A 57,671-nucleotide genomic window follows, 5' to 3' on the forward strand; every position below is an offset into this window, starting at 1 on the left:
TTGCAACAGAGCGGTTTATTCGAAACCCCTGAAATAGTACCGTTTTATAGATAAAGATTTTAATACCAGTGCCGCCAAGCGAGCGGCTGGATGAGACGGCTTCCTGATCAGACTGCAAGGAGCGATCGCATGGACATGTCCACGGTTCCCCCAGTACTTGAAGCGACATTGCCTGACAAATGGATCGACTCGGACTCTTCGCTGTTCCGCGAGAATTTCGAGCGGAAGAGCTTCGAGGTCGCCCACCATCTGGCGGGCCATCCGCTGTTTCAACTCCCTCAATTGATGGGCCTCGCGGAGCGAACCCTGAAGACGCGCCCATTTGATCTCTACTACGACATGGGCAACGTCGCACCTGGTCAAAAATGGCGAGATACGAATCGCGCGTTCTCACCACTGAACGCGCTAACCCAGCTGGAAGAGTCGGACGCCTGGTTCATTTTCAGAAGTGCGCAACGAGATCCGCTCTATACCGAGCTGTACAGACAAGCGATGGAAGAGGTCAAGGATCTGGTAGGACGCCACATCGAACCCCAGATCAGCAGGGAAGACATCATCATCTTCGTGACGTCGCCGAAGCGGGTGACGGCCTATCACATCGATCGTGAATGCAATTTCATTCTTCAGCTCCAAGGGGAAAAGGATCTGTACGTCTTCGATCGTCAAGACCGGCAAATTCTTCCAGAGGAGGAAATCGAGGAATTCTGGGCGGTGGACAACAACGCGCCGAACTACAGACCCGAACTGCAGGACCGCGCGCGCCTGTACAAACTGGCTCCCGGAAATGGCGTTCACGTTCCTGTCAACTGTCCCCACTGGTTGAAGAACGCCGACAACATCTCAGTGACTTTGAGCGTGAACTTCCAGTTTATCGACTCCGTGCGAGCGGATATCTATCGGGCCAACCATCACCTCAGGAAGCTTGGAATCAATCCCACTCCACCCGGACAAAGCCCGGTGAAGGATCGCGCCAAGGCTATGGCGTTTGGGACAGCGAAGGCCGTTCGCGAAGCTGCCAGGTCGGCTTTGCGCAGAGGCGGCTAGTGCCGCAGAACGCGGGGCTGGACGAATGGGCATCGGTTCCTGCCGCGTTTGAAAAGTTGTGTCACCTAGTCTGGATTGACAACAATGCTACCTTCTGCCGATGCTCTACTGACCGTTGATCCCGCTGTCTACAAGACCGCGTTCAACAACACGCCGTTCAGTTTCAAACACTATCTGCATCAGCTGCCGATGTTCCAGCCGGAGGCATTGACGGAGCTGGCAAAGAAGTATCGTGAGCAACCCGCGGATTATTACGTCTCCAACTCGGCCCCCACGCCGGGGACCAGGTTCTTCGATGTCAAGGCAAAACCGTCGAAACCGGATGAAGCGCTCGCCCAGCTTGCCATGGGGCCGACGCGCGTGCTTTTGAAGCGGCCCGAAAATTATGACGCCGGCTTTCGAGAACTGCTGGACACACTGTTTGCAAAAGTGGCCGAACTGCGCGGCGGTCTCAACGGTGAAAAGATCGTGCGGCTCGAATCGGCCATCTTCATCAGCTCCGCCTCCTCGACCACACCGTTTCATTTCGATCCGGAAATCAATCACTTCTTTCAGATCGAGGGCGGCAAGCAATACCACGTCTATCGTCCGAGTGCGGTTCGGGAAGATGAACTCGAGGATTTCTACGTGCAGGGCAAAATAGAGATCGGCCAGGTGGATCTCGCCACGCGCGACAAGAGCCTCGAACACGTCTTCGACCTCGTGCCCGGTAATGGCTTTCACCAGCCGCAGGACGCGCCCCATTGGGTTCAAACCGGCGCGGAACGCAGCGTGTCCTATGCGTTCGTCTACGAGACCGACGCGAGCCGGGCCCGTGGCCGTATCTTTGCCGCCAATCACTTCCTGCGCAAACTCGGTGTCACTCCCCAGCCGCCCGGTACGAACCCCGGCACCGACAATGCGAAGTCATCGGTGATGAAGGTTGTCGTTCCCGTGCGCAGGCGTATCGTTCGCAATCTGGAGCGGGTCCGCTAATCCAGCATCACAGTCGTAATTTTCCTGTCCGCTTCAGCTCACCCTCTCGATCAGCTCTCTCCAGCTGGCGAGGATGGGTTCGCGGGCAAAATTCAGGAGATGCGAACGGGCCTGGGAAATTCGCCGGGCACGTTCCTCATCCGGCATGTCGGCCAGCAACCGCATACCCGATGCGATCGATTCAGGATCAAGCGGATCGGCGTCCAGCATCGCCTCCCCACCTATTTCCGTCAAAATACTGGAGCTGGAAACGAGGCACGGCAAATCATGCTCCGTTGCCTCGACAACCGGCATTCCGAATCCTTCCAGCAGACTCATCAGCACAAAACCGGATGCGTTACGGTAGAGCCAGCGAAGCTCCTCATCAGTCGTATATCCCGGCATCACAACCCCGGGGGTTTGCTTCGCCAGCTGGATAGCGTTATCCGCACCGGGCTCGCGCCCGCCGACGATCACATACCGCCACCCTTTCTCCGCCAGCCCGCTTGCCGCGAAGGCCTCGATACAACGGGCCTGGTTTTTACGGTCACCGATACTCCCGACGGTCAGGATAAAGGGTAACTCCAGTCCATCCACCGGGCGCCCTTCGCCCTCCGTTACCCCCAACCGGGTCGGAATGTAGATGACATTCGACGAAGCAAAATCGTCGCCGTAGAGCCGATGAAATTCCCGCTGGGACGTCTTGCTGACAAACACCATGTGAGGCCCGGTTCGACGGATCTGCTCATAAGCCTGGCTGTACAGATCATTCACGCCAGGGGCAAAGTATTGCGGATGCGTGATTGGACCGACGTCGTGACAGAGCACGATGTCCCTCGCCTCCAGGCGATGACGCACGACGCTGAGCGGATCGAGATGCAACGTAGGACGAGGCGTACGAATGACCGGCATGAACGAAGCCAACCGGGGCCTATACACCCTCGCGATGGTTTCCTTGTGGGTCAGGCGACCCACCACACGGCGCATGAAATTATTGGGCGGAAATCCGTGAAAGCGCCCGTAGCGGACCTTCGCGATCCGGTGACCGAGCGAGGAAATAATGTCCCTCCCCAAAAAAAGCTTCCCGGTACGATCATTCAGCGCCAATGAGAAATCAACATCAATCGACATTGTTTACCCCAAATATCTCTGTCTTCAGGCAAGTTAGCGGTTCGCCGCCTTCAGGGCGTCGCACAGGTTGCGCGCCGCCTGTTTCCAGGTGAAGCCGTCAGCCTGCCGGCGTCCGGCGGATATCAGGTAATGCCGCACGGCTTCGTTGTCGAGCGCCTTCAGAATATTCAGACGCCACGCGTCCGGGTTGAAAGGGTCCGCAAACAGCGCGGCCTCGCCGCACACCTCCGGAAGTGCGCCGAACGGCGCGGCCACAACCGGACAGCCCAGCGCCATCGCTTCCAGCGGCGGCAAACCAAACCCTTCCGTTAGCGACGGAAAGGCGAGCGCGCCGGCATTGATCATCAGTCCAACGAGCTCCGGATCGCTAATGCGGCCGGCAAATCGCACGTTGTGCGGTACCACATGCCCCAGATTTTCGAAATCGGCCTGTGTCGCGCCACCGAACAGCACCAGCTCGACGCCCCGCAGCTCCGCATCGGCGAAGGCCTTGAGCAGGACACCGATGTTTTTGTGCTTCTGGGTATTCGCGAGCGCAAGCACATAGCGTCGCGGCGTGAGGCGCAATGCCGCGAGTTGCCCCTCGTCCGGCACAACCTGCAAAACATGGTCGCAACCGTTGTGTACGACGACGATCTTGTCGGCACTGGCAACGCCGTAACGTACGAGTTCCTGTTTGGAGAACTCCGAAACGGTAAAAATGATCTTGTGCCGCTTGCCGATGAAAAAGAACAGAAACTTGTACCACGTCCGAAAACCCCGGGAATAGGATTCGGGGGCGGAATACACCTGGGCGTCGTGAATCATCGTCGCCGAATTGCGATGAAGCAGCGGCCCCAGATTGCAGAGATTGAGAATGAAATCCTTCCTGCGCGCGAAAGGAAGATAGCCTTGTTCCCACGCGATCCTGTGGATCTTGCGAGCCCAATGACTCTCGCGAACGCATGAAATATTGCGGTAAGGCGGAATCTCGACCCGATCTCTGACTACGACGGCGTAGTTCACGCCGTTACCGCCCTGCCCGGCGATCAGGGCATCCGTTGCTGCAACCAGTTGCTCCGCAACCCTGTGCACGCCCGTCGGCGCTGCTCCGAAGAACTTGCCGTTGAACGCTATCGTTTTCGATGCGATCGTTTTCATAGCCTTTCCGTACGCTCACGCGTGAATGTTCTTCGCAATAGTGCGCACGATGTTGCGGACGACCGAATGTGACGACATCACGCAGGACGATGCAGCTTTCTCAAGAAGACAGGTTATCGGCGCACAAAACGCGGCACTGCTGCCTACCGCACGCAACTGCAGCACGCAACTGCAGCATGCAACATGCATGCCGCTGCGGCACGCGAACGCCCGTCACCGCCTTGCCCCGCGGTGCAGGCGAATTTTAATAATGCAAAGCCCACCCCACCGTGCGCCGACACACAAACGCTCCGGGCCGCCTCGGCCAGAATGTGCAAGTCGCGCATTGGAGTACCACATGACAGCTAGACCCAGCCTCAAACGCAGCGCCACGCTCAACTTCATCGGCGGAATCTTGCCCATGTTCGTCGCGCTGGTGACGACGCCCATTTATCTGCACTACATCGGCGCAGCGCGCTACGGTGTGCTCGCCATCGTCTGGATGGTGCAGGGCTATTTCGGTTTTCTCGATCTGGGGCTGTCATCCGCGACGTCCAACCGCATCGCGCAACTCGGCGAAGAGCCGCACCGCGAGCGCGAGGCCGTCCTGTGGACCGCGTTGATCCTCAACGCCGCACTGGGTCTCGCGGGCGGCGTCGCACTTTATGGGCTCATGCACGTTCTGCTCTCGTACTTCGACATGGGTCCGGACCTGCGTAACGAGTTGTTGCCCGCGCTGCCCTGCGTGGCCTGCCTCGTGCCGCTCTCGAACCTCATTTCCGTTTTCAACGGCGCACTGGTGGGGCGCGAGCGTTTTGGCACGCTCAACGTCGTCACGCTTCCGGTCACCCTGATGTACCAGCTCGTACCGCTTGGGGCGGCGCTTCTCTTCGGCCCGAACCTGCGGTATCTGGTGTACGGCACGCTAGTGGCCGGGATCGCGGCGCTGCTGGTGACCGCGTTCGCGGTGTGGCGCGTCTTTCCGCTGCGCCTCGCCGCCGGCCCGCGCCGCGACCTGGTCGGCAAACTCTTCTCGTACGGCGCCTGGATCAGCGTGACCAGCCTCGCGCAGCCTCTGCTGGAGACCGCCGACCGCCTCATGATCGGCCACGCGCTCGGACCGCAGGCGGTCACCTACTATCAGGTGCCTTTCAATCTCGCCGGCCGTGTGCGGATCTTTCCCTCGGTCATTGTCCGGACGCTATTTCCGCGCCTCTCTGCGCTCGACGCCGCGAGCGCCGCAGCGCTCTCCTCCAGCTCGATACGGGGCCTCGCCGCCGCACTCACGCCGATGACCGTGTTCGGCATATTCCTGATGCATCCGTTTCTCTCGTTGTGGGTGGGCCAGGACTTCGCCGCACGGGCCGCGTCGGTGGGTGAAACGATTCTCGTCGGTATCTGGCTCACCTCGATTGCATCGCTCGCTGCCTGTCACCTGCAGGCAATCGGCAAGCCCGGCATCGTCGCGCGTTTCCAGGCCTACGAAATGTTGCCGTTCTTCGCCCTGCTGTGGTGGATGCTGCAACACTTCGGCGTACTGGGCGCTGCGCTCGCATGGAGCGCGCGCTGCCTGCTCGATGGCGTGCTGCTGCTCCATGCCGCGCGCCTCGATGCCCGGCCAACGCGCATGCTGGCCGTGCCGGCGCTGATCATCGCGCTCGCGTATGTCGGCACGCTCGTCTTCGCTCCACTCACGTGGCCCGCTATCGTGGTCTGGCTCGGCACGACAGCCGTTGCGCTCGCATGGAGCGCACGCACCGAACCGCGAGCCTACGCGCGTTTGCTCGAGCTGGTCGCGTCGATGCGCAACTACACGCGCCGCTGGGCGCAAAGTAGCCAATGAGCCGCCCATGACGAACAAGCTCCACTCGCTAACCGTGCTGCGCGCCATCGCAGCCACGACAGTGATTTTCTTTCACACCCTCGCGCCGACCGGCCACACGTTCGGCGGATTCGGTGTGGATATTTTCTTCGTGCTGAGCGGCTTTGTGATCGCACTCGTGCTGGACACCCCCGGCATGACCGCACGGCACTTCCTCGCCGACCGCATTGCCCGGATCGTGCCGCTCTACTGGCTGCTGACCTTCAGCGTGTTCGCCGCCACCCTGATCGCCCCGTCATTGTTCAATTCAACCACGGCCAATCTCGGGAACCTGCTCAGGTCACTGCTTTTCATTCCCTACCGCAAGGAAAGCGGCGAAATCTTCCCGATGTTGTTCGTCGGCTGGACGCTGAACTACGAAATGATGTTTTACATGGTCGCCGCCGTGTCGTTGATACTGATGCGCCGCCATCGGCTGCTATTCGCATCGGCGTTGATTCTCGCGATCTTTTGCGTAGTCAGGGCATCCGGCTCGCACGGCGCGATTGCCACGTTCTATTCTCACGAGCGTGTCTTTGAGTTCCCGCTCGGCTTCACGGCCTGGTGGCTCTGGAAGCGTGGGATCCGGATCAATCCGGTCCTCGCCGCCTGCACGGTGGCAGGATGTTACGTGTGGATGGCGTTCGTCGACTGGCAGCAGATGGCCGATGCGCCGCTGCTGTATTTCGGCATTCCGGCGTTTCTGATGGTCTTCGGCAGCCTGAGTCTCGAATCGATGATCGGTTCCGACCCGCTGACCCGTGGCGCGATATTCGTTGGCAATGCCAGCTATGCCGTCTACCTGAGCCATCCCTACTGCGTCGAAGCCGCGCGCAAACTTTTGCCAAAGGCGATCCACGGTTTTGACGTCACGTCGCCCATCGGGGTAGCGGCCATCATCGTCGTGGCGACCGCCGTGGGCGGCATGCTCTACTGGTTCGTCGACAAGCCGCTGCACACCGGCGCGCGCCGGCTGTTGCACCGGCTAATGAAGATGCCGCGGCATGGAACGAGGCACGCGGTAATCAGCCAGCCGGTTATGGCTGCCCATGACGTCCCGGCACGCAACGTGTCCGTCAAACAGGACGCGATCTGACTGGCTCAGGTCCCGTCTGCGTCTTCGACGTCTTGCGCGAGCCACTTGCCGACGTAGCGTGAACCGTCAGGCGTCAGGTGATCCCGGTCCGCGTACATGAACTCGCCGCCCCGCCGCGCGTAGCAATTCTGCGCATCGCACAGGAACGGCAGCGGATTGAACACCTTTACGCCGGGATACCTCGCCAGCACCGCGAGGATGCGCGTTTCCGTGCGCGTCAGTCGACGCTCGACTTTCGCGCGTGGGACCGCGCAGGGTGAGCGCAGCGAAAATTGCACAGGACGACGTACGCAGGTGCTGGGATTGAAATCCAGCTCCGGCGTGTCCAGCACAAACACGACGCGCTTACCTGCGGCAGTGAGCCGGGTCAAGGTGTGTTCGAGACCGGCGAGATAGACGCTCAGGTTGCTCCCGTCGCTCTGACCTACCGTCGTCAGACCCGCCCGGCCGCTGTCCGCTGTCAGCAGACGGATGGTGTCGCCCTCGCCATAGTCGAGGCCACCCGCGATCGTCGAAATGGCGTAGCTCGACAGGATCACCGAATGGATATCGGGCGAATTCACAACGTAATCGAGCACGCTACGGAACAGCTCCGAGCAATGCTTGACGTGTTTATCAAGATAAATGTCGACGTCGGAGAACGGTGGGCAATTGCCGGCGCCGACCGCAAAGAGGCTATCCCCATCGGATGCCAATGCCGGTTGCAGCCCATCGTAAAAGTGATTGGCGTGACTGTCGCCGAGCAAGGCAATCTCGGGACGGCCGTTGGGTGCGGGCATCACACATAGCTCGGAAGCCGGGAAGGTCTTCTTGCACGCATCGGTGGATGCCCAGTGTTCCGGATTCGCACCAAAGTTCGCATCGGGAAAACGACCGGGCAAGCCGTTGTCGCGCGAGATCGCGTAGCTGGACAGGCCGATGCCCATCATCATCGCGACGAGAACACACGCGGCACGCAGCGGATGCCAGCGCACCACGCGGCTGTAGCGCACAGGCCTCTCGATAAACCTGAATGTGACGGACGACAACGCAAAGGCGACGACGATGGCGGCGACCAGCATGGCAACGGTTGGCGTATCGCTGCTCAACAGACGCACAAAGACCAGTATCGGCCAATGCCAGAGATAGAGCGGGTAGCTGACGAGTCCGATGTAGGTCATCGGCTTGACGGAAAGCACGCGCCGGTTGAACCACGCCGCCGGACCCGCGGCAATGATGAGCGTAGCGCCGCCGGCAGGCAGTGCCGCACGCCAGCCCGGAAACACCGTACCCGGATCGAACAGCGCGAAGCTCATGGCAAGCAGGATCGCGCCTGCCACCGAGGCCAGATCGCGCAGCGTCAGGCGACCTGCCTGCACCGTGTCGCCTGCAGGCAAGGCGGCGCGTTTGGCGGAATGAAACTGCGCCCATGCGAGCGCGGAACCGAACAGCAATTCCCAGAAGCGCGTGAGCGGCAGATAGAACGCTGCGATAGCGTGCGTCCTGCTCAGCACGATACTGCAGGCAAGCGAGAGCAAGATGGCCGCCGCGATCGCAAACGTCGCCACGCGCCGGCTCGTGAATCGCCAGAGCACGAACAGCGCTACCGGCCAGATGATGTAGTACTGCTCCTCCACGCCGAGCGACCACAGATGCAATAGCGGGCTTGCCGACGCGCCCTGCGAAAAGTAGTCGCGCGTCATATAAAAATAGACGTTCGCGACGAACGCGACGCTCGCGAGCGCATCCGCGGCGAGCTGCCTGAGTTCGCCCGAGGCCATCAGCGCGATGCCCGCCGCAAGCGTGGCGACCATCACGGTGATGAGCGCCGGATAGATGCGCTTGATCCGCCGTACGTAGAAGTCAATCAGGCTGAAACGTCCCTGATCGAGCGTCTCGATGATGTGCTGCGAAATCAGGTAGCCGGAGATCGCGAAGAAGATGTCCACACCGGCGAAGCCACCGGCCAACGCCGTCGGGAACGCATGAAAAATGACCACTGAGATAACCGCGACCGCGCGTAATCCATCAATGTCCGGCCGATAGCCGGCCACGGGCCTGCGTAATGTGACGCTCACCGGGAATTCCCCCAATCATTCTTTTGACTGCGGGCCTGGCCAATAGCTGGTCCGCTCGATGACGACGCGCGACGCAGCGCCGGTCAGTTTGTCCCTGAATAGTATCGGCTCGCCAGTACGCGTACTGCGACCTACCCCACGTAAGCGCAACCATCCTTCATGCTCAGGCAGCGTCCTTGCGGCACATTCCATGTGGAACAGACTCACCGCGGCCCCCGCTCGAGACGCGTGCGCTTGCGTGTGCGGTAGGCAGCAGTGTTGTATCTGCGTCACCCATACCATGCCCTCCTATATGCGGGCTGGCGTTGCTTGTGGCATCTGGGATTTTCAGCCCGAGACCAGACCGCGGAAGTTGGCTCCAGCATAGGAACTGAGGATGGAAACTGTGAAAATAAGCCCCGACAAAGGCTCCTCTCCCGGCAAACGATCGAGAATCTGCCTGATCTTCGCCACGCGGGGCCGCGCCGAACTCCTTGAGCATGTCATCGCCTTCGTCGATTTGCAGACTGTCAAGCCGGACCTGACCATTGTCTCCTGCGTGTCGGATGAGGATGTGGGCAACGTGGCCAGCCACCCCGGAATACTCGTGATCAAGGGGAAGCCCGGCCTCCCCGCGCAACGTAACAATGCGTTGAACCATGTGCCGGACGGCTTCGATGTCGTGATCTTTCTGGACGATGATTTCCTGATGCATGGCACATGGATTCAGGAAGTCCTCAAGGTCATGGACAGCGACCCCTCGATTGCCTGCGTGACTGGAACCGTCATCGCGGATGGCATCCATGGACCGGGTTATTCTTTCGAAGAAGGACGGGCAATCCTCGCCAGGACGAATGAAATTCCGGAGAGGTTATCCATCACTTCGACGGGCGGTCCCTATGGATGCAATATGGCATTCCGGGCGCGCAGCATTGCAGGCCTTCGCTTCGACGAGCGCCTGGTTCTCTATGGCTGGCAGGAGGACCGCGACTTTGGAGGCCAGATCTGGAATCTGGGCAGCCGCGTGGTTCGCATCAATACTGCGCTCGGCGTGCACCTTGGCGTCAAGCGCGGAAGAGTATCTGGGCGCAAGTTCGGCTATTCGCAGGTTATCAATCCGCTCTATCTGGTGAGAAAGAATACGATGCCGTTGCGCGATGCGCTTGACCACGTTATGCGTAACGTGGGCAGCAATATTGTGCGAAGCGTTGCGCCGGAGCCTTGGGTCGACCGTCGGGGCCGTCTGAGCGGCAATCTGATAGGCCTGTGGGACTTTCTGCGCGGAAGGCTGACGCCCGAACGCGCGGCCAAGCTGTAACTCACACGCGCCGGACTAAAAGGTCCTAAAAGGTCCGGCGCACTCTCGCAAGCTTCTCTTCGACAGAACGCTTGCGGCCGCGCCGCGGCTCCATCACCACTTCGACATTTTCCACGTTCACCGTTTCTACGTTCGCAGCTTCTGCGTGCATGACGGGTTCCGCGTTGTGACTGGGCCAGACATAGGCCGCAGATGCAACCCGTGTCTGGCGCCTCGACACGCCCGTCGATGCAAGCGGCGAGAGTGCGCCCGCAGCGGCCGCAAACAGGTAGAAACACGAGCCAAGCTCGAACACCCCGGCCGAAGTCGAAGCCACGATCAATGCTGCGATCATGGCGTGCCGGGACGCGTAGCAGATGGCGCGCTCCGTGAACGAGTAATGGGTTGGCATGGGCGACAACAAAGACTTGCCCACGAATATCCCATAGCAGACCACACCCACCACGCCCAGGCTCCCCAGCAAGACCACCAGGAAGCTCGATGCCCGGATGCTGCCCAATCCAACGCCTATCCCATAGGTATCGAAGAAGTTGGTGATGCCCTGATTGTTCCACCCCATCCGTTCGACGCCGGAGGAACTGCCCGCTTTACTCAGGATCGCAGCGTCGACAAAATCGCCAATCGTCGTTACCACCGCCGGCAGGAAGAGCATGACATAGATCACTCCGAGCATGCCGAGGCAGGCCGAGATGAGCCACATGCGCTGCTTGCGTGCGGCGGCGTCACGCGTGACGAGACCGGGCCGGCTGAACACCAGCACGACCAGATACCCGGCCATCCCGACATAGGCGCTCCCCGACGTGGACAGCAACATCAGTATCCCCGTCGCAATAGCCAGCGCGCCAGCCAGTTTCTGCCGCCACCCGACCAGCCACAGGTTCAGGCAAAAGACAAACAACGGCAGTGTGAAGGTCGAGAATGCGGACGTCTCGCTGAACGTGCCGCTGATGCGCACCAGTCCACCCAGTTCCTCGCCGCTCAGGTCGGCGAACTGCGCAGTCTTGACGGACGAGAGAATGTCCATGCCGGCGATGTGCGACACGGCATCGAGCACGCCCGCGACCACGTCGAGCAGGGTTAGCAGAAGGAGAGCGTTGGCGAGCGTCCTGTACGTGCCACGCCACTTCAGAAACGCATACATGCAGCAATACACCAGCACGTCGCCAATGCAATACACCGCCTGGGACAGATTGCCCGAGACGGGAGCGAGCGGCTTCAGCAGAATTTCCGTGGTACTGCGATCGACCGGAAACACGAGCGTCGTACCGAGCAACAGGCGCGGCAGCAGCATGGCGCCCACGCTTGCCCACACGCAGTTGCACAGCAGCCAGAAGCCCGGCTGATCCATCGAGAACGCCTCGTTAATCTTCTTCCCGCCCCCCATCTGGAAGGCCTTCAGGACGAAGAATGCGAGAAAGAGCTGCGGGGGCAGGATGCCGATTCCGCCCAATCCGAGCGCGAGCGCACAACCGAACAGCGAGTACACCGCCATTCCGTAAACCACGCCGCTATGCGACGTGTAGAGCGCCACCATGCCGGTGACGATCACCAGGATCCCAAATACCGTCAGTTCCACTTGCTTGAACCCCTATCCGTTCACCGCACGCTCATGCGCGAACGATCCTGTTGCTGCACCGTCTTATGCGGAGCGTCGGTACTGGAGCGCCGGCTGTGCATCGGCGAACCCCTTGTTGTCATGCATCGCGCGTTCCACGACATCCATGAATTCGTGTTTGAACCGTTCCGCTGTAAAGCGCAACGCATTGCGACGGCAGACTTCCCCGCGAAACGCCGGGCGCTGCTCGAAACGCTCCACCGCATCGACAATGGACGCCACAGTCTGTTCTTCGAAGAACAGCCCGGTGCCGCGTTCGGGATCCGCCGAATCGATGACGATCTCCCGTACACCGCCGCGGCCCAAAGCGATCACCGGAGTGCCGCAGGCCTGTGCCTCGACTACCGAAATGCCAAAATCCTCTTCCGCGGCGAAAACGAAGGCACGCGCGCGTTGCATGTAGTCCACCAGCACCGCATCGGGCTGATAGCCGAGCAGCGTCACGTTGGGCGTCGCGCTCGCTTTGGCGCGCGCGAAATCAGTGCCGTCGCCGATTACCACGAGACGCCGCGAGGGCATCGCCGCAAAGGCCTCGACGATCAGCGGAATCCGCTTGTACGGCACCATGCGCGAGGCAATCAGATAGAAGTCCTCATGCTGGGTGCCAAGCTCGAATCGCTCGACATCGACAGGCGGGTAGACGACTGTGGCTTCGCTACCATAAGCCTTGCGGATGCGCCTTCCGACGAAGGCCGAATTGGCGACGAAAGCGTCCACACCGTGGGCGGTGCGCTGGTCCCAGATACGCATGTAATGCAGCAGCAGGCGCACGATCCAGCTCTTCATTCCACGTTGCATGCCGGCTTCGGCCAGATATTGATGCTGCAGATCCCACGCATAGCGAATCGGCGAATGCACATAGCTCACATGCACCTGATGCGGTCCGGTCAGCACGCCCTTGGCCACGGCATGGCTCGACGAAATCACGAGGTCGTAAGAAGAGAGATCGAACTGCTCGATCGCCAGCGGCATGAGCGGCAGATAAGCGCGAAACGATTTGCGCGCCCGCGGCAAGTGTTGAATGAATGAAGTATGGGCGCGCTTGCCGCCCAGCACACTGCGCTGCGACTCCGGGAAGAAATCGACGATGCTGTAGAGATCGGCATGGGGAAACAGTTGCAGAATCTGTTCCACCACCTTTTCCGAACCCGCGTATGCAGCGAGCCAGTCGTGCACAAGGGCGACCCGGCCGAAACGACGTGTGTCGCTTGCAAGGGTTGCGGCAAGCGTTACATTAGCCACGGCGAGATCTCCTCGATCAGTTTAACTGCGGTGGCACGCCAGGTCAGTTCCGCGGTACGCGCGCGGCCCCGCTCACGCAGGCTCGCGCGCAACGCAGCGTCGCCGGTGATCTGTTCAAGCAGGCGCGCCAGTTCCGCGGGATCGTCCGGTGAGGTATAGAGCACGGCATCGCCGCACGCTTCCATCACGGCCGGCAACCTCGAGGCGATGACGGGACAGCCGAGCGCCAGCGCTTCGACCGGCGGAAGTCCGAAACCCTCGTAAAGCGACGGATACACAAAACAGGCCGCACGCTGGTAGAGCGCTGCCAGCTCGCCGTCGCTCACGTAACCGAGGTGCTTCACGAATTCGGGCAAGGCATTCTGGCCCGCTCCATACACCCGCGCATCGCCGCCGCCCACCACCACGATGTCGAACTGCGCATCGTTAATGAGGCGCGCGGCCTCGGCCACGAGACGAAAATTCTTATGCCGGTTGAGGCTTCCCACCGCCAGCACGAACGGACGTCCGTTCAGCGTGGCCTCCACGGCGCCTTGCTCCTGCTGGACGCGCAACATGTGCTCGCCGCTCTCGGGCACGACGCCAATCTTGCCGGCAGGAATCCGGTAAGCGTCGCTCAACTCGCGCCGCGAGAATTCCGACACGGTCAGCACGCGGCGCGATACCCGGCCGATGCGCGGCGCCATCAGCCGGTACCAGGCGACAAAGGAGCGGCTATAGCTGTCCGGCACGCGCGCGGGCGCTGCATCGTGCAGCACCGTCACCTGGCGGCCGTACAGCAGCGGCCCGGAGTTGCAGAGATTGACCAGCAACCGTCCGGATGCGGCCTTCGGCAACGCCAGCTGTTCCCAACGCAGGCCGCCGCCTTTACCGCTCGCCCGCAGTCCGACGTGCCTGAACGGATTGGCCATATCGGCCAGTGCTTCGGGCACGACGATCTCGGTCCTCAGTCCGGCGACGAGCGGATCGCCCACTTCGATCATCTGGTCGAGCGCCCGAATGGTCTCGAATGCAAAGCGATCGACGCCCGTCGCGCGTCGGCCCAGAAATCGGCCATTGATTACCAGATTCGGAATATGCAGGGATTTCATCGGCGGGTTCCGGGCATCGCTCAAAGTACGTCGTTACGCGTGCGCAAAGTCACCGCGACACACAACCAGATTCGGCAGACCCTGTGATACAGGTCTTATGGCCCAGAGTGTGACCGACCCACCGCCAGAAAAATGTTCGCCGTCGCTCATGCAACGCCAGTTTTCAGAGGGGGCGCCCTATCCGTTCGCCGCCCCACACACGAAGCACGCCACCACGCATCAAAATGATCGATGAATACGCCTCCATACTAGGTGAACCCATCGAGCTGCCGGCATGGCGCAAAGCGCGCGGAACCGGCAACCTTCCCGCGCAAGGAGTCCCCGTGAAGCATTCCGCAGCAACCGCCCATAACGTGCTCGCCAGCCCAGCCGCCCCTCCCGGCGCGCGACACGCGAGACGGGAAAGGCCCTACAGGGCGTTTGGCGTGCGCACCGCCGCAAGCCTCGCAGCCAGCCTCTGCGCGCTCGCATGCGCATCGACGGTGCAAGCCGCCGATGCCGTGCGCGCCATGCCAACCGACGCCTTCATCGAAACGCTCGCTGTCATTACGCACGTGAACTACACCGATGGCGCCTATGTCAATGTGCATAACGTCGCCGACGATCTGGCATGGCTCGGGATCCACTACGTTCGCGACTATGCACCCGGCGACTCGCCGCCGTTTTCGACTTATGTCTATCTCGCGCAACGCGGCGTCAAATTCAACTTCCTGACGGGCTCGAAGTTCGTGGAAGCGATCGGGCAGGCGGCGAAGCTGAACGCCGCCGTGCCTGGCAGCGTCGCGGCCGTCGAAGGTTTCAACGAGATCAACAACTGGCCCATCCCTTATCACGGTCTCACGGGCACGGCCGCCGGACTGGCCGTGCAGCGCGAGATCTTTACACGCGTACACGCCACGCCGGAGCTCAAGGGCGTACCCGTCTACGATCTCACGGGCTACGACGAAAAGACGGTCGACACACGCGCGGATTCGGCCGATTACGCGAATCAGCACGTCTACCCGCAAAACGGCGAACAACCCACCTATAACGCGAACGGCGACAGGTGGATGGGCTCGGCCATCGATGTCGTCAAGAAGTACCATCTACCGCTCGTCATCACCGAATTCGGCTACTTCTCGATGCCTCAGGCGGGCTGGTACATGATCGGCGTCGACGAGCGGACCCAGGCCAAAGGCATTCTCAACGGCTACATGGACGCGGCGGCGGCGGGCGTGAAGCGGACCTATGTCTACGAACTGCTCGACGAAAAGCCCGACCCGGACAGCAAGAGCGGCGAGATGCACTATGGCCTCTTTCGCAACGACAACAGTCCCAAGCCGGTGGCCGAGGCGATCCGTAATCTCACGTCGATCCTGAACGACGGCGCGCCGCACCGTGCCAACGGCGCATCGCAAGGCACGCTCGCGTATACGCTCCAGGGAATGCCGGTATCGGCCAACAGCCTGTTGCTGCAGAAAAAGGATGGTCGCTTCGTGCTGGCGCTATGGAACGAAACGCCGATCTGGAACCGGGAGAAGGGAAAGCCGCTCACCAGCCCACCCGCCAGCGTCGAACTGGACCTCGGCGCGCAGGTAAGCCGTATCGACGTGTACGATCCACTCGTTTCGGCAACGCCCGGCGCAAGCCATCGCGACCTGCGCCAACTCACCGTGGATGTACCCGATCACGTCATTCTGCTCGAAATCACACCGGCGAATACACCGGGAACCTGAGCACCTGCCAAGTTAGCACCTGAAAGTGCAACCGCCGCGTCTCGCGCGGCGGTTTTCGCTTGTGTATCAGCCAACCCTACGTCGGCACGTCATTGCCATGGCTGGCGTAGCCGTAGGTGGTATACGCCCTTCCGTAGCGGCCTGGCCTCGTCGGCATCGCGTCGTTGAAAATTACGCCGCGAATCGGCACGCCGATCTGCTCAAATCTGCGCGCGGATTCGCGCAGCTCTTCAACCGTCGTCACGCCGTGTCGCGCAATCACGAACACCATGCCGGCGAGAGATGCCACGATGCCCGAGTCGGCTACCGGCAGAATCGGCGGCGCGTCGATCAGCACCACGTCGTATTCGCTGTCGGCCTGCTGGGCGAACGCGAGGAAGTTCCGATGTTTGAGAATCTCGCTCGCGCTCTGCATGTAGCCGCCGTTGGCAACGAAGTCGACGCCAGGCAGTATGTTGCGGTGTACCGCATTTTCGAACGTGCGGCCACGCGTGACGATATTCGAAATGCCCGGGCTGCACGGCACCCCGAGGTACTGATGCAACGTGCCCCTTCTCAGGTCGGCGTCGACGAGTAGCACACGCTGTCCCGATGCGCCGATCAGCGCCGCGAGATTGACGGACACGAACGACTTTCCGACGATCGGTGTCGGCCCGGCAAGCAGGACGATCCGGTTCGGTGCGTCGACGAGCGCAAATTCAAGCGCGCTTCTGAAGCTTCGCAGACTTTCGATCGCCGCATCTCCGCTTGCCGAATGCGCTAGCACCAGGTTCGAGTCGACGTTGGTCTGGAGGCTTCGCGTGAGCGTTTCCTGCACCTTGCTGCGCGGGATGGTGGCGTACACGGCCAGCCCCGTCCCTGTTTCGATATCGTCCTGAGCCGTGATCCCGTCGAAGACCTTGCGTTTGAGCAATACCACCGCGACGCTCACGAACAGGCCCGCCATCAGGGCTCCGATCAACGCGAGCGCACGTTTCGGACGAACCGGACTATCCGGCACGATCGCCGGGTCGACCAGTCGCACATTCGACACCTTACCTGCCTTGAGCAGACGCAGCTGTTCACGCGTGTTCAACAGGTTCGTGTAAATGGTGGTGTCTACCTGAACCTCTCTCTGCAGCCGCAGCAGGCTCTGCTCCATGGGCGGCAGTTGCCGCGTGACGGAGGCAATGCCGCCAACCTCCCGTTCGGCTTCGGCCAGTTCGTCATTGACCGCGATCACCGCTGGGTTTTCCGACGTGTACCGCGCAAGAAGCAACGCCCGCTGCTGCTGAAGATCGGCAACCTTGCCTTGCGCGAGAGCCGAGCGTTGCAGAAGCGCGGCGGCCTCTGCGTTCAGATCCACCGTCCCGTTCTTCGCGCGGAACGTGTTGAACTCGCTTTCCGCGGTCTCCAGTTTGGTCTTCAGTTCAGGCAACTGACCATCGAGGAAGGTGATCGACTTCTGCGCCTCTTCCTGGGTCCGCAGGACATTTTGCCGGACATATGCCGTGCCGATCGCGTTGAGAATGGCGCTGATCTTCTTCGGGTCGGTGCCTTCCAGCGCAACGCCGATCACGTCCGAGTCCTTGCCCTTCTCCACAATCAGCAAGCCCGATTGCACATCCTGGATCGCGGAAAGCTCGGAAGTCCGGACCAGTTCGAAACGTACGCCCGGCTTTCCGACAACCTGGTCGACGAGAAGAGCGATCGGCCCGTACTCCGTGTCTGCGTGCATCAGTTCGCCGACGCGCCCGGACAAATCGATATCTTTGTACTTCAGCGAATAGTTGCCGTTCTTCTGCAGCGTCAGGACGAATTTCTCGCCTTGCAGCGCGTCGGGCACATCGAATTTTGAAACGCCGATCCGCTCGTCACCCCATGCATAGCCGCCCAGGCCCGAGTGGGACAGGTCATTCAGATGGTTGGCAATCCACCGGCCGACCACCGGAAAATAGCGCGGCACCGCGCTGAGGTTCAGTTGCGCAGCGGTCACGGCTCCTGCAATCACCAGCCGCGAACGCAAAACCTCGATCTCGGCCGAAGCGGCCGTCTTGACGGCGAACATCGACTTCACGTCGCCCAGGGCGTCCTTGGCGGCGGTCGGATTCTCCTCGACCTGGATCAGAATGTCGGCCTGATACACGGGCGCTGCAAGCAGTGCATAAGCCGCACCCACAAAGAGAAAGCAAGCGGTGATCAGGAAGATCAAGCCGCGGTTCTGATACAGGACGTCTATATAGCTACCAAGGTGGTCGCCCTGCGGAGGGCCTACATCTATCGTGTCCATCGACGTGTCACGGTACTTCATGCGCCCCCTCCCCATTCCCACGCGCTCCGGCGGCGGCTGCTCCAGCGCGCCACCGGATGCCTTACCACCGGGCCTAACAAATAGTTGACTCATCAGTAACCAACGGCCCGGCTAGCGGCCGCCGCCTCCGTGCTAGGCACAATCAGGCCCATCACGCGGCTCCACCTGACCAGTGCAGACGCATCGACGAACACGACGTCATTCGGCTTCAACGGGAAGCCATCCGCGGTCGCCATCGCCGCCGGAGACCCGGCGTTCAGGTGATAGACCACCGGCTTGCCCGCATCGCGTCCACGCACGACGAAGACCTGCGACGCATCCCCCGAAGTCTGGCTGATGCCGCCGGCGTCGCCGAGCGCTTCGTTCAGGCTCATCCGGCCGTTGTTGAATGTCAGGCTGCCGGGGCGGTTCACTTCGCCGAACACGTAAACTTTCGTGTCGGTCTGCGCGAAGACGCGCACCAGATCGCCCCTGCGCAATTCGATGTTGTCCGGATTCACACCCTTGGCGATCATGTCGGGAATGTTGACAACCACGGTCTTGTTGCCTCGCGTAATCGCGACCTTCGAGCGGTCCGCGACCGGCGTAAATCCGCCGGCACGATTGATGGCTTCGGGCAAGGTCATCGGCATGTCGTTAAGCGCCAGCACACCGGGGGTCTTGACTGCACCATCCATGTAGACGCGCTTGCTGCGATAGGCTTCGATCCGCAACGTGAGCTGAGGCTGCCGCACATAACGGCTGAGCTTTTGGGCTAGTGCGTCGCGCGCTTCCATTTCGGTGAGCCCTGCAACCTTGAAGGGACCGATATAGGCATACTGGATCATGCCGCCCGAGTCCACCGTATAGCCGGAGGTCATCGAATCGGTGCCGGTCGCCTCCGGTCCATTGGTCGCGGAGGCGCCGGGCATATTCAGCTCGGGGTGATCCCAGACGACGATACTCAGGATGTCGCCCGGCCCCAAGGTGTACGGCTCGGGCTTCGCGAACAGTTGCGTGACGTCGTCGGGCACCGTATTCGAGCGTGCAGCGCGATCCTTCTCTACCAGATCGTCGGTAATTTCGATCAGCTGGCCTGCCGGCGGCGCGTCCGCCCCCTTACCGGGGTGAGCGTTGGACGCCGCGAGGTTGCTGGTATCCGCAGGGGTCTGATTAGACATGCCCGATGGGGCGCTGTATGACATCCCCGGCGACCACGCACAGCCGGCGAGGCATGCCGCCAGCACAACGCCGGCGATTGCGAGCCCAACCCGTCGCGGATGGCATCCGGCATCAGATCGAGTCAATGAATCGGGCACTTCGGCCGTTTGCGCTTCAACCAGCACGTTTGACTTTGATGCGTTCGTGGTCCTTTCCGAACCCAACTTGTTGCATGACATCATCGCTACTCCCTTCCGTCGCGCGCCCAAGCCACTGCCCCCGCTGAGACGCACACACCGCTATGTAGATTTTTTTATGCTCTAGTCCGGGACGGCTACCGCCTTCATCGCCGACGATACCCGGCCCCCCAAAATCAACCCGCCATATCACCTTCAACCAATCCGGCCCGCTGTTTCAGTACGCCCCACTACCTTTGAAGACAACCTTGAAAGTCTTGAACAGAATCGAGACATCGCGCAGCAATGACCAGTTCTTTACGTATGCGACGTCCAGTGACACCCGCGTCGCGTAGTCCGTGGTGCTGCGCCCGCTCACCTGCCACAAGCCGGTCATGCCAGGCTTGGCCATCAGGTAGTACCTGACGTTTGCGCCATAGCGCTCCAGCTCCTGATCGATGACGGGCCGCGGTCCGACGAGACTCATGTCGCCGCGCACCACGTTCCACAGCTGCGGCAATTCGTCGAGACTCGTGCGGCGCAGAAACCGCCCAATCCGCGTGATGCGCACATCGTTCTTCAGTTTGAAATCGCGTTCCCACTCCGCACGCACCTGTGGGTCGCTTTCGATCAAGGCCTTGAGCACCTGATCGGCGTTCAGAACCATCGAACGGAATTTCAGGCAACGAAAGCTCTTGCCATTACGTCCTACGCGAACGTGTCCGAACGTCGCGGGACCGCCGTCGCTCATCACCAGAACCGCAAGCAGCGCGAACACGGGCAGCAGCGAAACAATCAGCAAGGTGCCGAACACGATGTCAAAGCCGCGCTTGACCACTTGTCGCGCTGCTCCTGCGCAGTCCAGACCGGTCTTGCCGGAGCTCGCCGCGCTAGCGGGTGCCGTGGATCCCGCGGAACTCGTATCGAACTGTGGTGCGTCGACCGTCGCGGTGCGGAACAGGCGCAGTCCTGCATTCCGGGCAAGGTTGAATTCAGCAAAGATCAACGTATGCGAGCCAAGCAGCGAGATGCCGGTCGTCAGCGTCCAGTACAGAAACCACGGCATGGACACCTGATTCTCGCGATGAATGGCGTACAGCAGGGCGAGACCGCAGAGCTGCACTGCCAGCCACGCGAACGCTGTACGGCTCGCGAGACTCACCACCGAGCGGGTGCGTCGCGACGGGTAGGTTCCGCACGCAGGAAACACGGACAACGCAAGCGCGGCCACGAACGCGACCAGTGAAGGATCAAGCTGATGCGGATGACCTGCCTGCGGCAGATTCAGATGCAACGCGCCGACCGCACCCAGTACGATCAGTGCGATATCGATCACTCGATGGACTAGTTCTGACATTTCGGTTACCCCAAACCTTAACGTTCTCCGCACCGAGCGTTTCGGCCTCGTCGCGACACATGGTTAATGCGCTTGCCATCCGGATGGCCATAGACCAGCGACGGAAAGCTCGCTTCCTGTATCGCTAGCGGCGAGACGCGCCCTATCGTCCACGCCGACGTATCCCATCGACCGCACCTTGTTGATCCCGAACGGCAGCTTGCCCCGGGGTTCGGCTCTTCCACGCCGTTCAGCGCGGAGCATGCACACTCGTTCACGGGTACTCCGTGCCGGTGCGCGTCACCGTTTTATCCACCGGTTAAGCACTCTTTCAGTCCACAGTAATAAGCTACGTCCTCGACCGGATACATTCCGTGCGGCATCACACCAACCGCACGGTTTCATCGGCGACGACGGAAGATCGTCCAAAGAAGCAGCGATGAATTTTCAAAATATTGTCAAGAAAACGTGTGGCCGCCTTCTTCGTCTAAAGGCCAAAGAAGTTCGCGTTTTGGGTGTGCGGCAGCGTGAAAAGCAGCGTGCGATTGAAATGCGAAACGCCAGGACAGAGGCCTCGCGCCCGTTTAATAATCAGACCCGGCGAATTAATTCGCACAATGCTGATTCATTAGGAAAACGAATTTTCAATAATTCATGCATTGCTGAAACACGCCCGGTACTTTCGTGCGGGCGATTCAACGTCCTTGATGTGGCGTCAGATAAAAACGCTGACGTCTGTTCGAAAGCGCACGGCCAGCGCCTTTGCCACGTTCTTGCTGATTGCCCGGCGTCCTGCGAGGATGTCGCTGACCACAGTGGGCGAGGCAATATCGGCCAGGTCCTTTTGCTTGAGACCGTGGGTTTCCAGCAGATGGCGCAGCACCTCACGCGGCTCCGCGCTGGGCACCACCACCTGGCGAGACTCCCAGCCGCCGATCAGAGCGGACAGAACGCCGAGCAGATCCGTTAGCGGATTGTCCGCGTCGCCGTGAAGGTGGTTCGTCAGCGCATTCGCGAGCTGCGTCAGCTGCTCGTATTCCTGCTCATTGCGAATAGGCTTGAGAGGCACCTTGCTCTGCAACGCAGCCCAAGCTTCAACGATATCGGGGACCTGGCCCGAAAGGCGATCGGCATTCATGTTGTTTGAATTTTCCTTGTCAGAAGATCGTATTCTTTAGGCGTTGGTCAATGCGGGCTGACAGCGAGCGCTGTTCTCTCACGACTCCCTCTCCCTGAATGACGGCAATTACCCATATCAATCTTTTCATTTTATTAAGGATGACGAATTGCTAACAGTTCGAAAGCATTTAATCGATCCGTACCGCCGGCGTGGTCGCCGGACGATGAGGCGAGCAGTGCCGCTCATCGCTTTCGCGACTTCACCTGGGCGTAACTGTCTAACGCCACGAGACCGAGTTTAAAAGGAGCGCCGTCCGCAGAGCGTGCGCCCGACCACACTCCGCAATCGAGAGACAGCAAAATGTGAGGGTTTGTCGACTAGCCGAAAGGGGAACGCCGAATGTTGGGGGAACAGCAAACGCGATCGGAGCAGGCTGGCGCAGAGGAGAGAGGACGTGGGCCGGCAACCGGGAGAGGATGACGGCGCGGCGGGTCGCCTGGGAGATGCGCATTCGCGCCACCGTCACCGCGTCGCGCCTGACGCGGTGCGGTGCCTTGAACGCGCAGCTTTATTTAACGCGGCGTGTAGCGGATGGTTTCTACGCCGGTGTCGGTGCCAAGCAGCGACAGGGTCGCTCCGCGTTCTGCGAAGAGACCTACAGTGACGACGCCTGGCCACGCATTGATCTGTGCTTCGAGCGCGCGAGGATCGGCAATCTTCAGCCCTTTGATGTCGATGATCTCGTTGCCGTTGTCGGTAATAAACGGCGTGCCTTCCTTCGTCACGCGCACCACCGGCACGCCGCCCAACGCGATCACGCGGCGGCCGATTGCGGTGCGTGCCATCGGCACCACTTCCACCGGCAACGGAAACTGGCCGAGCACATCGACGCGTTTCGATGAATCCACGATGCAGACGAACACTTCCGACACCGACGCCACGATCTTCTCGCGCGTCAGCGCACCGCCGCCGCCTTTGATCATCGCACCGCTGGCGTCGATCTCGTCCGCGCCGTCGACATAGACCGGCAGCGATTCGATTTCATTCAGATCGAGCACCTTGAAGCCGTGCGACTGCAGGCGCGCGGTGCTCGCCAGCGAGCTGGACACGGCGCCGCGATAACGGTGCTTCGTGGCGGCCAGTGCATCGATAAAGCAGTTGGCGGTCGAGCCGGTGCCGACGCCGATCACGACGCCTTCGGGTACGTTGGCGTTCACGTAGTCGGCGGCGGCCTGACCGACCAGTTGCTTGAGTTCGTCTTGAGTCATGGGAATTGCTGGCTAGAGGCGGAAAACCGCAAGTTTACCGGACTAGCATGCGCCGCTCGAACTTATCCGGCAAGTGGGCACAATCGGGACCGGAAGACCCGGCGCGGCACGACAGTCATTGTGCATGCCGCGTCCTGAATCAGGCCTTGGCCTTCACCGAGCGTTGGCGCACGGCTTCGAACAGGCACACGCCGCTCGCGACCGACACGTTCAGGCTTTCCACACTGCCGGCCATGGGAATCTGCATGACTTCGTCGCAAGTATCGCGCGTCAGGCGGCGCATGCCCTCGCCTTCCGCACCCATCACGAGCGCGACCGGACCGTCGAGCCTGGTCTCATACAGGCTTTTGCTCGCCTCGCCCGCCGTGCCCACCACCCATACGCCGGCGTCCTTCAGTTCGCGCAGCGCGCGTGCCAGATTCGTCACCGTGATGTAAGGCACCGTATCGGCCGCGCCACTCGCCACTTTCGCGGCCGTCGCGTTGAGGCCGACGGCGCGATCGCGTGGCACGATCACCGCATGCGCGCCAGCCGCATCGGCGACCCGCAGACACGCGCCGAGGTTGTGCGGATCGGTCACGCCATCGAGCACCAGAATCAGCGGCGAACCGTTGATGCCATCCAGCAGCTCCGCGAGATTCTGCGCCAGCGGCATGTCCCCTGCCCGCGCCACCACGCCCTGGTGGCGCTCCGTGTGCGCGAGGCCCCACAGGCGCGTTTCGTCGGCAGCAATCAGACGCACGCCCGCTTCCTTAGCCGTGTGCAGGAACTCCGTCATGCGGCGGTCTTTGCGCGTCGCGTCGTAATAGACCTCTTCGACCGTGGACGCATCGTGACGCAGACGGGCGGTCACCGCGTGGAAACCGTATAGAACCTTGAGACGTGACATGACTGAACAACCTTTGATTGAGCGCGCCGCGACGCGGCTGCGCTACTGGGATAAAGACAAACCGAAATGCAGACCGCGCGCAACCGGCACATGAACCTGTACCGGTTGCGCGCGGCGAACCCGCTGCAGCGAGCCTGCTGGTGCCGACTCGCCTCGCGATTTGCGTGTGAGCTCAGCGCTTCTTGCGTGTCTGTGCCTTCGAAGAAGAAGCAGACTTGGCCGAGGCGCCGTGTTTCCTGGCGGCGCTGCGTGCCGCGCGCGCCTCCTTGACCGCGAGCGTCGGCGCCGGTGCGGCCTTCTTGCGGCGTGCCCCTGCACCGGCTTCCGCCGGCGCCAGAGAGCGTACACGTGCACCGCCGCTTTCAACGGCAGCCTTATCGGCGAGCGCGGGACGCGCACCCGGCGACTTGATCGGCGTATCGCGCACCAGCCGGAAGTCGATCTTGCGTGCGTCGAGATCGACGCGGCTCACCTGCACGCGCACCCGGTCCGACAGGCGGTAGCGGATGCCCGTGCGTTCGCCGCGTAGCTCGTTCTTGATCTCGTCGTACTGGAAGTAATCGGAGCCCAGTTCGGTGACATGCACGAGGCCTTCGATAAACAGCGCATCGAGCTGCACGAAAATGCCGAATGAAGTCACGCCGCTCACCATGCCGCCGTACTCTTCACCGAGCTTGTCGCGCATGAAGTAGCACTTGAGCCAGGCTTCGACGTCGCGCGAGGCTTCGTCCGCCCGACGCTCGTTGGCCGAGCAGTGCAAGCCGAGCTCTTCCCAGATCGCCACGTTGTTCGAACGCGTACGGCCGCGCTTTTCGTCGTCGGCCTGCTGCATCGCGCGGGCGCGCGGCGACAGCGCCGTATTCAGATCGACGCCATGCGGCGCTTCCGGCGTGTACTTGCGCCCCTGCAGGACCGCGTAGATCGCACGGTGCGTCAGCAGATCGGGGTAGCGCCGGATCGGACTCGTGAAGTGCGCGTATGCCTCATACGCGAGACCGAAGTGGCCGATATTGTCCGGACTGTAGACAGCCTGTTGCATCGAGCGCAGCAACATGGTCTGCAACATCTGCGCGTCGGGCCGGTCGCGGATGTGCGCCATCAACGCGGCGTAGTCGCTCGCGTGCGGCGAGTCTCCGCCGCCCAGCGTCAGGCCCATGCCACGCAGGAACGTGCGCAGGTTCTCGAGCTTTTCGGCGGTCGGTCCGGCGTGCACGCGGTACAGGCCCGGGTGCTTGTTGCGTTTCATGAAGTCGGCCGCGCAGACGTTCGCGGCCAGCATGCATTCTTCGATCAGCTTGTGCGCGTCGTTGCGCGTGCGCGGGATGATCTGTTCGATCTTGCCCTGCGCATTGCAGACGATGTAGGTTTCGGTGGTGTCGAAGTCGATCGCGCCGCGTTTTTGCCGGGCGGCGAACAGCGACTTGTAGACGCCATACAGATTCTGCAGTTGCGGCAATAGCGCCGCGCGGCGCGTTGCTTCCGGGCCCTTGGTGTTCTTCAGCACCGCGGCGACTTCGGTATAGGTCAGGCGCGCCGACGAGTGCATCACACCCGGATAGAACTGGTACGCCTTGATCTCGCCACGCGCGGTGATCACCATGTCGCACACCAACACGCAACGGTCGACGTGCGGGTTTAACGAACACAGGCCGTTCGACAACTTCTCCGGCAGCATGGGAATGACGCGGCGCGGGAAGTAGACCGAGGTGCTGCGTTCGATCGCGTCCACATCGAGACCGCTCTTCGGATGCACATAGTGCGAGACATCGGCGATCGCCACGATCAGGCGAAAGCCCTCGCCCTTGCCGACCGCGATTGGCTCGCAGTACACCGCATCGTCGAAGTCGCGGGCGTCTTCACCGTCGATCGTAACGAGCGGCACATCGCGCAGATCGACGCGATGGCGAATATCCACGGGACGCACTTCGTCCGGCAGCCTTGCGGCGTCGTCGAGCGCGGCCTGGCTGAACTCGTGTGGCACGCCGTACTTGCGCACGGCGATTTCGATTTCCATGCCGGGGTCGTCGATATCGCCCAGCACTTCCACCACGCGGCCAAGCGGCTGCGAATGGCGACTCGGGAAATCCGTCAGCTCGACCACCACCACCTGGCCGACCTTGGCCTTCTTGGTGTTCTGCGTGATCAGGATGTCGTGGCCGATGCGCTTGTCTTCAGGTGCGACGATCAGCGCGCCGTTCTCGTTCAGCAGTCGCCCGATCACGCGCTTGTTGGCGCGGTCCGTGACTTCGACGATGTGGCCTTCGGGCCGTCCGCGCCGGTCATAGCCGACGATCCGCGCCAGCACGCGGTCGTTGTGCATGACCTTCTGCATCTCGCCAGTGGGCAGGAACAGATCGTCCTGACCGTCGTCGCGCACGAGGAAACCGTAGCCGTCGCGATGGCCCTGCACTCGGCCGCCGACAAAATTAGACGGATGCGTAAGCTGGTAATGATTGCGCTGATCGAGCCGGATCTGGCCGTCGCGCTCCATGGCCGCGAGACGCTTGAAAAATCCTTCGCGCTCCTGGCGCTTGATCGACAACGCTTCGGCAATGTCATTCGCTGCAAGCGGCGCTTCACTCGTGCGGAGCACGCCGAGGATTTCCTCGCGGCTCGGAATCGGGTACGGATATTTGCTCAAGGGCTTGTCGATGATTTTTTCTCGTTGCATGGACGTCGGTCGGCGTTATGACGCGGCTCTGTTGCACCTGCGATTGACTGCTCGGGTCTGGCTCATTCAAAGCTGAGTCCGACGGGCCTGGGCACCGTGCCAACGAACTACTGCGAGGCATTCTAACACCCGTATTGCGCGCCAAGCGGCGCGTCAATACTTGCTGCAGTACTTGCCGTGAACCGCAATCCGACGCCATGCGGAGGCTTTCTCGAAATGCTTGACAGCTTTGAAGCTGTCGCTATAATAGCGGTCTCTGTTGTACAGACACCTGCCCAGGTGGCGAAATTGGTAGACGCACTAGGTTCAGGTCCTAGCGGTGGCAACACTGTGGAGGTTCGAGTCCTCTCTTGGGCACCAGATTCAAAAGCAAAGCCGCTTCCGAGCGGCTTTGCTTTTTGTGTGAGGCTCTGCGGTTCGTTTGAACTTGTTCGAATGAATAACAGGGTATCGGCAGTGCGGAAGTCAGTATCGAACGTGATTCGATACCTGAAAGTCCGGACGGTGCAATGAAGCGGTCGTTGAAGTCCCCATTGACACGCTGAGTCGTCCCGTTAAAATAACGGTTTAGCTTGAAAATGTGCCCAGGTGGCGGAATTGGTAGACGCACTAGGTTCAGGTCCTAGCGGTGGCAACACCGTGGAGGTTCGAGTCCTCTCCTGGGCACCATCGGTTGTTCCGGCATAAGCCGGCGAAGTTCGAGAAACCCCGTAAGATCAACGTCTTACGGGGTTTTTTGTTGCCTGCGTTCTTGTCCGCGAAAGCCAGCAACGCCATCGTATGTCGACAAATGCAGTTGGGCTCCGAATGAGCGTGGCTGCGTTTCAACCCAGTTCGCCCGCTTCGCTTCGAAGATCCCCGGCGATGAAATCGACAAACGCGCGAATCCGCGTGGACATCTGGTGCCGTTGCGAATAGACGGCGAAGATATCCGCGTTCGGCGTGTCGTGATCGGGCAATACGAGGACCAGCGAACCATCGGCCAGATATTGCTTGATGTCCCACTCGGCCCGCATCAGGATGCCGTGTCCTTCCAGCGCCCACTTCACCGCGATTTCGCCGTCGTTCGTCGTCAGCGTCCCGTTGATGCGCACGGCCTCCGTTTTGCGTGACGCTCCCCTGCCCGAAGTCAGACGCCACACGCCGTAAGCCTCGTCACCCTGGCGGATGCCGATGCAGTTGTGCCGCGTCAGGTCATGCGCGGTCACCGGCATCCCACGTGCAGCGATGTACGAAGGCGCCGCACACAGCAAGCGCCGGTTCGTCGCCAGACGACGCGCGACCACCCGCGTATCGGGTGGCTCGCCGAAGCGGATGCAGACATCGAACGTATCGTCCGTCAGCGGAGGCGGCGTGACCGATAGCTGAAGCTGAACCGATACTTGCGGGTGCTTCGCAACAAAGCGCGAAATCGCAGGGGCGACGTGGCTGCGCCCAAAGCCAAGCGTCGCGTTCACGCGCAGCAATCCCTTCGGACTTTTCTTCGCGGTACCCAGCAATTCGGCCAGTTCGTCGATCTCGTCGAGAATCCGGCGCGCGTGCTCAAGGTACAACTCGCCCTCCGGCGTCAGCATCATCCGCCGCGTCGTGCGGTTGATCAGTCCCACGCCCGCGCGGCTTTCCATCTGCGTCAAATGCTTGCTGACCGCCGCTGCCGTCAGTCCCAGTTCCCGCGCGGCGGCGCTCAGGCTGCCGGACGCCGCAAGCGTCGAGAAAAAGCTCAAATCCGACGGATCGACCGTATCTCGCATGGCTTTCACTTGTGAATGAAAGTTAAAGATGCTTTGAGTCTAGCACCGGTTTTTGCGCCCGGAGATAGGTAGAGTTCATTCATTCGTACAACACCTGAAGGACGGAGACATGAAAACCTATCGCATCGCGACCATCCCTGGCGACGGCATCGGCAAGGAGGTCGTACCGGCCGGCGCGCAGGTGCTCGAAGCACTGGCAAAGACGACGAAGTCGTTCGCATTCGAATTCGAGAACTTCGACTGGGGCGCAGACTACTACCGCGAGCACGGCGTCATGATGCCCGCCGACGGGCTCGACGCGATCCGCAACAAGGACGCGATCCTGTTCGGCTCGGCGGGCGATCCGGACATTCCCGATCACATCACGTTGTGGGGCCTTCGCCTCAAGATCTGCCAGGGCTTCGACCAGTACGCCAACGTGCGTCCGACCCGCATCCTGCCGGGTATCGACGGACCGCTCAAGCGCTGCGGGCCGGAGGACCTGAACTGGGTCATCGTCCGCGAAAACTCGGAAGGCGAATATGCCGGCGTAGGCGGACGCGTCCACCAGGGACACCCGATCGAAGCCGCGACGGATGTGTCGATGATGACGCGCGCCGGTGTCGAGCGGATCATGCGTTTTGCGTTCCGTCTCGCGCAATCCCGTCCGCGCAAACTGCTGACCGTCATTACGAAGAGCAACGCGCAACGTCACGCCATGGTGATGTGGGACGAGATTGCGCTGCAGATTTCGAAGGAATTCCCGGACGTCAAATGGGACAAGGAACTGGTGGACGCGTCGACCGCCCGCATGATCAACCGTCCCGCCTCGCTCGATACGATCGTCGCCACCAATCTGCACGCCGACATCCTCAGCGACCTCGCCGCGGCACTCGCCGGCAGTCTCGGCATTGCACCGACAGGCAACATCGATCCGGAACGCCGCTATCCGTCGATGTTCGAACCCATCCACGGCTCCGCGTTCGACATCATGGGCAAAGGTCTCGCCAACCCGGTGGGCACCTTCTGGTCGGTTGTGATGCTGCTCGAACATCTGGGCGAATTCGACGCGGCAAAACGCGTGATGCAAGCCGTCGAAGCGGTGACTGCCGATACATCGCTGCACACCCGCGACCTTGGCGGCACGGCAACGACCGCGCAGGTGACCGCGGCCGTCTGCTCTTTCATTGAAAAAGCCGCAGTGCCCTCGGCCAACGCAGCTTAACTCTCCATCAACGGCTCCCCAGGGGCCTGGAACGCACGGCCGTCATCCGGCGGCCGTGGCCCCGCTCGCCCCGAGCGCGGCGATACGAGGGTTTGACCGGCAAGCGCGCCGAAAAAAAACAGGAGAACCGCACCGGACGGCCACGACGCGCTTTGTAACTCAACTCCGTCTCTGAATAGAGCACTGCTCAAGCCTCCACGGAGGAGACAATGATTTCCGAACTCGAAAGCCGGGTTTCGCGCAAGCTCATGCTGCGCATTATCCCGTTCGTGATGCTGCTGTATTTCGTGAGTTTTCTGGATCGCGTCAACGTGGGGTTTGCGGCGCTGTCGATGAACAAGGCTATCGGTCTGTCGCCGACGGCGTTCGGTCTCGGCGGTGGACTGTTTTTCATCGGCTATTTTCTGTGTGAAGTGCCGTCGAACCTGATTCTTCACAAGGTCGGCGCGCGCCGCTGGATTGCCCGCGTGATGGTGTCATGGGGAATCGTGTCGGCGGCCTCCGCGTTCGTGATCGGCCCGAACAGCTTCTACGCGCTGCGCTTCCTGCTGGGCGTCGCCGAAGCGGGCTTCTTTCCCGGCATCATTCTGTATCTCAGTCTGTGGTTCCCATTGCGTCAACGCGCGGTCGCTGCAGCATGGTTCATGGCCGCCGCGCCGATCTCGACTGCGATCGGCTCGCCGATTTCCGGCGCGATCATGAAACTGCCTCCGCTAGCCGGACTTGCCGACTGGCAGATGCTCTACATTCTCGAAGCGGTGCCGGCAATCATCCTGGGCTTCTGCGTGCTGAAGTACCTCACGGATACACCGGCGAAAGCGGAGTGGCTGCAGCCGGAAGAGCGCGAATGGCTGATCGCAAAACTGACGACGGAAGCAGCAGCGAAGCAGTCACATGCCGGCCACACCGCCGGTGCACTCACCGCCTTGCGCGATCCACGGGTTCTGGCGCTGGCGCTGATCTACTTCGGCACGTCGGCAGGCCTTTATACGCTTGGACTGTGGGCACCGCTGATTATTCGCCAGTATGGCTTCGGATCGTTCGAAACAGGTCTGCTGGCAGGCGCGCCGAGCGTTCTCGCGGTCATTGCGATGATCTGGTGGGCGAAGCATTCGGACCGCACGGAAGAGCGCACGTGGCACGTTGTCATCCCGTGTATCCTGGCATGCCTCGGATTCATCTTTGCCGGTAGCGCGGCTACAGCGCTGATGATCATCCTGGCGCTCGTAATCGTGAACATCGGCATCAGTGCAGCCAAGGCACCGCTGTGGGCGATGCCCAGCATGTTCCTGTCAGGCGCCGGCGCGGCTGCGGGGATTGCGATGATCAATTCAGTGGGCAACCTGGGCGGCTTCGTCGGCCCGTTCGCGATCGGATGGCTCAAGAACGTAACGGGCGGCTATGCAGCAGGCTTGTATGTGGTGGGTGCGACGTTGGCGGTGTCGGCCGTCGTCACCGTGATGCTGAGCCGGCAGTCGAAGCAGCCACCCTCGCCTGTTGCCGAACGGCACAGCCACTGAGCGGGGATTCTGCCCCGCCCTGCCGTCACAGCACCTTGCCGGGATTCAGAATGCCGAGCGGATCGAGCGCGGCGTCGATCTGATTGTCTGGCATCGCATCGTCGTCCGGCGTTACTTTGTCGAGATGTCGATATCACCGAAGTATTTCGCGCCGAGTGACTTCACGCTGCCGTCCGCCTTGAGTTTCGCGATCGCCTCGTTCAGCTTCGCCTTCAGCGCGTCGTCGCCCTTGCGCACGCCGAACGCGATCCCGCTGCCGAGGATCTTGTCGTCGTGCACCGGTTGCCCGACGAACGAGAAGTCCTTGCCGTCCGGACGCTGCAGGAACGGCTGGCCCGCCGGCGCGAGCAGCAGCGTGCCGTCGAGGCGGCCCGACGTCAGATCTGCGAACACCTGGTTCTGATCCTGGTACGGCACCACAATGACGCCGGCCGGTTCCCAGTGCACTTTCATGAACGTCTCCTGGATCGAACCCTGCAGCACGCCGATGCGCTTGCCTCTCAGCGATTCCGTCGTCGTCACCAGACCGCTGCCGGTGCGCGCGATCAGTTCGGTGGGCACGCGGTAGATCGGGGTCGTGAAGTCAATCGCCTCGCGCCGCTTGTCGGTCGCATTCATGGCCGAGTTGATCGCGTCGAACTTGCGGCCGTTCAGCGCCGGAATCAGGCCGTCGAACGACGTCTCGGACCACGCGCACGTCATTTTCGTGGCCTTGCACACCGCATTGCCGACATCGATGTCCATCCCTTGCAACTCACCGTTCGGCGCCTTCGATTCGAACGGCGGATATTGCGCCTCAAGGCCGAAGCGCAGCGTCTGCGCATCGGCGAGCGCCGCGCAGGAACCGAACGCGCAGGCGAGCGCAAGCCAGAATTTCAGGTGCTTCATCGTGATGTCCTTTTATTGGAATCTTGGATCGTCGGGCGGGTGGCTGCCGTACGTCGACGGCCTCAGATATTGCTCAGACGGCGCGCGCCTTCAACCAGCGTCGCATCGTCCTTCGAAAAGCTGAGCCGGATCACGCCGGGGTCGGTGCCATCCGTGTAGAACGCGGACAGCGGAATCGTCGCAACGCGCGCGTCGCGGATCAGGCGCAACACGAAATCGCTATCGCGCTCGTCGGAGAAATGCCGGAAGCGCGCGAGCATGAAGAACGAGCCTTCGCTCGGTAACAGCTCGAAGCGCGAACCCGCGAGCTCGCGCGCAAGCAGGTCGCGCTTTGCCTGATAAAACGCGGACAACCCCAGATAGCTGTCGGCCTGTGCGAGGTGCTCGACGAACGCGAACTGCATCGGCGTGTCAGCCGAGAACACCATGAACTGATGGATCTTGCGGATCTCGTCCATCAATTCGGCAGGCGCGAAGCAGTAGCCGACGCGCCAGCCGGTCACGTGAAACGACTTGCCGAACGACGACACGATAACGCTGCGCTCCGCGAGCTCGCGATGCCGCGCCATGCTCTCGTGGCGCACACCGTCGAACACGATGTGCTCGTAGACCTCGTCGGACAGGATCACGATGTCGGTCTGCCGCGTGAGCCTGGCGAGCTGCTCGATGTCATGGGCCGAGAACACGGTCGCGGTCGGGTTGTGCGGCGTGTTGACGATGATCATCCGCGTGCGCGGCGTGATCGCGGCGGCGACCGCGTCCCAGTCGACGCGGAAGTCCGGCGCCGCGAGCTTGATGGCGACCGGCGTCGCGCCCTGCATCCGCACGATCGGCGCGTAACTGTCGAACGACGGCTCGAAGTAGATCACCTCGTCGCCAGGATGCACGAGCGCGCTGATCGCGGCATACAGCCCCTCGCTCGCACTCGCGATCACGGTGACCTCGGTCTGCGGATCGTAGCGCGTGCCGTACAGTCGCTCGGTCTTGTCGGCGAGCGCTTCGCGCAGCGCCCCGATGCCGGCCATCGGCGCGTACTGGTTGTGTCCGTCGCGCATCGCACGCGCCACGCCTTCGACAAGCGCCGGATCCGGCGCGAAGTTCGGCGCGCCCTGTGACAGGTTGAGCGCGTCGTGCTCGGACGCGAGCTGACCGATCACGGTAAAGATCGTGGTGCCGACGTCGGGCAGCTTCGAACGGGGCGCGCTGGCGCTTCGCATGGGTCCTCCTCGGGGATCGGGTCCGGATGAACGCTTCCGTGCATCCGGGGTGTGCGGAGGAATTTAGCCCGAGCCGATATCAGCGGCCAATCGAAAGTTTGTCATGGCGTCCATGAGCGGATGTCATGCACTCAAAGCTCAAAGCGCCGGTGCAAGACACGGTGCATCGCCTGCTCACTCATTTGCACCGATTGGCGGCGGATAGTGGTCTTCGTCGGCTTGCGATTCGCGGTTCTCGCGATCGACCTGTGCGTCCGGCTGCAGCTGTTTCTTTTGTTGTTTCCGGAATACCCAGGCGGTCAGAATCGGCGTAAGCACGGCAGTCACGATCACCGATGCCGCCACCTGGATGGTTGCAGCCGGCGCGATCGCCGCATAGGAGTGGTCCGCCAGCGCGATCGCCTGCGGCGTGCCGGTTGCATTGCCTGCCGTGCTCGACGCGGCGGCGCCCGCCACGCCGGAGCCGCCCAGCAACCGGTCCGCGAAGATGCAGACGATGCCCGTGACGACGAATACGGCCACGCCCAGCAGGATGCCTGGCACACCTGCCGTAAATACCGCTTTGAGATTGATCCCCTGTCCCAGCGTGAAGGCCATGAACGGCACGATCAGCGGTTCATGCCTGCCAAAGAAATCACGCAGTTCGCTGTCGAGATTGCCAAGAATCGCGCCGGCGAAAATCGGCGCGATAACCGATAGCATGGTCAGCCACGGGATATTGGCGAGGCCGGCGCCGACAAGAACGATCATCGTCACGAACGGACCCGTCTCGATGCTTTGCGCGACATACGTGCCGGAATCTTCCTTGCTGCCAAAGGTGCTTGTCAGCGCGAGGAACATACCGCCATTGGTGTCGTTCATGGCGGCCAGCACCGCGAGCGTGCTGAGTCCCAGAAAATTACCGTGAAAGAAATGCGAAATGGCGAGTGCAATCAGAACCGCGATACCCACCTTCGAAAGCAGAATGCCGAAACCGCGTTTGAGCATGCCGGGGGCCGCTCGCAAGGTCATCTTGGTGCCGACCGTGAACAGATACATCGCAAGGACAGTTGGATATCCCTGATTAGTCAGCGCCTGAGTAAAGCCGCCGATTTTTAAAGCGTTCGGACAGAATGTATTGATCAGCATGCCGATAAACAGCGGAACCACCATTAGCCCGCCCGGCACCTTGTTGATGAACTGGTAAATACGCATGCTTACCGTCTCCTGGGTACACCGCGTTGTCCCTGACTACATGATCGTTATCCGTTGCATTTTGAATTCAATATTTTGAATATATTAGATGAATAAACTGGCGCTGCGGTATCACGTAAACCCTGCGCGTACCGTCAGAATAAGAGCAAAGCGAAGAGCGCGCACCGTACTAATGGCGGTCGCCATGATGCGCAAAGGGGAATGCCGCCGCGATGAGGATCGGGCGGCTCCATGAAGCAGGCGGTGGCGGTGACTTACGCGCGGGAATTTCAAAGTCCCGCGAAATCCGGACTCAGAATTTCTCCCAGTCCGCAGCACTGGTATCCGCCACGATGGCCGTCGGCCTGTCTGCAGCGGCGGCGGGTGACGGCTTTGCCTTCGTTGTACGGGCTGGCGGCGTGCGAACTGCCAACGCAGGCCGGCGTGATGCGCTTTGCGAGGCAATTTGCGGAGCCACGGCTCGCGACACCGTCGAAGTGCCCGTTTCGGCGACCCTGAACACCGCTACTGCGTCGCTAAGTGTGCGAGCCTGTCCAGCCATCGATTGCGCAGCGGCCGACGCTTCTTCGACCAATGCCGCGTTCTGCTGAGTCACCTCGTCCATCTGCGCGACGGCCAGGTTGACCTGATCGATGCCCACGCTCTGCTCGGCCGAAGCCGCCGCAATCTCGTTCATGATCGAACTCACGCGTGCGATCGACTGGACGATCTCGGTAATCGTCGTGCCTGACTGGTCGACCAGTTCCGAACCCGACTGCACCCGGGAGGTCGACTCGGCGATCAATCCTTTGATCTCCTTGGCGGCGCCGGCGCTGCGCTGCGCGAGCGCACGCACCTCGCTCGCGACCACCGCGAAGCCACGTCCCTGCTCGCCCGCGCGGGCGGCTTCCACCGCTGCGTTCAAGGCCAGAATATTGGTCTGAAAGGCGATGCCTTCGATCACCCCGACGATATCGGCGATCTTGTGCGAATCACCGACGATGTTCTGCATCGTGCCCACCACCTGCTGCGTCAGCTCGCCGCCTTTTACGGCCAAGCCGGATGCGCTCTGCGCGAGCTGGCTCGCCTGCCTGGCGTTCTCCGCGGTCTGTTTGACCGTCGAGGTCAGTTCTTCGATGCTCGCAGCCGTTTGCTCGAGCGATGCTGCCTGCTCTTCCGTGCGTTGCGACAGGTCGGCGTTGCCCGCGGCAATTTCGTTCACCCCGACGTTGATCGATTCGGTGCCACCCCGCACGGAGGTGATCGCTGCACGCAGCGAATCCTGCATCTTCTGCAACGCGGCCGTGAGCTTGCTCATCTCGTTGGCGCCCGTGGCGACGATCCGGCCCGTCAGGTCGCCCTCGGCGATACGGTTGAAATACCCGATCGCCGCGTTGACCGGATCGACGATCGCACGCATCAGCATCATGCGGCCGCCCAAGGCGAGCAGCAGTGCGGCCACGAGACCGGCGGCGACCGCCAGGCTGACCATGTGGAAGCGGTTTTCCGCATCCTGGTAGCGACGCGCACCGCGATCGAGTTGCGCATTGATGAGCGCCGCCATCGCCGTCGAATACACGTTGAACAGTTTTGGCATGACGTGCGCCTGAAGTTGCACGAAGGCTTGCGTGTCGCCGGATTTGATCGCGGCGAGAGCCGGCTCCAGGCCCTGATGCAGGAACGCGGCACGCTTGTCCTGCATGTCCTTGACGAGGGCCTGCTCCTCATCGCCATGGCCTGCATGGCTCAAATAGTGCGACAGGTAATCGTTGGAAGCCTGCAGGTAGATACTTAAGCGGCCCAGCACGGCGTCCTGGCCAGCCTGATCCTTCAGCTCGGCAAGCGACGCGTAGGTCGCGAGCGCGAGCCGTGCGTTCAGCAACTTGACGGAATCGCCCTCGAGGTCAGCCACGGCAGGCGTATCGACGGTATACATCTGGCGCAAGGATTCATTGCCATCACGCATTGATAAAAGCCCGACCGCAGCCCCTACCGCCAGCAGGATCCCGAACAACGCGATCATAAGGTTAAGGCTGGCGCGAATCGACAGGTTTTTCAACATGCTTTTTGTCCCCCGGCAGATGTGGTCTCTATCTACTTGTCCTATGTATATCGGGTTGAAATGGCCGAACTTTAATCGAAATGGCCCCACAGCCGATGTTCAATTATTTTTCCTGTTCATATTTTATGAATATCGAATAAAGCTGAACAAACCCAAGCTTCGGCGCCAGGCGCGACTGCCCTCCCGACGCTCAAGTCCGGATCAGCGTCCGATACAGCTCGTTCGCCCGGCTCAGGTGAGCCCGCATCGCTTCGGCGGCCGCGTCACCGTCGTGCTGGGCAATCGCCTCGACGATTCGCTCGTGCTCCGCCAGCGTCAATTCCTCCGCGCCCGGCGCGCGCACCATCGGCTGGTAGTACTCGCCGGCCCAGCGAAACAGCGACTCAACGATCGACGGATAGATCGGATTGCCGCTGATCTGGGCAATCTCCCGGTGAAACGCCATATCCCGCTCGATGAACTCCTCGAGATTGACCATCGAAGCGCGCTGCTGCGCGACCTTCAGTTGCAACCGCTCGATGTCTTCACTGCTGGCGCGCTCGGCCGCCATGCGTGCAGTGCCCGTCTCGAGAAACATCCGCGCGGACTTCAGATGCTCGAGCATGTCCGGTTGCGTGCGCAGCATGTGCATCGCCCCGCCGGCCAGTTGCGCGATCAGACGCTCGGCGGTCGGCACGACGACGCGAGCGCGCTCGCCGTGCACGATTTCCACGATGCCGGAGCGCTCGAGCGTCTGCAGCGCTTCGCGGATCGCCGGTCGACCGACGCCGTAGATCTCCATCAATTCGCGTTCCGATGGAAGATGGGCGCCAGGCGGAATTTCGCCGGAGCGGATCCGCTCCATCAACCGGTCAAGCACCTCCTGGTACAGCTTTCGCCGCTGAATAATCTCGGCCATGTCAAAGTCCGCATGCTATATGGTGTGATGACCTTACCACGGACTGGCCAAGCGTTGGAAGGCGCGTGCGCGGCCCGTCCAGCTCATTGCCGAAGGGCGCCGCCGCGCACTGAGCCGAAAAATCCCGCATCGCCGATCTGACCGCCTTTAAGCACGATTTCGAGGCCATCGCGCTGCGGCAGATCCGACCATACCCGGCACAGCGGCGCGCCCGGCGCGAGTCCGGCAATCACGCCAAGCGCAGTGATGCCGAGCGCGCTGGCTACTTCGCCGGAGCTGTCGCCGCCGGCCACCACTACGCGCGACAACTCGGTACGGTCCAGCAACTGGCGCATCACGTCAGCCAACGCACGGCCCACCTGGCGAGCCGCCGCGTGCCGCGTCAGACCCGCTGACTGCGCGATCGCGTCGAACCCGGTGACGGCGGGATCGTCGGGACCTTCGGCGCTGTGGACGACCACGCTGTCGCCGCGCCTTACCGCCTCGACCGCCGCGCTCACTACGCGTTCGATTTCCGCCTGCGCCGCGTGCTGATCCAGGGCGCCCGGCAGATCGAGCCGCTCCACGCTGAAACCATTCGCGCGCGCCCAGCGGATTTGCCCTGCGGTAACGGGCGAACAGCTACCGCTCACTGCCGCGATAACCGGCACAGGCGGCGCGTCCGGCAGCGACGGCGTCGCGGGCAGCAGGCCGCACGACCGCCACCATGCCGCCAACGCATATTGCAGACCGGACGAGGAGGCGCTGAACACACCCTCCCCGCGCCCCTCCCAGACGAGACGCCCTGCGGCCGCCAGGGTCTCCTCGTCGAGGACGTCGATCAGCACCACCGGCGTATCGCCAGCGGCGAGCGCCGCGAGCCGCGCGTCCACATCCGCGGCGCCACCGCGCAGTTGCAGCACGTCGATCAGTTCGATGCGGCGCGCGGTCTGCCGCGCCAGATGCAGCCGCAAGTCGGCCTCGTTCATCGGCGTGACCGGATGGCGCGACATCGTCGGATGGCGGTCCAGCCGGTAGCCGACACCGTCGACCGCAGCGAACAGGTTGCCGAACATCTGATAGCGCTTGAGCCGAGGTGCGCCGACGATCATCGGCGACCAGCGGCCGCGCATCTGCTGCACGCCGAGGTCGATCGCGCGGCCAATCGAGCCCACCTCGGCGGATGAATCGAAGGTCGAGCAGATCTTGTACTGCAGGATCGGCGCGCCCAACGCGGCAAGACTTGCGAAGGCGGTCGGCAACTGGTCATCCATCCACGCCGGCGCGTGGCCACGCGACGAGCCGGCGAGACCCACGCAGCGCACCTCGGGAAAGCGCGCCAATAACGCTGAAGTCGGTGCTTCGAGGCACAACAAGGTCGGCACGCCGGCCGCCGTGAGCGCCTCCATGGCATCGGTCGAACCGGTGAAATCGTCGCCGTAATACGCAAGCAGCAGACCCTCAGGCCAGCTTGCTGCGGTGGGCGTTGCCGTCACGCCGCTCATTTCCAGAATTCCAGCGCGGCGGCGAGCGACGCATGACGCTCGGCGTGTCGCGCGAGCGGCACCCCTTCGATCGCCGCAACCCATGCTTCGCGCATCGCTTCCACGCCGGCCGCAACCCCGCCCGGATGTCCGAAAATGCCCCCGCCCGCCGCGTGGATCAGATCGGCACAACCGATCGCCCGATACGTCTCGGCGGCCTGCAAGCCGGTCTGCCCCGAGCTGAACACAGGCATCGCCGCCATGGGCGCCTGCGGCATCACCGGTGCAAGTACCGCACGCGCGGCGGCGATCACGCTGTCGTCCGGTTCGCTGAACTTGTTATGCAGACCGTTCACGTGCAAATGGTCAGCTCCGGCCAGGCGCCAGATCATCTGCCAGGGCGCGTAGTCCCAGCCGAGTTCCGCGCAGCGCGACAGATACCCCCAGCCGGCCCGATGCGCGTGGATCGGCAACTGCGCGTGGCGGCGCAACTCGTGCAACCCCACCAGCCCCACCGAGTTGAGCACCGCCATCACGCAGGTGCCGCCCTCGGCCAGCACCAGATCGTGCCGCCGGCGCATCTGGTCGAGGTCGCCTGTCAGATTGAACGCGACCATCACCTTCTTGCCGGTGCGATCCGCATGCTCGTTGACCACACGCATCACCGCGCGCACGCGTTCGTCGAATGGACAATGCGGGCCGTCGGCCTGTAGTTCGTCATCCTTGATAAAGTCGATGCCGCCCGCGACGAGCTCGCGCACCTGCTGCGCGGTCTCTTCAGGCGAGAGCCCGACACTCGGCTTGATGATCGTGCCGATCAGCGGTCCGCGCCCGACGCCGCTCAGCCGTCGCGTGCCCTCGATGCCGAATGCCGGCCCCGGATAGGCACGCGCGAACGAAGGCGGCAACTGCAAACCGGTCAGACGCAGGCCCGACACCTGACGCAATTCGAACAGATTGCCGGCGATCGTCGACATCAGGTTGGGCAGCGACGGCCCCATGTTCTCGACCGGCCAGGACAATTCGAGCGTGCAGCGCGTGTAACGCGGCGACGCCATGCCGCCCGCCAGCGACGGCGCCTGCGCCTCGCCGAGCACCTCCAGCCTTTCCACCCGCGCGCCGGAACGCGCCTTCAGCTCCGGCGTTTCGGTCGCCAGCGCAACGAAGGTGCCGCTCGACTGCTCGCCGGCAATCACCTCCGCTGCGCGGCGCGGATCATCGCCAGTCTCGAGCCAGTAAGTGGCGTGAATGCGTTCGCTCATTGCTTCGATCCTCCGGCCCGTGCCGGCCTGTTACGGAATGACAAAAGGGAAGACAACGCACGCTTGCCGACTCTCAGGTAATGCGCCGGATGCTCTCGGCGATCTCATCGTGGTCGAACACCTGCTTCCAGTCGTCGCGCATGAGGCGCGGCTTGCCGAACTCGATGGCCTTGTTGCATGCATCGGAGAACGCGCCGGGAATCTCGTTGAAGATCACCGCGCTGAGGATGTTCATATGCCCGAGCAGAAAGTCGCGCGCGGCCTGAGCCGGCACGCCGCGCTTGACGGTTTCATCCATCGCCTCGCGCATTACCTGCAGCAAGGTTGCGCAGACCGTCTCTGAGAGGCCCGGCTCGAGCAGCGCCATCTGGTCGACGGTGAGGCGGTAGGAACGCAGGATCGGCGCATAGATCACCTTGGCGATGTCTTCGCCGAGGTCGAAGGCTTCGTCGGGGCCCTGCATCAGCGCGCTGGTGATGGATTGCTTCGCAAACGCGCCGCCGAAGAAATCTCGACGCGCCCGGGTGTCCGGGTCGTCGTTGAAGATCAACGGATGGCACGGGTGGGCCACGAAATAGGTCAGATCCTTGCGATCCGGCAGATGGCCGGCAAACGGCGCGGCGGCATCGAGCGTCATGACCATCGTGCCGGCGCGCAGCTTCGGCGAAATTTCATGACTCAGCTTGCCGATCAGCGTGTCGGGCACGGCAAGGATCACGACATCGGCGCTGTCGAGCGCAGCGTCGACGGATACGCAGTCCACGCCGAGCTCGTCCTTCAGGCGCTTGCGCCCGGCCTCGCCCACTTCGACGTGCGACACACGGTAAGCCGCCGATTTCAACAGATTGCTCGACAGACGAAAGCCCATCTTTCCGCCCGCGCCAAACAACGCGATTTTCTCGTTCATCTTTATTTCTCCTTGAACTCACCAACCTGAAAACAGGACACCTACTTAGCGCTGATGTGCGACACCAGGCCAACGATCAGCATGGATGCGATACGAGCCGGTACTGTCCTTGACGACACCCGTGATGTACGTGGCAACGAAACCGGCCAGGTGCCGACCGCTCGACCGGATCTGTCATTGCGTTTCCCATCACCTGTCTCCGCTTTTGGCGCTATTCGAACTGCACGCAGTCGAAGGGGCCGAGTTCAAACAGCGCGATCTTTCCGCCGATCACACGGACGGTACGTGGCTGCGACGTTAGATTGGCGAGCATGCCTTCGAGGTTGCCCCGTTCATCGCGCACAGCAACGCATGCGAGCTCGCGCGGATGGCTCACATGGCAGATGAGCCGCGTCTTGCCCGCCATTCGCGCCAACGCCTGCGCAACAGGGAAGATGGGGTAACGTCGCGTTTCTTCCGCGGTGCTCGCCAGCCCGCGCGGACCAGTCAACGCGCCGAGCGTGAAGCATTCGAGGCCCGCGCCAGCGAGGGCCGCTGCATAGCCCGCGAGCCAGGCCGCACCGAACTGGGCGTGCTGGCGGGGGTCTTCGCAGGCCATCGCAATGCGTTGCCGGTGCGGATTCGGCATGACACGCGAGCCGTAGGGGTTCTGCCGCATACCGAGCGACACCGGACCAATCGCATAAGCCTGCGCGCCAATCAATGTCCGGCACGAGCGCGTGATGTGCGGTATCGCTTCTAGCGTCTGCATGACGCTGCGATCATCGGCGGCGTGCACGATGGGACAGGTTGCGTGCGTGACCCAGTCGACCAGCGTCAAAGGCGGACGCTTGCGGTTCAACTCGGTGAAGTAGCTGAGCATGCCGCCACCAAGGCGTAGCGCGGGGAACACGCGCCGTGCCGCCAGATACACCTCGTCGAGCGGTGGACAGTACGAGCTTTGACTGCCAGGCGGATTCGACTGCCGGTGTACAGCCGGACTCACCACGATGCCGCCCAGCGTCAGACCAGCCTCGCGAATCTGCGCGGCGATGGTTTCCAGTTCTTGCAGCGGCGCAGCGACGCCGGGCAATGCGCATTCCAGTACCGCTGAAATCGCACAGGCGCGCTGCAGTTGCGCGAAACGCGTCAGTTCGTGCGCGCCATGGCCTGCTAGCGGATCGAAGTGCAAGCTCAGTTGCTGCGGTCCAAGCTGTGCGAGCAAATCGAGGTTGGCAAGCGCGTTGTCAACCTCATCGGGCGCGATCGCGATACCTAACGCCGGCATCGATTCACTGCCTGCGGCTAGTTCGATCACGCTGGCCTCGTCTACACCCTCTCCCTCCTCTGGCCTGGCGGTGACAGAAGCTGCAACGCCTGATCCAACCCTTGTCACGCGAAGCTCGACCGCCTGTTCGTTGCGCGTTCCCGCCTCGATCACGTACGGCCAAGGCAATTCGAGCGGACGTGAGTAAGTCTTGAACGACGCGTCCGACCAGTTCCGCTGGTCCTCCATCTCGAACGTGTCGCCCGTCAGCGCGACACGTATCGAGAGGCCGCATGCGAGCCGATGTTCGATCGCACCGATATCCTTGAACGGCTGCCACGGGTCGATCAGCTCCGGAAACGTCGAATCCTCCACGGAGCCGTCGTTATGCTCGACACGCGCTGGTGCGCCGGCGACACCGTCGATCGGATGCAGCACGCAAAAGCCGCAACGTGCGGTCAGAAAATCGCTGGCCGCCGTGCTCGTCGCACGATACGACAACGTGCCGGAGGCATCGCACTGAATCGTGGCGTCATAGGCAATGCGCTGCCCATCCGGGTTGGCGCACAACGCCGTGTAAGACACGCGAAATGCATTGGCATCCTGATCGATTTTCATGCCGCTCGTTTGCGGCGTACTGGTACCCCAGTCCTTGTCACGCACAACGTAGGCAATCGAACGGATCACTTCGATGCCGCCGAAGCGGATATCGCGCAAAGCGCCATCCACCAGCAGGGCCGACCATGGACCCGCCCTCAGCAGGCGTTCTTCGGGCTGCGGCTGTGCGGTGCCGTAGAGAAACCCGGCGAGTGTGGCTGCGCCGTTCATCAGTGCACCACGCCCGCAGCAGACCCGGGCGAGAGTCCGGTTATTCCGTCATCCGCTGCCGTTCGGCGCGTCTCGTCCAGCGTTTCCAGCGCAATTGCGCGGCCGCTTTTGGCGGAATCGTAGGTCGCCTCGACGAGCTGCAGCGTCTTCAGATTGTCGCGCCCAGAAGTGGCTGGCTCGACTCCGTGACGCAGGCACTCCACCCAATGCGCCTGAATTTTGGCAACGCTGTCCTGAATCGCCTCCCACGGCGCGGCCGACCAGCTATAGTGTTGCGGCAGCGCGGTTTCGTGCTGCGTCCCGTCGCGCGCGTGAATCTCGATACGGTAATCGGCGAACAGACGCAACGTGCCTTCGGCGCCATCAATCTCGAGCAGCGTCTGCGGAAACCGTTCCTGCGGCAGACGCGACGCGTAGCTGCAATCCACCACGCTCGTGACACCGGAGGCGTGACTGAGCAGGATCGTCGCCACGTCTTCGCCGGCAATCTGCGGATTCACACGCGTCGTGGTCGCACTAAGCCGCACGGCATCGCCAAACAAAAAGCGCGCGATGTCTAGCGCGTGAATGCCGAGATCTTCGACAATGAAGCGCTCGTTCTGGGCCAGATACGGCTGGCCGCTAAACACGTCGAACGCGGAGCGAAACGATACGCGTCCCCAGAAAGGCTTGCCGATCCGCCCCTCGCGCAGCGCATGACCCGCCGCCTGGATGGCCGACTGCCAGCGGAAATTTTCATGCACCATCAGCGGCACGCCGGCACGCTCGCACGCCGACACCATCGCCACGCCGTCGGACAGGCTGAGAGCAAACGGTTTCTGGCAAATCGCAGCCACGCCCGCAGCGGCAGCCAGTTCGACAAGCGCGCGATGGCTCGCAGCCGTGGTCGCGATATCGACGAAGTCCAGACGCTCGCCGCGCAACATCTCTGCCGCATCGGTGTAGAGGCGCTCGACGCCGAACTCGCGGCCGGCTGTCTGCAGGCGCCCGGCATCCGCGTCGCACAGCGCGACGATCTCAGCGCCTTCGATCTCTTGCCAGGCATGCAAATGGTTACGCGCAAAGAAGCCACATCCGATCAGCGCGCCTCTTATCGTCGCGCGGTTGTGCTGCTCCTCTGGTGTTTTCGCTTCGCTCATTCTCAGGCCCCCGTCGCAGCCTGCTTTTGCAGCGCGAAGCGTTGCTGGACACGCCGCTGGATCTGATCGACCACGACCGCCGCGACGATCACCACACCCTTGATAACGGTCTGCCAGAACGCGCTGACGCCCATCATCACGAGGCCGTCCGAAAGAATGCCGATCACGAATGCGCCGACAATCGTGCCGCCTATCTTGCCGCGCCCACCCGACATCGACGTGCCGCCCAGCACCGCCGCGGCGATTGCGTTCAGTTCGAAGGTTTCGCCGCTCATTGGATGGGATGCGACCAGCTCGGACGAGATGATCAGACCGACAATGGCCGCGCAAAAGCCGGAAAACATATACACCGTCATCTTGACGCGGTTGACGCGCACGCCCGAGAGCTGCGCGGCTCGCTCGTTGCTGCCGATCGCGTAGATCTGCCGGCCCAACGGCGTGCGGGCTGCCACATACGCGGCGAACAGGCCGATCAGCACCAGCAGCCAGACAGTGCCTGGCACGCCGAATAATGTCGCGCTACCGAGCAGAGGAAAGCCGGTCGTCCCGTAGTCCGGATTGCCGGTCAGATTCGGGAAGGTCTCGCCCCCCGAAGACAACAACGCAGCGCCACGCGCAATGTAGAGCGTGCCGAGTGTGGCGATGAACGGTGCCACGTTAAGCCGCGTAATCAGAACCCCGTTCAATGCGCCGATCAGCACGCCCGCAGCCAGTGCGACCAGGATCACCACCGGCACGCTGAGGTAAAGCGTGTATTCGCCCAGCGGTATGCCGTGCAGGATCAGGCCGCCTGCGACCATTCCCGAGAGTCCGACGATAGAGCCGACCGACAGGTCGATCCCGCCCGCGACGATCACGAAGGTCATGCCGATCGCGAGAAATGCGTTCAGCGCGACGTGCCGCGACATGATCAGCAGGTTTTCGATACTCAGAAAGTTATGCGCGGCGAACGAGAAGAAGATCAGGATCGCAAACAATGCGATAAAGGTTCGCAGTTTCAGCAGGAGCAGTAAGGGCGCTTCGCCGATGCTCGAAGCAGGCACTGCGCTTTTGATGGCAACCGTCATATGAGGGGTCTCCAGTGTATTGATCGCAGATCAGGCGAACGGGCCGTCTCGCTCACGCTGCGGCGAGCCGGTCGGGGCCGTCGTGTCCGCCGTGTCCGGGCTGAGCTTCAGTGCCGTGCCCGGTCCGATGCCCCACTGCCGAGGCCGCCACGAGCGCGTTATCGGATGCTTCGGCCGCATCGAATTCGGCGGTGATCCTGCCGTTCGACATCACGAGAATCCGGTCGGATAGCGCCTTCACTTCTTCCAGATCGGACGTGACGAAGAGGATGCCAAGGCCTTTGACGGCGAGATCGCGCATGACCTTGAAGATGTCCGCCTTCGCGCCGATGTCGATTCCGCGGCTCGGCTCGTCCATCAGCAATACCTTCGGCGAGGTCATCAGCGCACGGGCTATCACGACCTTCTGCTGGTTGCCTCCCGATAGCGAGCTGACCGGCAGCCGCCAGTCCGCCACCTTGATCGCGAGATCGCGGATATAGCTGAGGATCGACGCGCGCTCCTGCTGTGTGCGGATATCGAAGCCGCGCGCAAACGCCACCAGATTCGACAGCGTCATGTTGCTGCCAACCGAGAGGATAGGCAGCAACGCATCGGCCTTGCGGTCTTCCGGTATCAACGCGAGGCCATCGGCCACACGTCGCGCGATGGGCTTGCCGGCCAGCGATCGACCCGCCAGCACGATCTCGCCACCTGCATGCGGGTGACAGCCGAGGATGCACTCGAACAGCTCCGAGCGTCCCGCGCCCATCAGGCCGTAGATGCCGACAATTTCGCCCGCATGCAACGTCAACGAAACGTGATCGACCAGAAAGCCGCCACCCTTGCGCGGCAACGAGACGTCGCGCACGCTCAGCACCTCGGCGCCACGCTCATGTCCAATGGGCCGCGAGAAATCCTTGGTGTCGCGGCCCACCATCATGCGCACGATCCAGGGCACGTCGACCTGCGCCATCGGTTGATGACCGGTGATGCGCCCATCGCGCAGCACGGTGATGTAATCGCCGATGCGGATCAGCTCCTCCAGCCGGTGCGAAATATAGACAATCGAAACGCCCTGCGACTTCAGGTCGGCAATCACCTGAAACAGCACCTCGACTTCAGCCGCGCTCAGCGCCGAGGTCGGTTCGTCGAGAATCAGAATGCGCGCATCGTGTGCGAGCGCCTTGGCGATTTCCACCAGTTGCTGCTGGCCAATGCGCAAGTCCTCCACCAGTGTGTCCGGGCTTACGTCGAGTTCGAGCCGTTTGAGCAGTTCACGCACTTTCGCCCGTTGCGCGTCGGCATCGATATCGACGCCGGCGCGGGTGATTTCATGGGCGATAAAGACATTCTCGGCAATCGTCAGGTTCGGAAACAGGTTGAGTTCCTGGTACACGATACCGATGCCGCGCCGCAGCGCCTCGGCACTGCTTTCGAGTTCCACCGGCACACCGTCGAGCAGCAGGCGTCCCGTGCTCGGCTGTTCCGCGCCGGCGATGATCTTCATCATCGTCGACTTGCCGGCGCCGTTCTCGCCCACCAGCACATTCACCGCGCCGCGCCGTACCGCGAAATTCACGTCCTTGAGCGCGATCGTGCCGGGATACACCTTCGTCACACCCTCGACGCTCAGGATCACGTCGCCGCGGCCGTCGTCATTGCCGTTGGCTCTGTCGTTGTTGCCTGGCGGATTCATGGCTTGTCCCCGAGCGCGATGGCGACCGGCACGACTTCCGGCTGGTCGCTGGTGCCGTCGAAAGAGAACGTGCCGGTTACCGTGATCTGCTTGCCCTGCAGACCCTGGCGCGGCAGCGGCGTCATCACATGCGTCACGGCGTAGGCGTTCAGCGCAGTGCCGAAGCGGGCGTAATCGATCTGGTTCTTGAAGTCGGAAAACGACACGAAATCGAGCGAGTCGCGCAACGCCGTACCGAGCAGCGTCGGACCGATATCGACGATGACGTCGGCCTTGCCGCTGCCGCTCGTGTCCACGCCTATCGTCCCTTCGCTCGAGGACGTATCGACCGAGACGATCTTGCCATGCAGCGTGGTGGGGAAATTCCACGGCGCGCCGTCGTCCTTGCCGCGATAGCCGTACTTCTTGCCCGCGGCGTCAGCATCGGCGCTCACGGCATCGCGCAGCGTGCCGTATGCGGTGGCGCGCTTTTCGATGTCCGGTACGATCTTCGTTGCCCACATCGACGCGACCGCCGTGTTGGGGTCATACGCCGAAGCGTAGGGATCCGATGATCCCTGAGCACTCCCAGGTTCGTTCTTGACCAGCTTGCAGCCTTGCAATCCTGCGGTCGCGGCCACGACGAGCACCGCGCAAAGCAGACCTCTCATGAAGGACCTCCCGGTGGGCCGAACGATCGGCATCGGCCGGGGCGGTATGCCCCGGCTGCGCCAGTTCAGCGCAACGCGAACATGTCCAGCTTCTTCGCATTCATTTTGGTAATCAGCGAGCAGTCGATCAATTGCTTTTCCGGCTTGCCGGTGGCACCGGTCTTCAGAAACTTGTCGGCCTGATCGACGGCTTCGGTCGCGGCCAGCGCGGCGGGTTGCAGAACGGTCGCGCGGATATCGCCGCGCACGATGGCATCACGCACATCGTTGCTGCCATCGAAACCGACCACGATCACGTCGTCGCGTTTGGCGGCCTTCAACGCGGCAGAGGCGCCCATTGCCATCGTGTCGTTGCCGGCAATTACGCCCTTCAGATCGGGATGGCTCTGCAGAATGGTCTCCATCACGGAATACGCTTCTGTCTGGCTCCAGTTAGCGGACTGGCGCTCGACCATCTTCAGATTCGAAAACTGGTCGATCACGTCGTGATAGCCCTTCGAGCGGATCGCGGCGTTGAGGTCCGCCTCACGCCCGACCAGCTCGACATAGTTGCCCTTTTCGCCCATCGCCTTGACGAAAGCGCGGCCGCCCAATTGAGCGCCCTGGTAGTTGTTCGAGACGATCTGCGATACCGCGATACCCGTGGCGTTGATCTCGCGGTCGATCAGGAAAGACGGAATATGAGCGGCCTTGGCTTTCTGGACCGCGGAGATCGACGCTTCAGAACCGGCATTATCGAGAATGATCGCCTTGGCGCCGCGTGCGATGGCGGTATCGACCAGTTCCATCTGCTTGTTGGCGTCGTCGTCATGCGAAAGAACGATGGTGTCGTAGCCGAGCGCCTTGGCGCGGGCATTCGCCGTATCGGCTTCGGCCTTGAAGAACGGATTGTCGTGGGACGGCGTGATGATCGCGATCAGATTGGCCGCGTTCGCCGCACCGCTCGCGGCAAGGGCGAATGTCGTCGCGGCGACGGCTAACCAGCGCTTTGAAGCTTTCATGTCTGTCTCCATTAGGTTTTTTTGCACCTTTACGGCCGCCGGGGCGGACGAGCGCTGTTTTTATCGCCTTAACCACTGATTTCATCACTCATGCGCTCATGATGTCATGATACCAGTCAGGGCGTGTTTGGAAAGAGTCTGAGCGCCAGGGTTTTCGATAGGGACGGTGGGAGCGGTTCGGCAAGGTGCCACCGCGGCTGAAGGGACAGCGGTGGCTACGAGGAATGAGTGACTTCGAAACAGCGTACCTGCCCTCTTAACCCTCGCCCGCCGACCTCGCCATCACCGCGCCCGCCGGCTTCGCCGACGCCGCGGCCGGCACGTTGCGCGCCGCCCATACGGTCGCCAGCAGCTTGAAGGTCGACACGGAGCCAGCCACCGCGAGCAGGATGGGAACAAGAAAGTCATGGCTCACACGGGTGAACTCGAGAATCAGCACCACCGCCGTCAACGGCATCTGCATCGATGCGGCCAGAAACGCCCCCGCGCCGACAATCGCAAAAGCCCCCGAAGACGTGCCCGGCCAGATCATGTTCCATATCCCGCCAAGCACGATCGCGAGCAATGCGCCGTTCGCGAGCCCCGGCGTCAGCAGACCGCCTTCGGCACCGGCACGCAGACTGCCGGCCGTGATCGCAACCTTGAGGATCAGCAGTACCGCCGCCAGCCCGATCGTCAGCTCGCTATTGAACGACAGACCCGCCGGGCCCTTGCCATTGCCGAGCAATTGCGGAAACTCAATGGCCAGCACACCGATGATGGCAAAGTTGATGAGCGCCAGAACCGGCAGTCGCCAGTCCTTCGGCGCATGAGCGCGGGCGCGCGTGGTCAGTTGCGTGAAGCCCCACGCCGCCAGCCCGAAAATGGGACCGCACAGCGCCGACCAGACGACCAGAGGCGTGCTCAGCAGCAGCTGCGGAACCGAATACTGATGCTCGTCGCCCAGACCGATCCAGGCGACCACTGCGGCAATCGAAGACGTCGCCAACGCCGGCACCAACGCGGCCCAGCCGAACGTGCCCAGCAACACTTCGAGCACGAACACCGCGCCGCCTAACGGTACGTTATAGACGGCAGCCAGCCCCGCCCCGGCCCCGCACGCCACCATGATGCGGCTTTCGGCAACCGTCAGCCCCGCGCGATGCGACAGCCAGCCGGCCCACACCGAGCCGATCTCGCGTGGCGCCACCTCGCGGCCAAGCGGCGAGCCCAACGCGACGGTCACGATCTGCAGCACGGCATGAATCACCGTGCTGACGACCGGCATGCGCGGATCTTCCGATTTGACCGCCTTCTTGATGCTGACGAGCGGACGCCCATAGCGATACAGCGCCCACCAGCCGAGACCGGCGACAAGGCCGCAGACGGCCATCACCAGCACTCGCCGTTCGGGCGCCGCGCCGCTCACGCCGCTCAGGAAGCTCTCGTTGCTGATGACGTGCTCGAGGCTGTAGCCAAACGCAACGTGCTGGATCCAGTGCAGCAACAGCGCCAGCGACATGCCGCCGAGACCTGCGCCGACGCCGGTGAGCAAGGTCACGCTGACAAGCACGGCGAACGGGCTTCGGCGATCAGCCGCGGGCTCGGAGGGGATCGGTCTGGTGGACATGGTGAGAGCAATGATAGGAGCTATTTTCGGATGCCGTCATCGTATGCCGCACCACAGCATGAGGCAAATTTATTTTTATAATTTATTGATTCATTTTATGAATATATCTATAGCCAGCACGCGCTCGGGGACGTGCAGACATTAGGGACATCTACTGAGAAACCGCATTTCAAGCATGCAGACGCTTAACCGTCGGCGTACACTCCCTGCGAGCCCGCTGCACGGGGCGCGCGGGTCGCTTGGCGATCCGCCGTAAGGCACGGGTTGTTCGGAGACTTGGAGAAAAAACACATGAGTTGGACTCGGGAACAGAAAAACGTCACTATCGCCGCCTATCTCGGGTGGACGCTCGATGCATTCGATTTCTTTCTGATGGTGTTCATCCTGAAAGATATCGCGAGCGAATTCGGTACGGACGTCAAAACCGTAGCCTTTGGCATCACGTTGAGTCTCATGATGCGTCCAGTCGGCGCACTCATCTTTGGCTGGCTCGCCGATAAATTCGGTCGCCGCCCCACGCTGATGGTCAACATCGCGTGCTATTCGTTGCTTGAACTGCTGTCCGGCTTCTCTCCCAACCTCACCACACTGCTCGTGCTGCGCGCGCTGTTCGGTATCGCCATGGGCGGCGAATGGGGCGTGGGCGGCGCACTGACCATGGAAACCGTGCCGGCCAAATCGCGCGGCATCGTCTCCGGTCTGCTGCAGGCCGGTTATCCAAGCGGCTATCTGCTTGCCTCGGTCGTGTTCGGCGTGCTGTATCAATACATCGGCTGGCGCGGCATGTTCATGGTCGGCGTGCTGCCTGCACTGCTGGTGCTTTATGTGCGCGCGCACGTGCCTGAGTCGCCGGCCTTCAAAACGCTGGAAAAGCGCGCAAGGCCAGGGCTGCTTGCAACGCTGAAGAAGAACGTCGCGTTGTCGATCTACTCGATCATCCTGATGACCGCGTTCAATTTCTTCTCGCACGGCTCACAGGATCTGTACCCAACCTTCCTGCGCGAACAGCATCATTTCGATGCGCATACGGTCTCGCTGATCTCCATCGTGCTGAATATCGGCGCAATCTGCGGGGGCCTCTTCTTCGGCTTCTTCTCCGAGAAAATCGGCCGCAAGCGCGCGATCTTTATCGCAGCACTGATCGCACTGCCGGTTCTGCCGTTGTGGGCGTTCTCGACCACGCCGGTGCTACTGGCGGTCGGCGCGTTCCTGATGCAGATTTCGGTGCAGGGCGCCTGGGGTGTGATCCCGGTCCACCTGAATGAAATCTCGCCGGATGAAATCCGCGCTACCTTCCCGGGCCTCGTGTACCAGCTCGGCAACCTGCTCGCTTCGGTCAACGCGCCGCTGCAGGCAGGCCTCGCCGAGAAGCACGGCAACAACTATGCGCTAGTCATGGCCGTGGTGATCGGTATCGTCGCCGTGGTAATTGCGGTACTGATTCCGTTTAGTCGTGAACGTCGAGGCATAGATATGACACAATCTGCCAAAGAGGTTGCAGCGGTTTAGTATCAGCAGCACCGAAAGACGCGAAACACACTTATAGGCGGCCCCAGGCCGCCACGCCAGGCAGTACCCGCGAGGCCGTTCCGATTGCTATCGGAACGGCCTTTTTTATTCGGCAACCGGAACAGCAACCGTGCGGTGTCCGAAGCATTTGATGCACCGCAGCGGTGCTTTTTTAGAGGAGTCCGTCCATAGAGAGCCCTTGCCCGATGATCCATAACCTTCTTATCCTGAAAAAAACGCGCGTTTCAAATGCGCATTTGAATCGCTTGTTTGCGGCCGGGTAACCGGTAATTGGGAGACGCAACATGGCAGTTCGTACGACAGGCCGGCACACCGGCGACACGAAGTCTCGCATCCTCGATGCCGCAGAAACGCTGTTCATTGAATGCGGTTACGAGGCCATGTCGCTGCGTCAGATTACCTCGCGCGCCGAGGTCAATCTCGCAGCGGTCAACTATCACTTCGGCAGCAAGGAAGCGCTGATTCACGCGATGCTCTCGCGTCGCCTCGACCGCCTCAACCAGGAACGGGTCAAGCTGCTTGAGCGTTTCGACAGCATGCTCGGTCCCCGGCTTACCTGCGAGCACGTGCTGGGCGCGATGTTCATTCCGGCGTTGCGGCTGTCGCGCGATCCGCGGGTGGGCGGTAAGGCGTTCCTGCGTCTGCTCGGACGCGCGTACACCGATCCGTCGTCGTTCATTCGCGACTTTCTGAATGGACACTACGCCCTGGTGGCGGAGCGTTTCTTTGCAGCGTTCCAGCGCGCGCTGCCGCATCTGCCGCGCGACGAACTCGGCTGGCGCCTGCACTTTGCGATCGGCGCGCTCTCCGGCGTACTGGCGGGCACCGATACCGACAGCCTGATCACGGAGTTCTCGCAAGGCAAGTCGATGAACGATCTGCAACTGATCGCGCGCCTCGCCTCGCTGATGGTCGCCGCGCTCAAGGCGCCGCTACCCGATGCGACCCAGCTGGCCGCCTTCGCGGCCGTACTGGGCGATGCCACCGAAGGTACGGGCGACGGTCAGGACAGTGGCAGCGGCTGCAGCGCAGCGGCTGCGCTGGGCGCCACCGAACCCGAGGCGCTGTCACGTGAACCGGAACGCCTGGGCGGTGGACTGAGTGGCGGCCTGAGCGGTTCATTGCGGCACGTCGCGCACGGCGCAGTCTGAGCAGGTCACGTCCGGGCCGGCCCGGATGTGACCGCCCTGTCTCCCACCGGCGCCGCGGTGCACCTGGCACCGCATGTGCTGTCAAACAAACAATGCGAACCTTCCGCATCCTGCGGACGCGTCCGCGCGCACCATCAAATCAGGAGGAAACGCCATGTCATGGTTCTTCTTAGTGCTGGTTCTCGCCGCTGCGGCACTCGTCTATGTGCAGGCCCGCGCCTCGTGGTGGCTCGCCTTCCTGATCGTATGGGTCGCCGCCGCGCATCTGAGCGGCGCGGCGGGGCCGGTTGCTACGGCTATCCTCGCCATCGTGTTCGTGCTGCCCGCGCTTGTTCTCACGCTCAAGCCGTTGCGGCGTGCCTGGATATCGAAGCCGGTGCTCGAGATCTTTCGCAAGATCCTGCCGGAGATGTCGCCGACCGAGCGCGATGCCATCGAAGCAGGCACGGTCTGGTGGGACGCTGCACTGTTCTCCGGACGCCCGCATTGGGACACTCTGCTTGGGCACGGCCCCGCGAAACTCACTGCTGAAGAGCAGTCGTTTCTCGACGTCGAATGCCAGCATCTGAGCGATCTCGCCAACGACTGGGAAACCACCGCTGTCTGGCAAGACCTGTCGCCGCAAACCTGGCAATACATCAAGGAGCGCGGCTTCCTCGGCATGATCATTCCGAAGCAGTACGGCGGCAAGCAGTTCTCCGCTTACGCGCATTCGCAGGTCATCATGAAGCTTGCGACGCGTTGCTCGGCCGCCGCCGTTTCGGTGATGGTGCCGAACTCGCTCGGGCCGGCCGAACTGCTGATGCACTACGGCACGGAAGAGCAGAAGAACCACTACCTGCCGCGTCTCGCGCGCGGTATCGAAATCCCCTGTTTCGCGTTGACGAGTCCGTACGCGGGTTCGGATGCTGCGGCAATTCCCGATGTGGGCATCGTCTGCAAAGGCACCTTTGAAGGCCGCGAGACGCTCGGCTTTCGCGTCACCTGGGACAAGCGCTACATCACGCTCGGACCGATTGCGACCGTACTCGGCCTCGCGTTCCGTGCGCTCGATCCCGATCATCTGCTCGGTTCTACTGATGAACCCGGCATCACCTGCGCGCTGATTCCGACCAGTCATCCTGGCGTCAACATCGGCCGCCGTCACTGGCCGCTCAACGCCGTGTTCCAGAACGGTCCGAACTCGGGCAAGGACGTCTTCATACCGCTCGACTGGGTGATCGGCGGACGCGATCAGGTCGGCAACGGCTGGCGCATGCTGATGGAATGCCTCGCCGCGGGCCGCGCGATCTCGCTGCCGTCGTCGAATGTCGGCATGGCGAAGATCGCCGTGCGCGGTACCGGTGCCTACGCCGCCGTGCGCCGCCAGTTCCGCACCGCGGTCGGCAAGTTCGAAGGAGTGCAGGAAGCGCTCGGCCGCATGGGCGGCAACCTGTACGTCATGGACGCGGCACGGCGACTCTCCGCGCACGCAGTCGATCTCGGCGAAAAACCTTCGGTGATCTCGGCGATCGCGAAGTATCACGTCACCGAGCGCGCCCGCAAGGTCATCAACGACGGCATGGACGTCACCGCCGGCAAGGGCATCTGCATGGGACCGTCGAATTTTCTCGCGCGTGCCTACCAGCAGGTGCCGGTGTCGATCACCGTCGAAGGGGCGAACATTCTCACGCGCTGCCTGATCATCTTCGGCCAGGGTGCCATCCGCTGCCACCCGTATGTGCTCAAGGAAATGGCTGCGACGCGTGAAGCAGACCGCGGCAAAGCGCTGCGCGAATTCGATGAAGCGTTCTTCGGGCATGTCAGCTTTACGCTGTCGAACGTCGTGCGCAGCTTCATCTATGGCATCACGGCCGGCGCATTCATCAGGAGACCGCAGCGTGCGTATGCGCCGCTGGTCCCCTACTATCGCGCAGCCACGCGTATCTCCACGGTGTTCGCGCTGCTCGCCGACGTATCGATGTTCGTGCTGGGCGGCGATCTGAAGCGGCGCGAGCGGATTTCCGGCCGGCTGGGCGACGTGCTGTCGCAGCTCTATCTGATCTCGGCGACACTCAAGCGCTTTGAGGACGAAGGCCGTCAGGAAAGCGACCTGCCGCTCGTGCGCTGGGGCGTCGAGGATGCATTGCATCAGGCGCAGGAGGCTATCGACGGCGTGCTGGTTAACTATCCGAACCGTCTCGCCGCGGGTCTCGTGCGTCTGCTGGCGTTTCCGTTCGGCCTGCCACATCGTGCGCCTTCCGACACGCTCGGAACGGCAATCGCCGAACTGATGCAAACGCCGGGCGCAGCGCGTGAACGGCTGGTATCCGACTCCTATGTGCCGCATCCTGACGTCGACCCGCTCGGGTACGGCGAACTGCTGTTCGCGCTGAGTCCGAGTATCGACGCCATCGATCGCAAGCTGCGCGATGCGGTCAAGCAGGGCCTGCTCGCGCCGATGCCGCAGAGCCTCGCCCATCTCGCGGAGTGGACCGCCAACGCCCAACAGCAGAGTCTGCTCGACACCGACGAGCGGCGAGTGCTCGACGACTATGCCCGCTATGGCGCCGAGGTCATCAAGGTGGACGACTTCGAACCAGACTTCGGCATGCTCGAAGCGCTGCAGCGGCGTAAGGAGGCACTGGAAAAAGCGATGCAGCTTGCAGCCTGAGCGTTGCGCCGTGCACACTGATGCATCACGTCATCCAAACCTGAAACCCAGGCATACGAAAGCAACCCCGACTGGCCAGCGGAGCAACAGAAGATGAACGACACCTACCTGAACTTCGTGAACTCGCCGTTCGGCGCGCGCCTCGCGCGCTCGATCGGCTTGCCGAAGCCCGAGGTATTGCGCCGCTATCGCGCGGACCAGCCTGAGTTCGATGGACTCGTGGCGATCGGCACGGGGCGCGAGCCGCGTCTGCTCAATGCGCTGGCGGGTGTGATCGCGCGCACCGGTTTTACCAGCGTCGCGCACCAAAGCGCCGGATTGTGGATATCGCTCGCGGCGCGTCATGGTCTGATGACGGGGCGCTTCGAGCCCGCCGAAGCCGGACCGCATGGACGGGTTGCCGCGCTGATTTTCGACGCGAGCGGTATCGAAGACAGCGGCCAGCTCGATACGCTGTTCGCGTTCTTTCACGACACGCTGCGCTCGCTCGGCAAATGCGGCCGCATCGTTGTGCTTGGGCGGCCGCCCGAAGCATGTGCGAGCTCGCGGCAATGGACCGCGCAACGTGCGCTCGAAGGACTCACGCGTTCGCTCGGCAAGGAGGCGCGGCGCGGCGTCACGGCTAATCTGGTCTACGTTGCAGAAGGCGCTGAACATGAAGCCGAGGCGACGCTGCGCTTTTTTCTGTCGCCACGCTCGGCGTATGTTTCGGGTCAGGTGGTGCGCGTTGCTGCGAACGGCACCTCTCACGCAACCCCGTTCGACTGGGCTCAACCTCTCGCCGGCAAACGCGCGATCGTAACCGGTGCGGCACGCGGAATCGGTGCGGCGATCGCCAGCGCTCTCTCAGCCGAAGGCGCGCACGTCATCGGCATCGATATCCCCTCGGCCAAAGACGCGCTCGACGCCACCATCCGGCCACTCGGCGGTACTGCCCTCGCCTTCGATATCGCCGCCGCCGAGACACCCGCGCAGATCGCCGCGGCGCTCGATGAACTCGGTGTCGACATCGTCGTGCACAACGCCGGCATCACGAAGGACAAAACCATCGCCCGCATGACAGAAGCCGCGTGGCACAGCGTGATCGACATCAACCTGTCCGCGCAGGAACGCCTCGACGACGCCCTGCTCGCGGCCGGGACGCTGCGCGACGGCGGCCGCATCGTGTGCGTGTCGTCGATCAGCGGCATCGCCGGCAACATGGGTCAGACCAATTACGCAACCTCGAAAGCGGGCGTGATCGGCCGCGTGCAAAGCATGGCTATCCCGTTAGGCAAACGAAACATCACGATCAACGCCGTGGCCCCCGGTTTCATCGAAACGCAGATGACCGCAAAAATTCCGCTGGCCATCCGCGAAGCCGGACGCCGGATGAATTCGATGAGCCAGGGCGGTCAACCTGTGGACGTGGCCCAGACTATTGCGTGGCTCGCGCATCCTGGATCGGCAGGCGTCACCGGCCAGGTGGTGCGCGTCTGCGGTCAAAGCCTGATCGGAGCATGAGCATGCACGAGCCCTCCGGCATCGGCCAGGCTTACGGCACGGTACGCCCGAAGACGGTGGTCATCGAGGCGTTACCCGCGCCGGCGAAGCTGTATGCGCGCGCGCTGTCCGGCCTGATCAAACGCGGCCGCCCCTCCCAGTTGCCGGCGCTGCGGCTCG

General features: G+C 62.1%; 42 protein-coding genes and 2 tRNA genes (1 of these 44 only partly in view). 15 read left to right on the forward strand and 29 right to left on the reverse strand.

Features of this window, described 5'->3' with window-relative positions; translation table 11 throughout:
• Positions 1-129 precede the first annotated feature (129 nt).
• Together P3T17_RS14285 and P3T17_RS14290 are read left to right on the forward strand one after the other, a co-directional pair.
• Positions 130-1,044 (forward strand): transcriptional regulator, encoded by a 915-nt coding sequence (locus tag P3T17_RS14285; RefSeq protein ID WP_074264917.1) that lies wholly within the window; start codon positions 130-132, stop codon positions 1,042-1,044.
• 84 nt (positions 1,045-1,128) lie between these two features.
• Positions 1,129-2,019: a hypothetical protein gene (locus P3T17_RS14290; protein ID WP_429407381.1), complete on the forward strand. Its 891-nt coding sequence runs from the start codon at positions 1,129-1,131 to the stop codon at positions 2,017-2,019.
• 33 nt (positions 2,020-2,052) lie between these two features.
• Here the strand turns inward: P3T17_RS14290 and P3T17_RS14295 are convergent, their stop codons facing one another.
• Positions 2,053-3,129, reverse strand: coding sequence for a glycosyltransferase family 4 protein (locus P3T17_RS14295; RefSeq protein WP_429407383.1), 1,077 nt, complete (start codon positions 3,127-3,129; stop codon positions 2,053-2,055).
• Between the two features lie 33 nt (positions 3,130-3,162).
• Positions 3,163-4,269: a glycosyltransferase family 4 protein gene (locus P3T17_RS14300; RefSeq protein ID WP_429407385.1), complete on the reverse strand. Its 1,107-nt coding sequence runs from the start codon at positions 4,267-4,269 to the stop codon at positions 3,163-3,165.
• A 337-nt stretch (positions 4,270-4,606) separates the two neighbouring features.
• Here P3T17_RS14300 and P3T17_RS14305 point away from each other — a divergent pair, with 337 nt between their 5' ends.
• Together P3T17_RS14305 and P3T17_RS14310 are read left to right on the forward strand one after the other, a co-directional pair.
• A complete protein-coding gene (locus P3T17_RS14305) occupies positions 4,607-6,091 on the forward strand; it encodes a flippase (protein ID WP_074264921.1) in 1,485 nt (494 codons plus the stop codon).
• 7 nt (positions 6,092-6,098) lie between these two features.
• The gene (locus P3T17_RS14310) at positions 6,099-7,205 is read left to right on the forward strand and encodes an acyltransferase family protein (protein ID WP_429407387.1); all 1,107 of its coding nucleotides are present in this window, start codon (positions 6,099-6,101) and stop codon (positions 7,203-7,205) included.
• A gap of 5 nt (positions 7,206-7,210) precedes the next feature.
• On the opposite strand, the gene P3T17_RS14315 is transcribed toward P3T17_RS14310, so the two are convergent.
• The gene (locus P3T17_RS14315; RefSeq protein WP_429407388.1) at positions 7,211-9,262 is read right to left on the reverse strand and encodes an acyltransferase family protein; all 2,052 of its coding nucleotides are present in this window, start codon (positions 9,260-9,262) and stop codon (positions 7,211-7,213) included.
• A gap of 376 nt (positions 9,263-9,638) precedes the next feature.
• Between P3T17_RS14315 and P3T17_RS14320 the strand changes: the two genes are divergently transcribed.
• Positions 9,639-10,559, forward strand: coding sequence for a glycosyltransferase family 2 protein (locus P3T17_RS14320; RefSeq protein WP_429407390.1), 921 nt, complete (start codon positions 9,639-9,641; stop codon positions 10,557-10,559).
• 25 nt (positions 10,560-10,584) lie between these two features.
• Here P3T17_RS14320 and P3T17_RS14325 read toward each other — a convergent pair whose 3' ends face one another.
• The 3 genes from P3T17_RS14325 to P3T17_RS14335 form a co-directional block, all read right to left on the reverse strand.
• Complete coding sequence (locus P3T17_RS14325; protein ID WP_429407392.1) at positions 10,585-12,135, reverse strand: hypothetical protein; 1,551 nt, start codon at positions 12,133-12,135, stop codon at positions 10,585-10,587.
• A gap of 63 nt (positions 12,136-12,198) precedes the next feature.
• Positions 12,199-13,416 carry a glycosyltransferase family 4 protein gene (locus tag P3T17_RS14330; protein WP_429407394.1) on the reverse strand — a complete coding sequence of 406 codons (1,218 nt, stop codon included), beginning with the start codon at positions 13,414-13,416 and terminating at the stop codon, positions 12,199-12,201.
• Entirely contained in the window at positions 13,404-14,507 is a 1,104-nt protein-coding gene (locus P3T17_RS14335) for a glycosyltransferase family 4 protein (RefSeq protein WP_429407396.1), read from the reverse strand. Before P3T17_RS14335 ends, P3T17_RS14330 begins: the two co-directional genes overlap by 13 nt.
• A 323-nt stretch (positions 14,508-14,830) precedes the next feature.
• Here P3T17_RS14335 and P3T17_RS14340 point away from each other — a divergent pair, with 323 nt between their 5' ends.
• The gene (locus P3T17_RS14340; protein WP_429407397.1) at positions 14,831-16,222 is read left to right on the forward strand and encodes a calcium-binding protein; all 1,392 of its coding nucleotides are present in this window, start codon (positions 14,831-14,833) and stop codon (positions 16,220-16,222) included.
• Between the two features lie 76 nt (positions 16,223-16,298).
• On the opposite strand, the gene P3T17_RS14345 is transcribed toward P3T17_RS14340, so the two are convergent.
• The 7 genes from P3T17_RS14345 to rnr form a co-directional block, all read right to left on the reverse strand.
• On the reverse strand, positions 16,299-18,512 hold the full coding sequence (locus P3T17_RS14345) for a GNVR domain-containing protein (protein WP_429407399.1): 2,214 nt from the start codon (positions 18,510-18,512) through the stop codon (positions 16,299-16,301).
• A 92-nt stretch (positions 18,513-18,604) separates the two neighbouring features.
• Complete coding sequence (locus P3T17_RS14350) at positions 18,605-19,672, reverse strand: polysaccharide biosynthesis/export family protein (RefSeq protein ID WP_429407401.1); 1,068 nt, start codon at positions 19,670-19,672, stop codon at positions 18,605-18,607.
• Between the two features lie 394 nt (positions 19,673-20,066).
• Complete coding sequence (locus P3T17_RS14355) at positions 20,067-21,185, reverse strand: sugar transferase (protein WP_429407403.1); 1,119 nt, start codon at positions 21,183-21,185, stop codon at positions 20,067-20,069.
• A gap of 694 nt (positions 21,186-21,879) precedes the next feature.
• Positions 21,880-22,302 carry a helix-turn-helix domain-containing protein gene (locus P3T17_RS14360; protein WP_074264931.1) on the reverse strand — a complete coding sequence of 141 codons (423 nt, stop codon included), beginning with the start codon at positions 22,300-22,302 and terminating at the stop codon, positions 21,880-21,882.
• 554 nt (positions 22,303-22,856) lie between these two features.
• Positions 22,857-23,552 (reverse strand): ribose-5-phosphate isomerase RpiA, encoded by a 696-nt coding sequence (gene rpiA, locus P3T17_RS14365; RefSeq protein WP_429407405.1) that lies wholly within the window; start codon positions 23,550-23,552, stop codon positions 22,857-22,859.
• A gap of 139 nt (positions 23,553-23,691) precedes the next feature.
• Positions 23,692-24,441 carry a 23S rRNA (guanosine(2251)-2'-O)-methyltransferase RlmB gene (gene rlmB, locus P3T17_RS14370; protein WP_429407406.1) on the reverse strand — a complete coding sequence of 250 codons (750 nt, stop codon included), beginning with the start codon at positions 24,439-24,441 and terminating at the stop codon, positions 23,692-23,694.
• A 172-nt stretch (positions 24,442-24,613) separates the two neighbouring features.
• On the reverse strand, positions 24,614-27,112 hold the full coding sequence (gene rnr / locus P3T17_RS14375; RefSeq protein WP_429407408.1) for a ribonuclease R: 2,499 nt from the start codon (positions 27,110-27,112) through the stop codon (positions 24,614-24,616).
• Positions 27,113-27,385: 273 nt separating this feature from the next.
• Here rnr and P3T17_RS14380 point away from each other — a divergent pair.
• Both P3T17_RS14380 and P3T17_RS14385 read left to right on the forward strand, forming a co-directional pair.
• Positions 27,386-27,472 (forward strand) — tRNA-Leu (locus tag P3T17_RS14380).
• A 222-nt stretch (positions 27,473-27,694) separates the two neighbouring features.
• Positions 27,695-27,781, forward strand: a tRNA-Leu gene (locus P3T17_RS14385).
• 155 nt (positions 27,782-27,936) lie between these two features.
• Here the strand turns inward: P3T17_RS14385 and P3T17_RS14390 are convergent.
• The gene (locus P3T17_RS14390; RefSeq protein WP_074264935.1) at positions 27,937-28,863 is read right to left on the reverse strand and encodes a LysR substrate-binding domain-containing protein; all 927 of its coding nucleotides are present in this window, start codon (positions 28,861-28,863) and stop codon (positions 27,937-27,939) included.
• A gap of 109 nt (positions 28,864-28,972) precedes the next feature.
• On the opposite strand from P3T17_RS14390, the gene P3T17_RS14395 reads away from it, so the two are divergent.
• Positions 28,973-30,067, forward strand: a complete 1,095-nt coding sequence (locus tag P3T17_RS14395) for a tartrate dehydrogenase (protein ID WP_429407409.1) — start codon at positions 28,973-28,975, stop codon at positions 30,065-30,067.
• A 209-nt stretch (positions 30,068-30,276) separates the two neighbouring features.
• A complete protein-coding gene (locus P3T17_RS14400) occupies positions 30,277-31,587 on the forward strand; it encodes an MFS transporter (RefSeq protein ID WP_429407411.1) in 1,311 nt (436 codons plus the stop codon).
• Positions 31,588-31,698: 111 nt separating this feature from the next.
• Here the strand turns inward: P3T17_RS14400 and P3T17_RS14405 are convergent, their stop codons facing one another.
• The 15 genes from P3T17_RS14405 to P3T17_RS14475 form a co-directional block, all read right to left on the reverse strand.
• Positions 31,699-32,475, reverse strand: coding sequence for a transporter substrate-binding domain-containing protein (locus tag P3T17_RS14405; protein ID WP_429407413.1), 777 nt, complete (start codon positions 32,473-32,475; stop codon positions 31,699-31,701).
• A 62-nt stretch (positions 32,476-32,537) separates the two neighbouring features.
• Positions 32,538-33,692, reverse strand: a complete 1,155-nt coding sequence (locus P3T17_RS14410) for a pyridoxal phosphate-dependent aminotransferase (protein WP_429407415.1) — start codon at positions 33,690-33,692, stop codon at positions 32,538-32,540.
• 174 nt (positions 33,693-33,866) lie between these two features.
• Positions 33,867-34,886 (reverse strand): 2-keto-3-deoxygluconate permease, encoded by a 1,020-nt coding sequence (locus P3T17_RS14415; protein ID WP_429407416.1) that lies wholly within the window; start codon positions 34,884-34,886, stop codon positions 33,867-33,869.
• 292 nt (positions 34,887-35,178) lie between these two features.
• Positions 35,179-36,927 (reverse strand): methyl-accepting chemotaxis protein, encoded by a 1,749-nt coding sequence (locus tag P3T17_RS14420; RefSeq protein WP_429407418.1) that lies wholly within the window; start codon positions 36,925-36,927, stop codon positions 35,179-35,181.
• A 190-nt stretch (positions 36,928-37,117) separates the two neighbouring features.
• Positions 37,118-37,825: a transcriptional regulator NanR gene (locus P3T17_RS14425; protein ID WP_429407420.1), complete on the reverse strand. Its 708-nt coding sequence runs from the start codon at positions 37,823-37,825 to the stop codon at positions 37,118-37,120.
• A gap of 83 nt (positions 37,826-37,908) precedes the next feature.
• Positions 37,909-39,309 (reverse strand): 3-oxo-isoapionate kinase OiaK, encoded by a 1,401-nt coding sequence (oiaK, locus tag P3T17_RS14430; protein ID WP_429407422.1) that lies wholly within the window; start codon positions 39,307-39,309, stop codon positions 37,909-37,911.
• Complete coding sequence (locus tag P3T17_RS14435) at positions 39,306-40,550, reverse strand: ribulose-bisphosphate carboxylase large subunit family protein (protein ID WP_429407424.1); 1,245 nt, start codon at positions 40,548-40,550, stop codon at positions 39,306-39,308. Before P3T17_RS14435 ends, oiaK begins: the two co-directional genes overlap by 4 nt.
• Positions 40,551-40,623: 73 nt before the next feature.
• Positions 40,624-41,457, reverse strand: coding sequence for a phosphogluconate dehydrogenase C-terminal domain-containing protein (locus tag P3T17_RS14440; RefSeq protein ID WP_429407426.1), 834 nt, complete (start codon positions 41,455-41,457; stop codon positions 40,624-40,626).
• A 211-nt stretch (positions 41,458-41,668) separates the two neighbouring features.
• Entirely contained in the window at positions 41,669-43,531 is a 1,863-nt protein-coding gene (gene apnL, locus P3T17_RS14445) for a D-apionate lactonase (RefSeq protein ID WP_429407428.1), read from the reverse strand.
• Positions 43,531-44,670 carry a Gfo/Idh/MocA family protein gene (locus P3T17_RS14450; protein WP_429407429.1) on the reverse strand — a complete coding sequence of 380 codons (1,140 nt, stop codon included), beginning with the start codon at positions 44,668-44,670 and terminating at the stop codon, positions 43,531-43,533. The genes apnL and P3T17_RS14450 overlap by 1 nt, the downstream gene beginning before the upstream one ends.
• Before the next feature lie 2 nt (positions 44,671-44,672).
• Positions 44,673-45,737: an ABC transporter permease gene (locus P3T17_RS14455; protein ID WP_429407431.1), complete on the reverse strand. Its 1,065-nt coding sequence runs from the start codon at positions 45,735-45,737 to the stop codon at positions 44,673-44,675.
• Between the two features lie 52 nt (positions 45,738-45,789).
• Positions 45,790-47,415 carry a sugar ABC transporter ATP-binding protein gene (locus tag P3T17_RS14460; protein ID WP_429407432.1) on the reverse strand — a complete coding sequence of 542 codons (1,626 nt, stop codon included), beginning with the start codon at positions 47,413-47,415 and terminating at the stop codon, positions 45,790-45,792.
• A complete protein-coding gene (locus P3T17_RS14465; RefSeq protein ID WP_429407434.1) occupies positions 47,412-48,065 on the reverse strand; it encodes a DUF2291 family protein in 654 nt (217 codons plus the stop codon). The genes P3T17_RS14460 and P3T17_RS14465 overlap by 4 nt, the downstream gene beginning before the upstream one ends.
• Positions 48,066-48,130: 65 nt before the next feature.
• Positions 48,131-49,066: a D-ribose ABC transporter substrate-binding protein gene (locus P3T17_RS14470; protein WP_429407436.1), complete on the reverse strand. Its 936-nt coding sequence runs from the start codon at positions 49,064-49,066 to the stop codon at positions 48,131-48,133.
• A 256-nt stretch (positions 49,067-49,322) separates the two neighbouring features.
• Positions 49,323-50,675 (reverse strand): chloride channel protein, encoded by a 1,353-nt coding sequence (locus P3T17_RS14475; RefSeq protein ID WP_429407438.1) that lies wholly within the window; start codon positions 50,673-50,675, stop codon positions 49,323-49,325.
• Positions 50,676-50,966: 291 nt separating this feature from the next.
• On the opposite strand from P3T17_RS14475, the gene P3T17_RS14480 reads away from it, so the two are divergent.
• From P3T17_RS14480 to P3T17_RS14500, 5 genes are all read left to right on the forward strand, one after another.
• Positions 50,967-52,184 carry an MFS transporter gene (locus P3T17_RS14480; protein WP_429407440.1) on the forward strand — a complete coding sequence of 406 codons (1,218 nt, stop codon included), beginning with the start codon at positions 50,967-50,969 and terminating at the stop codon, positions 52,182-52,184.
• 305 nt (positions 52,185-52,489) lie between these two features.
• Positions 52,490-53,356, forward strand: a complete 867-nt coding sequence (locus P3T17_RS14485; RefSeq protein WP_429407441.1) for a TetR/AcrR family transcriptional regulator — start codon at positions 52,490-52,492, stop codon at positions 53,354-53,356.
• A 154-nt stretch (positions 53,357-53,510) separates the two neighbouring features.
• Positions 53,511-56,009, forward strand: coding sequence for an acyl-CoA dehydrogenase (locus P3T17_RS14490; protein ID WP_429407443.1), 2,499 nt, complete (start codon positions 53,511-53,513; stop codon positions 56,007-56,009).
• A 93-nt stretch (positions 56,010-56,102) separates the two neighbouring features.
• Positions 56,103-57,512 carry a 3-oxoacyl-ACP reductase gene (locus tag P3T17_RS14495; RefSeq protein ID WP_429407444.1) on the forward strand — a complete coding sequence of 470 codons (1,410 nt, stop codon included), beginning with the start codon at positions 56,103-56,105 and terminating at the stop codon, positions 57,510-57,512.
• Positions 57,509-57,671: the start of a MaoC/PaaZ C-terminal domain-containing protein gene (locus tag P3T17_RS14500; RefSeq protein ID WP_429407446.1), read on the forward strand. 755 nt of this gene lie beyond the right edge of the window; 163 of the gene's 918 nt are visible here — the first part of the coding sequence; the start codon lies at positions 57,509-57,511; the stop codon falls past the right edge of the window. The genes P3T17_RS14495 and P3T17_RS14500 overlap by 4 nt, the downstream gene beginning before the upstream one ends.

This window comes from Paraburkholderia sp. GAS82 (assembly GCF_050436285.1).
Taxonomy (GTDB): Bacteria; Pseudomonadota; Gammaproteobacteria; order Burkholderiales; family Burkholderiaceae; genus Paraburkholderia; species Paraburkholderia phenazinium_B.

Coding starts and splice junctions, on each gene's coding strand:
- P3T17_RS14320 (WP_429407390.1), top strand. CDS start 9,639: ATGGAAACTGTGAAAATAAGCCCCGACAAAGGCTCCTCTCCCGGCAAA.
- P3T17_RS14440 (WP_429407426.1), bottom strand. CDS start 41,457: ATGAACGAGAAAATCGCGTTGTTTGGCGCGGGCGGAAAGATGGGCTTT.
- P3T17_RS14360 (WP_074264931.1), bottom strand. CDS start 22,302: ATGAATGCCGATCGCCTTTCGGGCCAGGTCCCCGATATCGTTGAAGCT.
- P3T17_RS14450 (WP_429407429.1), bottom strand. CDS start 44,670: ATGAGCGAAGCGAAAACACCAGAGGAGCAGCACAACCGCGCGACGATA.
- P3T17_RS14350 (WP_429407401.1), bottom strand. CDS start 19,672: ATGTCTAATCAGACCCCTGCGGATACCAGCAACCTCGCGGCGTCCAAC.
- P3T17_RS14415 (WP_429407416.1), bottom strand. CDS start 34,886: ATGCGTATTTACCAGTTCATCAACAAGGTGCCGGGCGGGCTAATGGTG.
- P3T17_RS14480 (WP_429407440.1), top strand. CDS start 50,967: ATGAGTTGGACTCGGGAACAGAAAAACGTCACTATCGCCGCCTATCTC.
- P3T17_RS14355 (WP_429407403.1), bottom strand. CDS start 21,185: ATGTCAGAACTAGTCCATCGAGTGATCGATATCGCACTGATCGTACTG.
- P3T17_RS14475 (WP_429407438.1), bottom strand. CDS start 50,675: ATGTCCACCAGACCGATCCCCTCCGAGCCCGCGGCTGATCGCCGAAGC.
- P3T17_RS14395 (WP_429407409.1), top strand. CDS start 28,973: ATGAAAACCTATCGCATCGCGACCATCCCTGGCGACGGCATCGGCAAG.
- P3T17_RS14460 (WP_429407432.1), bottom strand. CDS start 47,415: ATGAATCCGCCAGGCAACAACGACAGAGCCAACGGCAATGACGACGGC.
- rlmB (WP_429407406.1), bottom strand. CDS start 24,441: ATGTCACGTCTCAAGGTTCTATACGGTTTCCACGCGGTGACCGCCCGT.
- P3T17_RS14465 (WP_429407434.1), bottom strand. CDS start 48,065: ATGAGAGGTCTGCTTTGCGCGGTGCTCGTCGTGGCCGCGACCGCAGGA.
- P3T17_RS14470 (WP_429407436.1), bottom strand. CDS start 49,066: ATGAAAGCTTCAAAGCGCTGGTTAGCCGTCGCCGCGACGACATTCGCC.
- P3T17_RS14345 (WP_429407399.1), bottom strand. CDS start 18,512: ATGAAGTACCGTGACACGTCGATGGACACGATAGATGTAGGCCCTCCG.
- P3T17_RS14335 (WP_429407396.1), bottom strand. CDS start 14,507: ATGAAATCCCTGCATATTCCGAATCTGGTAATCAATGGCCGATTTCTG.
- rpiA (WP_429407405.1), bottom strand. CDS start 23,552: ATGACTCAAGACGAACTCAAGCAACTGGTCGGTCAGGCCGCCGCCGAC.
- oiaK (WP_429407422.1), bottom strand. CDS start 39,309: ATGAGCGGCGTGACGGCAACGCCCACCGCAGCAAGCTGGCCTGAGGGT.
- P3T17_RS14400 (WP_429407411.1), top strand. CDS start 30,277: ATGATTTCCGAACTCGAAAGCCGGGTTTCGCGCAAGCTCATGCTGCGC.
- P3T17_RS14295 (WP_429407383.1), bottom strand. CDS start 3,129: ATGTCGATTGATGTTGATTTCTCATTGGCGCTGAATGATCGTACCGGG.
- P3T17_RS14495 (WP_429407444.1), top strand. CDS start 56,103: ATGAACGACACCTACCTGAACTTCGTGAACTCGCCGTTCGGCGCGCGC.
- apnL (WP_429407428.1), bottom strand. CDS start 43,531: ATGAACGGCGCAGCCACACTCGCCGGGTTTCTCTACGGCACCGCACAG.
- P3T17_RS14425 (WP_429407420.1), bottom strand. CDS start 37,825: ATGGCCGAGATTATTCAGCGGCGAAAGCTGTACCAGGAGGTGCTTGAC.
- P3T17_RS14310 (WP_429407387.1), top strand. CDS start 6,099: ATGACGAACAAGCTCCACTCGCTAACCGTGCTGCGCGCCATCGCAGCC.
- P3T17_RS14435 (WP_429407424.1), bottom strand. CDS start 40,550: ATGAGCGAACGCATTCACGCCACTTACTGGCTCGAGACTGGCGATGAT.
- rnr (WP_429407408.1), bottom strand. CDS start 27,112: ATGCAACGAGAAAAAATCATCGACAAGCCCTTGAGCAAATATCCGTAC.
- P3T17_RS14490 (WP_429407443.1), top strand. CDS start 53,511: ATGTCATGGTTCTTCTTAGTGCTGGTTCTCGCCGCTGCGGCACTCGTC.
- P3T17_RS14455 (WP_429407431.1), bottom strand. CDS start 45,737: ATGACGGTTGCCATCAAAAGCGCAGTGCCTGCTTCGAGCATCGGCGAA.
- P3T17_RS14305 (WP_074264921.1), top strand. CDS start 4,607: ATGACAGCTAGACCCAGCCTCAAACGCAGCGCCACGCTCAACTTCATC.
- P3T17_RS14420 (WP_429407418.1), bottom strand. CDS start 36,927: ATGTTGAAAAACCTGTCGATTCGCGCCAGCCTTAACCTTATGATCGCG.
- P3T17_RS14390 (WP_074264935.1), bottom strand. CDS start 28,863: ATGCGAGATACGGTCGATCCGTCGGATTTGAGCTTTTTCTCGACGCTT.
- P3T17_RS14485 (WP_429407441.1), top strand. CDS start 52,490: ATGGCAGTTCGTACGACAGGCCGGCACACCGGCGACACGAAGTCTCGC.
- P3T17_RS14405 (WP_429407413.1), bottom strand. CDS start 32,475: ATGAAGCACCTGAAATTCTGGCTTGCGCTCGCCTGCGCGTTCGGTTCC.
- P3T17_RS14290 (WP_429407381.1), top strand. CDS start 1,129: ATGCTACCTTCTGCCGATGCTCTACTGACCGTTGATCCCGCTGTCTAC.
- P3T17_RS14410 (WP_429407415.1), bottom strand. CDS start 33,692: ATGCGAAGCGCCAGCGCGCCCCGTTCGAAGCTGCCCGACGTCGGCACC.
- P3T17_RS14285 (WP_074264917.1), top strand. CDS start 130: ATGGACATGTCCACGGTTCCCCCAGTACTTGAAGCGACATTGCCTGAC.
- P3T17_RS14300 (WP_429407385.1), bottom strand. CDS start 4,269: ATGAAAACGATCGCATCGAAAACGATAGCGTTCAACGGCAAGTTCTTC.